This window comes from Streptomyces sp. NPDC045967 (assembly GCF_056430495.1).
The window spans coordinates 1-57,092 of sequence record NZ_JBWKLE010000006.1; the positions used below are offsets into that span (position 1 = coordinate 1).

Consider the following 57,092-nt stretch of genomic DNA (forward strand, 5'->3'; position numbering starts at 1 on the left):
GTCTTTGTTTTTGTGTTTTTGCTCGGGGTGTTCTTGCGGGGGGGTAGGGCCCCTCTGCTTTCGCCTGTTTCCTTCCTGGGTGTGTGGGGGAGGGTGGCGTGCCCCCCCCCCCCGCGCCGCTGCCGTCCCCCATCGCCCGGTCCACCGCTGGCAAACATGTGCCATGGCGAGGACTTGCCGTCGCGAGCCCTATCCGGCGGCTCCCACCGGTCGGTAGACCCATGGCATGTACTCCCCCTCTCATGCTTCCGCCTTCCGGCGCGGGCGCCGGCGGTTCGTCTCGGCGGCCACCGCGCTGCCCCTGCTGGCGTCGGCCCTCGCCGTTGTTCAAGCGCCCGCGCAAGCCGCTCCCGTCAAGCCCTCCGTCCCCGCCGAGTCGTCGGCGACCCACAAGGTCACCCTGGTCACCGGTGATGTCGTCACGGTCACCACGACGGCCGACGGCAAGCAGATCGCCGATGTCCACCGGCCGGACGACGCCCTCGGCGGCGTGAAACTCCAGGAGGTCGGGGGCGACCTCCTCGTCATCCCGGACGAGGCGGCGGCGCTGCTGGGGACGGACCGGCTGGACCGGCGGCTGTTCAACGTCACCGACCTGATCGAGATGGGCTACGACGACGCGAAGTCGGCCGCGGTACCGCTGATCGCGACGTACGGCGGTGCGAAGTCCCGTACGTCCGCCGAGCCTCAGGCCCCGTCGGGCAGCCGACTGACCGGCAGGCTCAAGGGCATCCGGGGCGCGGTGCTCAGCACCGACAAGCGGCAGGCCCGCGCCTTCTGGACGTCCCTCGCGCCGAAGGGCGGTACCGCGCTCGGGGCGGACGTCGAGAAGCTGTGGCTCGACGGCCGGGTGAAGGCCGAGCTCAAGGAGAGCGTGCCGCTGGTGGGCGCGACCGACGCCTGGGCGGCCGGCTACACCGGCAAGGGCGTGAAGGTCGCGGTGCTCGACACGGGCATCGACGTCAACCACCCCGACTTCGGCGGCCTGATCGACGGCGCCGCGAGCTTCGTGCCGGGCGAGGCCGTCACCGACGTCAACGGGCACGGTACGCACGTGGCCGGCACGATCGTCGGTTCGGGCGCCGCCTCGGGCGGCGCGAACAAGGGGGTCGCCCCCGGTGCCGACCTGTACGTGGGCAAGGTGCTCGGCGGCGCGGAGGGCTCCGGCCAGGACTCCTGGGTCATGGCCGGCATGCAGTGGGCGGCCGAGTCCGGAGCGGACGTGGTCAACATGAGCCTGGGCAACTCCTATCCGACGGACGGCAGCGACCCGATGTCGCAGCTGGTCGACGCGCTGTCCGCGCAGTACGGCACGCTGTTCGTCATAGCCGCCGGCAACGCGGGGCCGGAGACCATCTCCGCCCCGGGCGCCGCCGCGTCGGCGCTGACGGTGGCGGCCACGGACAAGCAGGACCGGCTCGCGCCGTTCTCCAGCACCGGCCCGCTGGCCGGCTCCGGCGGCATGAAGCCGGACATCGCGGCGCCGGGCGTCGACATCACCGCCGCCCGGTCGCAGGAGATCGCCGGCGGTGGCGGGGCCGCGTACCAGGCCCTGAGCGGCACCTCGATGGCCACCCCGCACGTGGCGGGCGCGGCGGCGATCCTGGCGCAGCGGCACCCGCAGTGGACCGGTGCGCAGCTGAAGGAGCACCTGACCAGCACCGCCAAGGACCTGGAGGACGGGTACTCGCCGTACGAGGTCGGCACCGGCCGTCTCGACGTGGCCGCCGCCGTGCGCACCGCGGTCCGGGCCACCGGATCGCTGTTCTTCGGCAACCACACCTGGCCGCACCAGCCCGATGACGTCGCCGTCACCAAGGACCTGGCCTTCACCAACACCGGCTCCGCCGCCACCACGCTGAACCTGGCGCTGTCCGGCGCCGGCGGGGCGGTCACCCTCGGAGCAGCCACAGTGACCGTGCCCGCGGGCGGCACGGCCACCGTCCCGGTGACCGGTGACCCCCGGGCCGCCTCGCCCGGACGGCACGTCGGCCACGTGACGGCCACCGACGCGGCGACCGGGCAGCCGGTGGCCCGCACGTCGGTGGCCCTGCTCAAGGAGGAGGAGCGCTACGACCTGAACATCAAGCTGGTCGGCAAGGACGGCAGGCCCGCCTCGGGCCGGGTCGGCATCAACCTGGCCGGCGACGCGTGGCCGTGGTCGGTGCACGTCGAGGGCTCGACCACTCTGCGCATGCCCCCCGGCCTCTACACCGTCGCGGGCTACCTCGACGTCGCGGGCGAGAAGGCGGACCGCTCCGGACTGGCCGTGCTGGTCGACCCCGAGACGGTGCTCGGGCCGGGCCCGGGCGACGTGGTGCTGGACGCGAGCAAGGCACGCCTCCTGGAGACCGAGGCGCCGCAGCTCACCGAGGACCGTCAGCGCAAGGTCGACTTCAACGTCGGCTACCGGGGCTTCGACTCCTTCTGGGACTACCGCAGTGCGTACGTGCTGCCCCCGGCGTACGACGACGTGTACGTCGCCCCGACGGAGCCCATGCGCCAGGGCGAGTTCACGCTCGTCACCCGCTGGCGCAAGGGTGAGCCGCAACTCGGCCTGAGCACGCCGAACGGCCGGCTCCGGTTCGAGACGCTGGTGCAGGCGGGCAGCGCCCTGGACACCTCCACGGACACCCTGGGCGTCGTCTACGCCGGGGACGGCACGGCGGCCTCGTACGAACGCGCCGGCGCCAAGGGGAAGGTCGCCGTGGTCGAACGCAGCGACGCGGTCTCGCCCCAGGAGCGCGCCGAGGCCGCGGTCAAGGCCGGCGCGAAGGTGCTCGTCGTCGTCAACGACGGGGTCGGCGCCCTGGTGGAGTACGTCGGCGAGTCGGCCGTCCCGGTCGCCACCGTGCACCGCGACGCGGGCCGGGCCCTGGTCGCGCTGGCCAAGGAGCGCACGCACAAGCTGACTGTGAAGCAGAGCGAGCACACGCCGTACGTGTACGACCTCACCCGGGACTACCCCGGCCGGGTGCCGGACCGGGCGCTCGTCTACAAGCCGACCCAGCAGGACCTCGCCCGGATCGACGCCCGCTACTACGCGGCGGCGGGCGGCCGCGCGGCCGAGGGCTACCGGTCGGACTTCACCCTCAACCCGTCGTTCAACTTCCCCGACCGCGAGTGGCACCCGGGCACCCGCACCGAGTGGGTGACTCCGGGGCAGGTCTGGAGGGAATTCCACACGCAGGACGTCGGCGGGCCCCTGCCGTGGTCGATGGTGTCGGGCGACAACACGTACGCCAAGGGGAGCACCACCCGGCTGGACTGGTTCGCTCCAGCGACCCGGCCCGCCCAGAGCGAGTCCTTCGGGGTGTACAACTCCCGCTGGCAGAACGTCATGACCTGGAACGTGCAGGCGTGGAGTTCCGCCAGTTCCGCCATGCGGCTCGGCGGTTACCTGCCGTGGGGTCAGACGCCCTCCCACCTCCGGGTCTTCCAGGGTGACACGCTGATCCACGACAACCCCGTCGGCGGCGACATGCAGTGGGTGGAGGTGCCGGCCGGCAAACTGCCCTACCGCACCGTCCTCGACGTCGAGCGACCCGGCGACGCCTTCCGGCTGTCGACCCGCACCCACACCGAGTGGACCTTCGTGTCCGACACCGTCGATGCGGACTCCTTCCGGCCGTTCTCGGTGCTGAACCTCGACTACGCGCTCGAGTCCGACCTGCACGGCGACCTCGCGGCCAACGCCCACCAGCGGATCACCCTCACGCCGGTGTCGTCGGATCTCGGAAAGGTGCCCGGCAACGTCACCGCGGTGGCCCTGGACGTCAGTTACGACGACGGCGCCCACTGGCAGCGGGTGGATCTCACCCGGGGCGCCGGCGGCTCCTGGACGGGCTCGTTCCGGACGGCCAAGAAGCCCGGCGGGTTCCTCTCGCTGCGCGCCGGCGCGAAGGCGGACAACGGCTACAGCGTGCAGAACGAAATCATCCGGGCGTACGGCCTGCGATGAACCGGACTGTCGGGCCCCGGCGCGGCGACGCACCGGGGCCCTTCCCCTCGCACCATCTCCCACCAGGGACTATTCAAGGTCTGCCGCCATGGCGCATACTCTCCCCGCTGCGCCAAGCGGAAGAGAGTCGATCGCGGATGCTGGATGTTCTGGGCCTCGAACCCGACGACGAGCGCGTCTACCGGGCGCTCCTCGGACGGCCGGACTCCACCGCGGCCCTGCTCGCCGAGCTGCTCACCCTGCCGCAGGCCCGCACCGACACGGCGCTGTCCCGGCTGGCCGAGTGGGGACTGGCCACCAGGTCCCCAAACGAGCGGTTCACCGCCGCGCCGCCGGCGATGGCGCTCGGCGCTCTCATCAGCCAGCGCCGGGACGGCTTGCGCCTGGCCGAACAGGCGCTGGTGACCTTCGCCGAGGAGCACCGGGCCGCGGTGACGGGGGCCAGCATCAGCGACCTGATCGAGGTGGTGACGGGCGTCGACGCCATCCGCCATCGCTTCCTGCAGGTGCAGCAGGCGGCCCGGACGCAGGTCCGCTCCTTCATCACCGCACCGTTCGTCGCGCTGCCTCCCGACGAGAACACGGCCGAGCCCCGGGCCCTCGACCGGGGCGTGGTCTTCCGTGCCGTACTGGACCGCACGGTACTGGCGGAGCCGGGGATCGTCCGCGACGCCGTCGACTCCCTGCGCAACGGGGTGCAATTGCGCGTCACCGACCACCTGCCGATGAAACTGGTACTGGCCGACGCCGACCTCGGGCTGGTCCCGCTCGCGGTCACACCGGCGGGAGATCCCGGCGCCGTACTGCTGCACCGCAGCGGTCTGCTGGACGCGCTGGACGCGCTGTTCGAGACGGTGTGGCGTGCCGCCCGCCCGCTCGAGCTGTCGGACACGGGTGGCGAGACGGCAGCCGCCGTGGAGGCGGGCCCGGACGGCCCGACGGAGACCGACCGCAGGATCCTCGCGCTGCTCCTGGCGGGCCTGACGGACCAGACGGCCGCCGCCCAACTCGGCCTGTCGGCGCGCACCCTGCACCGGCGTCTGCGCCGTCTCATGGACGTGGCCGGAGTCCGGACCCGGCTGCAGCTCGGTGCCCACGCGGTGCGCAGCGGCTGGGTGGAACACCCGTCCGTCCGCGAGGGAGCCGCGCTCCCGCTCGGGCAGGGCTGACGCCCGGCGCCGCGGGGCCCGCGCCGGGCGGTGTCTCAGGCGGCGGTCCAGCCGCCGTCCAAGGGGATCGAGGCTCCGGTCAGATAACCGGTGTGGGGGCCGCAGAGCCAGACGGCGACGGCGGCGACCTCCTCCGGCTCGATGAGCCGTTTCACGGCGGGACGGCTGAGCATGACCTCTTCGACCACCTGGTCGGCGTCGAGCCCGTGGGCGGCGGCCTGGGCCTCGATCTGCCGCTCCACCAGGGGCGTGCGCACGTAGCCCGGACTCACGCAGTTGCTGGTGATCCCGTGCGGCGCCCCTTCGAGGGCGGCGACCTTGCTCAGCCCCTCCAGGGCGTGCTTCGCCGTCACGTACCCGGCCTTGAACGCGCTGGCCCGCAGGCCGTGGACGCTGGAGATGTTGACGATCCGGCCCCAGCCGCGTTCCCGCATGTGCGGCAGTGTCCGGCGCAGCAGCAGGAAGGGCGCGTGCACCATCACCCTCTGGATCAACTCGAACCGGTCCGGGGGGAACTCGGTGAGCGGCGCGACGTGCTGCAGACCGGCGTTGTTGACCAGGATGTCGATGTCGGCCGGCAGCCCCTCCACCAGGGTGGCCCGGGCCAGGTCCACCACGTGCGGGGTGCCTCCGATCCGCCGGGCCACGGAGAGGGCCGCTTCGGCGTCGATGTCCACGACGTGGACCCGGGCCCCGGCCGCGGCGAGGGCCGTGGCACAGGCGCGTCCGATCCCGCTGCCGGACCCCGTCACCAGGGCGGTGCGGCCCGTCAGGTCGGCCCTTGCTGTCCCGTCGAACGCGGGAGTGATTCCGCTCGTCATGGCGGGAATCATGGGCGACGGCAGGGGGCCGCTCCCATGTGTGCAGCCACCACATTCGCCCCCGCGCCTGTGTCGGCGGGCATCGGGTGCGCCCCCGATCAGAACGGTTTGGACGTACCGGCGGGTATCGCGACGCGATGGCGCCGGAATTTGATACTTCTGGACCAGTCCGTGCGCACACGGCCCGCGGGAAGGACGTGACCATGCTCGATTTTCTGCGACCCCAGACCGTTGTCTGCCCTTACTGCCGGGCCACCGACAAGGAGGGGGTCGCGCGGACCCTGAGCGCCGTGGCGGACTCGCTGTCGGTGACCTGGCACACGGCCGCCTGCCCGCACTACGCCGCCGACCTCATCCTCGCCGACGCCGAGAAGCGCCCCTAGCCGGTCCGACCGTCCGGCCGTCCGGCCGTCCGAGCCGGTCAGGCGGCGGGGTCGGGAGCGAGGCCGTCGGCGACCAGACCGGCCAGGACCGCGCGGCCCAGCGCCTGCACGGCGGACAGGGGACGGACCATCACGGTGAACTCCTTGATCCGGCCCGTCCCGTCGAGCTGGAGCAGGTCGATCCCGTGGATCTGCTTGCCGTCCACCACCGCCCGGAAGGGCAGGATCACCGAGGGAGCCTCGGCGCCGTCGGCACTCGTCTCGGCCGCGCCGTCGAGTCGGCCGACGTAGCGGATGTCCTCGAATACGCGCAGCAGGACGCCGAAGAGTCCCAGCACCATCGGCTTGCCCTCGAACGGGGTGAACTTCACCGGGCTGTAGAGCCGGACGTCGTCGGTGAACAGCTCGTCCAGCACGGTCAGGTCGCGCTTCTCCACGGCTGCGCGGAAGCGTTCGGCAGTCTCCATGACCCCTCCTCATACTCAAGAATGTGACTAGTCAGTTTCTTGAGTATGATGCACCGCACGGACGAGGCGGGGGAAGGGGTTGCGGCGATGGCTTTGCGGCATGCCGTACTGGCGGCACTGCTCGACGGCGAGTACAGCGGCTACCAGTTGGCCAAGGTGTTCGACATCAGCGTCGCGAACTTCTGGCACGCACTGCCCCAGCAGGTGTACGCGGAGCTCGCCAAGCTGGAGCGCGAGGGTCTGGTGGCCGGCCGCCAGGTGGTCCAGGAGACCCGGCCCAACAAGCGCCTCTTCCACGTCACCGACACCGGTCGTGCCGCGCTGGAGGAGTTCGCCGAGGCCGAGGCGAAGCCCTCGGTCATCCGGGACGATCTGCTGGTCAAGGTGCAGAACGCCGACCGCGTCGGCACCCGGCCGGTGATCGAGCAGCTCGAAGCGCGGGCGGCCGCCGCCGAGGCGAAGATCGAGCTGCTCCAGAACCTGCTCCGGCAGATGCGCGGCGACGCGGACGAGGAGGAGTTCCTGCGACGCGGCGAATGGATCGGCGGATACCTGACGTGCCTGCGCGGGGTGGCCTTCGAGCAGGGCCACCGCGCGTGGTGCCTGCGGACCGCGGCCGTCCTGAAGGAAAGACTGACCCGGGGAGAGGACGGCCACGCATGACGAACGGCACCTATCGGCGGTACGTCGCCCTGGGCGACAGCCAGACCGAGGGGATCGGCGACGGCGACGACACCACCGGACTGCGGGGGTTCGCCGACCGGTTCGCCGAACACCTCGCGGCGGCCGGTCCCGGCCTGCGTTACGCCAACCTCGCCGTACGCGGGCGCCTGGCCGGCCAGATCCGCGCCGAGCAGCTGGCGCCCGCCCTGGCCCTGCGCCCGGACCTGGTCACCGTCGTCGCCGGGGTCAACGATCTGCTCCGGCCCCGGTTCGACGCCGAGGAGGTGGCCGGGCACGTCGAGGAGATGTTCGCGGCCTTCACGGCGGCCGGGGCCCGGGTGCTGACGGTCACCGTCCCCGACCTGACGGCGATCGCACCCCTGGCCCGGCCGCTGGCCCCCCGGCTGGCCGACCTCAACGACCGCGTCCGCGCCGCGGCCGCCCGGCACGGGGTCACCGTCGCGGAGATCGCGGCGCAGCCCGTCGCCACCGACCCGCGGCTGTGGACGGCGGACCGCCTCCACGTCAGCCCCCTCGGCCACGCGCGGATCGCCGCCGCCCTGGCCCAGGCCGTCGGCCTGCCGGGCAGCGACGACTCCTGGACGCTCCCGCTGCCACCGCGGGCCCTGCCCGGCCGGCTGCGGGCCGCCGAGGCCGAACTGCGCTGGGCGGCCGGCTTCCTCGGTCCGTGGCTCGGCCGCCGCCTGCGCGGCCGGTCCTCCGGCGACGGCCGCACCGCGAAACGCCCCGAACTCCTGCCCCTGCCCTAGTGCGTGGACCGGCCGGGGTCGGTGCAGCAGCCGTCGCGGAGCATCTGGTCCAGGACGGCGCGCCACTGCTCGGCGGGCGGGGCGGGATCGCGGCGCCCGCCGGCGACGGCCGGCGCGGTGAAGGCCCGCTCCAGCGCGCCGCGTTCGTGGACGGTGCCGCCGCGCACGGTCGCCCGTACGCGGACCAGGTCGGCGAAGTCGGAGAAGGGATCGCCGTCCACCAGGGTGAGGTCGGCGATCCGACCGGCCTCCACTGTGCCGAGGTGGTCGGCGACGCCGAAGACGCGGGCCGGGGTACGGGTGACGGTGGTCAGTGCCTGCGCCGCGGACATGCCGTACCGGTGCAGCGCGCGCAGCGCCAGATGCAGGTGCAGGCCGACCGGGGTGAGCGGGGCGTCGGTGCCCAGCGCCAGGCGGCCGCCGCCCGCCAGGACCCTCCGGTAAGTGGCCACTTCCCGCTCCAGGGCCGCGCTCTCCGCCGCGGTCGGCGGCCGGGCGGCGGCGGCCCGGACGGCCTCCACGTCCCAGGGCGGCATCAGGGCGGCCACCCGGGGGTCCGCGGCGAGCCCGGGGTCGGCGCCGAGCAGCGGCAGGGCCGTGAAGGGCGTGGCGATGAGGTCGAAGCCGCCGCGGGTGTAGACCTCCAGGGTGTCCTGGTAGGTGTGGCCCAGCGGGGTGGCGCCGTGGCCGTACTCGGCGCGCTCGGTCGCCACCAGATGCGTGGTCAGGTCCTGGCCGGCCTGCACCCCGGGGGCGCACAGATGGGAGCCGGCCGGCACACCGAGCCGGTCGTGGGCGAACCGGGCGGCTTGCTCCATGAACGCGTACGGGGCGCGGACATAGGTCTTGACGACGTCCCAGTCCAGCGCCTCGGCCCTGGCCAGGGAGCGGGCGAACCCCTCGCGGGTGCGGTGGGCGCGCCCCATGCTGTAGGCGACCCGGGAGCCGTCGAGGAGTTCGCCCCCGGCCAGCAGCCGGGGCCCGGTGAGCCGGCCGGCCCGGATGTCCTCGCGCAGCCGGGCCTGTTCGTAGGCGGAGCCGCCGAGGGAGACGGCGGTGGTGATCCCGTACGCGAGGTGCAGCACGCCCTGCCGGGCTCCGTAGGTGTACGGATAGGGATGGACGTGCGCGTCCCACAGGCCCGGCAGGACCGTGCCGGTGGAGGCGTCGACGAACCGCGCCGTACGGCGGCCGGGCCGGTGGGGCTCGACGGCGGTGATCCGGCCGCCGCTGATCAGGATGTCGGCGTCGGCGCGGGGCGGCGTGCCGGTCGCGTCCCACAGCAGTCCGGCGTGCACGACGGTGTCGACGGGGGCGGGCCGGCGGTGGGTGAGGGTGACCGGCACCGTCCGGGGGCCGGAGGCGGGTGCGCCCGCGCCGTCGAGGGCGAGCAGGCGCAGCCGGCCGCTGGACTGGTAGAGGAGGGTGCGGGAGTCGGCGGACCAGGAGGGGTGGTCGGCGGGCTCGTCCGCGGCGGTGAGCCGGCGGGCCGGGCCGGTGGGGGCGCCGTCGGGGGCGACGGGCAGCAGCCACAGGGCCGATTCGCCGACACAGGCCAGGAACCGGCCGTCCGGTGACCAGACGGGGCCGGAGGCGTAGCGGTCGGAGAGCGAGGCGTGCGGGGCGAGCGCGTGGAGACGGGCGGCCCCGGTGGTGGTGTCGACGATCCGGATGAGGTTGTAGCCCTCGCGGAACCGGCGGCTGAGGCGGTTGCGGTCGCACAGGGCGACGTGGCGCCCGTCGGGCGACCAGCTGGGCGGGCCGGGCAGGCCACCGCCCCCGAGGGCGGCCACCAGGGGGGTCTCTGTGCCGGTCGCGAGCTCGCGGACCAGGAGCCGTCCGGCGAGGTCCAGGCACGCCAGCCGTCGGCCGTCGGGTGAGACGGCGCCGTAGACCCGGCCGCCCGGTGCGAGGACGCGCTCACGGCCGCTGTCCAATTCCCGCCGGCGTACGGTGTTCAGCCCCTCGCGGTCGTCCGTGTAGACCAGGGCCCGGCCGTCCGGGGTCCACACCGGCCCCTGGACGTAGGCGGTGGCGGGGGCCTGGACGATCCTTCGCGGCGCGCCGCCGGTGACGGGCGCGACCCACAGCGCGTTGAGTGCGGCGAAGGCCACGCTGCGCCCGTCGGGCGACAGGCACGGGAGATGGATCCCGCGTACCGGGAGGGTGCGTTCGGCCTCCAGGACGTGTTCTTTGAACCGGCGCCGGGGGCGGGGCACGTCGAGGGTGGCGTCGAGGGGGATCACCCGGCCGGTGGTGTCGCGGTCGGGGTCGAGGACGCGGAACCGGCCGTCGAGGGTGACCAGCAGCCGGTCGTCGCCGATCCAGCGCGGGGGCGCGGGCGCGAGGTCCCCGTCGAGGCCGACCGGGCGGCCGTCCACGTACAGGCCGAACTCCTCGGCCTTGCGGGGGCCGGGGGTGGCGCAGAGCCACGAGGTCCGCCCGGCCGGGGAGAGCGCCGGGGTGCGCAGACCGCCCTCGCCGATGGTGTGTTCGGTCCGTACGGGGCCGCGCCCGTCGGCGGGGACGGAGGCCAGGGTCCGGGCGGTCAGGGTGTCCCCGGTGGGCGTGCCGCGGACGAACAGCACGCGGGAGCCGTCCGGCGACCAGGTGGGGTCGAAGTCCTCCCACGCGCCTTCCTGGCCGGGGCCGCGCTGCCCCGGCAGGCCCGTCAGACGGCGCAGGCGGCCGTCGCCGACGGAGACCGTCCAGATCCGGTACGGGCTGCCCGCCACCGGGTCGCCGCCGCGCTCCGAGCAGAAGGCCAGGGTGCGGCCGTCGGGGGACCAGGCCGGGGCGCGGTGGTCGAACGGGCCGTGGGTGAGGGGGCGCAGATCCGTCCCGTCGACGCGCATCACCCAGATGTGGAAGGTGCCGCCGCGGTAGGCGCTCATCGCCACCCGGCGGCCGTCCGGCGAGAGGACGGGACGGCAGGGTTCCAGGTCGGGCGGGGTGAGCCGGGTCGCGGGCGCGCCGTCCGCGGGGAGGGACCAGAGGATGCTCTGGACCTCGGCGACGACGCGGTCGCAGGCGGCGGTGGCGGTGGCCGCCCCGTTGGTGGCGCGGGTGAAGCGCAGCCGGACCGGATCGCCGGCGCCGGGCCCGGGACCGCGCCGGGGCCCGGCCCCCTCCCCCGGCCCGAGGCCGGCCTGTGCTGCCACCGGGGTGCTGTCCTCCGGCGCCGCCGGGATGCTGTCCGCCAGCGCCGTCAGCGCGCCGGCCGAAGCCGCCCGTAGCACCGTCCTGCGCGCCATCCGCATACCGGTCACCCGCCTCACGTATCGGTCGATGACCCTCCGGCCATGCGTCAGCCACTCAAACGATCACGCCCCCGCCGCGGCAACGGCCCGCCGGTGCGGCCGTCCGGGAACCGCGGAGGGCAGCGCGGGAGCGCGATGGAGGTCACCGCGGGAGCGGCGGGTCCTGCGGGGGCGGCGGCGCGCCCCGGTCGGGCAGGAAGACGGCCGCCTTCCGGGCCAGCTGCCCGGCGAAGTACGCGGCGGCGTCGGGGCGCATGCGGGCCAGGGCGACCATGCCCGTGATGACGACGTCGCAGACCTCGTCGTGGACGTCCTGCCAGCTGTGGGAGTGCCCCTTGCGCGGGTTGGCGCCCTTGGCGCCGATGACCGCCTGGGCCGCCTCGCCGAACTCCTCGCCGATCTTCAGTACCTGCAGCAGGTGGCTCTCCTCGGGCCGCAGCCCGCGCTCGGCGTCGCAGGCGTCGAAGCGGGCGGCCAGCGCGCCGATCGTGGCCCATGCGGCGAGTGGTTCGGTCTCGGGGTGCACGTCGTACCTCCGTGGGTCGGGCCGGGAGCCGGCCGTGCGGCCGGGGCACCGATTGTCCCGTTGTCGGCGGCTAGCGGGGGGATGCGGCCGGTTCCTCACGGGTCGTAACGGAGGCAATTCGAGAGGTAGTTATTAGGTGAATACCTGACTGAATTCCCGTCAACAAGCCTCCACTTCATATCTCGATATGATAACGACTGGCTCTGAATGGCCTGGACCAATCACCCTCCACGTACACAACTGCCCTCTGAGCGCGGCTAGTTGATGGTTCGTCAAATTCAATCGACAGGTAACGGAAAGATTTCTCGAGGCGGGCTCCTCTTTGTCCGAATTCTCCGGCGCATTCGTCTGGCAGGCTTCCGCGCACCCAGTGTTCCGCTCTTCATTTGAGGTGCCCATGACAGGACGACGCAGACGGTCCGAACACCGGCGCAAACCGCGGCGGTTGATACTCCTCACCGCCGCCGCGGCCACGGCGGCGGTGATCGCCGGAGGCATCGCGTACTCCGGCGTCGGCGACGGGGCCCAGGCCGCGGCCCCCGCCGAGGCCTCCGCGGCGGACGTCGCGGCGCCGGCGGCCGCACCCGCCCGCGACCAGGAACCGGAGCCCATCGCGACCGCGCCGGCCAACGAGACGGCGCGCGGCATGGTCTACGACGGCCTGGCGGCCGCCCCGAAGGGCGACCGCTGCGTCGGCGTCTACCGCACCGGCGCCGGCCACTGCACCCACGGCCCCGACGCCCCGCCCAAGGGCGTCGACATCACCAAGGACGTCGCGCCCGCCGTCAAGGCCTCGGCTCCCGCGGCCGACCCGGCCCGCCCCGCGAGCGACGACCCGGCGACCACGGAAGGCGGCGGGCGTCCTCAGGACGCGCCCGCCGCCGATGCGACCTCCACGTCCGCGAAGGCGCCGGCCCCGGCCGCCCCGGCCGCCGGCGGCCAGACCGTCGCCGCAGGCCCCGCGGGCCAGACCGTCCAGTGCGACGGCGACGGCAGCACCGGCAACCGGGTCCAGGTGGTCTACGTCCACGCTCCCGGCCGCGACCGCTACTCCGAGTACGTCGCCTCGTTCCGCAAGTGGGCGGCCGATGCCGACCTCATCTACGCGGCGAGCGCCAAGGAGACCGGCGGGGTCCGGCACATCCGCTACGTGACGAACGCCGACTGCACCCCCACGGTGCTCAACATCGAACTCCCCGCCTCGGCGCTGGCCGAGTTCAGCGCGACCAACGCCGCGCTCGCCGCCAAGGGCCTCGACCGCCGCGACCGCAAGTACATGATCTTCGCCGACAGCCAGGTCTACTGCGGCATCGGCACCTTCAACGGCGACGAGCGTCCCGGCCAGGCCAACCTGAGCAACTTCGGCCCCTCCTACGGCCGTACGGACTCCGGATGCTGGGGCGGGCACACCGCCGCGCACGAACTGGGCCACAACCTGGGCGCGGTCAACAACAGCGCACCCAACACCAGCCGCGGCGCGCACTGCACCGACGAGTTCGACGTCATGTGCTACTCGGACACGCCGTACTACCCGCAGATGCGCAACATCTGCACCAGCCAGGCGTCCGAGAACATCCTGGACTGCAACCACGACGACTACTTCCACACCAGCCCCAAGGCGGGCAGCTACCTCGCCACGCACTGGAACATCGCCGACAACCAGTTCCTGATGCGTGCCAAGGGCGGGGACGGCACCGATCCGGGCCCGAACCCGAACCCGACCCCCACCAAGAAGCCCACGCCGACGCCGACGAAGAAGCCCACCGGCGGCCCCGCGGTGACGGCAGCGCAGATCCAGTCCGACTCCGTGGTGGTCAGCTGGCCCAAGGTGGAGGGGGCCGCCTGGTACCAGGTCATGCTGGGCGGGAAGCACCTGGCCTGGGTGCAGTCCCAGGCGCTGCGCATCTACAACCTCCAGCCGAACACCGCGTACTCGGTCGCCGTCTCGGTCCGTGACGCCTCCGGCCGCGACAGCGGCCCGGGCAAGGCAGCCTCCTTCCGTACGACGGGCGCGGGCGGCGGCGCGACCACCCCCGGCTCCAGGTACCTGCTCGGCAACGGCAGTACGGGCATGAACGCCGAGGTGTGGGGCGGCCGCAGCGCGGACGGCACCGTGCTCGTGGGCGCCCGGGCCAACGGATACGCCCAGCAGCAGTGGTACTTCGACGACGCGGGCGGTGGGCTGGTCCGCATCCGGTCCGCGGTCTCCGGCAAGTGCCTGCAGCCGGGCGGCGCTCCCGCCGCGGGCATGTGGGTCGCCCAGCAGACCTGCGGCGCGAACGGGGCGCAGACCTGGAAGCTCGCGTCGCGCGGCGGCGCGGTCACCGTCACCGACCCGAGCGGCGGTTTCGCCCTGACCGTGAGCAGCCGCCCCTACTACGGGAACTGGCTGCTCGACCTGCAGCGGGCGGACGGCCGCGCCGCGCAGGCGTGGACCGTCCAGAAGACCGGCTGACCGACCGGCAGTCCGGGCGGCCGTCCGGCCGACGGGGTGGTCCGCGACCGCCCCGTCGGCCGACGGCCCCTCCCCCGGCGGGCGGCCCCGCCACACGGCCGCCCGCCGGTCCCCTCACCCCAGCCATCCGGAGCACCGCCACGATGCGCATACGAACCGCTTTTCCGGCCCTGCTGGCCGCTGTCGGCCTCATGTTCCTGACCCCCACCGCGGCCCGCGCGCACGGTGACACCCTCGCGGTGACCGTGACGGGACAGCGGGACGGCCATGTCACCGCCGACATCACCTGGGAGAACGACGGGGACGCCGTCGACGAGGCCGTCGCCGCCACCGTGAACGCCGTCAGTGCCGACGGCTCCCGTACGGCGGGGCCCTGGCGGCTGATCCGCGACCTCGCGGCGGCCCCCGCCGGCTGGACCACCGCCGAGACGCTGCCGCCGGGAGCCTGGAAGGTCAGCGTCGACGTGGGGTTCCCGGCCCTCGGGCACGGTGAACGCGCGGTGTCGGTCCCCGTGGTGGACCCCGCGCCCACCACCGGAGCCGCGGCCCCGTCGGCATCGGCGCCCCCGGCTCCGACCGCACCGGCGCCCGCGACCCCCACCGCGTCGGCGCCCGCTCCCGACCCCGCCGCGAGCCCCTCGGGCCCCTCGACCTCCCCTGCCGGGAAGCCGGAGCGCACCGTGTGGTGGACCACGGCGGGCGTGGCCGCGGCGGCGCTGGCCGGCGCGGCCGCGGGACTGCTGCTGCGCCGCCGCCGGATGCGGCGGATGCGCGGCGCGGGCCAGGGCGCCGACCGGACCGCCCGGTAGGACCCCGGGCGGCGACCCGCGTCGCGGCGACAGCGGGCAGCACGACGCCGGCGGGGGCGGCACGGCGGCGACGGCCGACGGCACCGCGGTGTCCACCGGCAGAACCCCGCGCCCACTTCCGGGCGTCCTCGGGTGCGTGAACGTGCACGCGGAAACCGCCGAGGCCGCCCGCCTCCGCATCCTCCCCCGGGCCGGCCGCGCCCCGCGCGGCCGGTGGTCCCGGCCGACCGGCGTCCTCGGCGTCCTCGCCGTCCTCCTGACGTTGCTGATGACGCTGCACGACCGGGTACCGGACGGCGGGCCCGCGGGGGAGGCGCCGCGGTCGTCCTCACCCTGCTGATCGCGCTCGTGGAGGCGGTGGAGGCGGCCGCCGACTGGCACCGCGCGCAGGCCTTCCGGGCGCAGGCGAAAGCCGCTTCCGAGGCGGCGGTCCTGCTGCGGGAGGCAGCCGGCCTGACCGGCGCCCCGACCCCGACCACGAGGCCGCGCACCGCTCGAGTGGTGCGCACTGCGGGCCGTGGCCTGCCGACCGTTGCGCCCGTTACCGGTGTACCGGTCCGCCCGCGCCCGGATCCCGGACGGCCGGGCCCGTCCCGTACGCGCTGACCCCACTCGAGGGAGCTTGCTGCCGATGACGTACCCGCCCCAGCCCGAGCCGTTCGCCGAAGCCCTCGGGGAGGCCGCGCAGACCGCGGCGATGGCCTACCGGCTGGTGATGACCATCAACGACGCGGTCCGCCGCGCCACCCAGAAACGTGGTCAGTGAAACTGCGCAGTCGTCAGGCTTCTGATCTGCGGGGTTACTGGGGTAGGGGCTGGTTGCTCCGCTTGGTTGTTACTGCGCAGGTTCACTGGTCGCCGACACGGCTGTTCTTCCTGGCCCGGGCGTCGGTGATGGCGTAGGGCAGTCCGGGCAGCAGTAGGAGCGCTGCCGCCCACAGCGGCAGTTCGAACAGCACTGCGTCGCCGGCCAGCCGGGTGAGGAGTACCGCGGGCAGGGCGGCGGCGAGGGCGACGGCCCAGCTCCGGCGTATGCCGAGGCTGCCGCGCCGCAGTTGCCAGGCGACAGTGGCCGTGCCGAGTACTGCCCAGAGGGCGAGGTAGCCGGGGGTTATGGCCAGGCTGGTGGTCCACCGGGGCACATACGAGAACAGCAGGAGGCAGCCGGTGACGAAGCACCCCAGGGACGCGGTGCGCAGCATGCGGCGCGGGAGCGGGGTGCGTGCCCGCGCCCATGCGGCGGCGAACGTACGGACGTCGCCCCCGATGACGTCCCGCCCCGTGCGGCCGACTGCCTGTGCGTCCTCCAGGTGCGCGGAAAGCTCCTCAAGCATCTCCCTCATGGACGCTTCGTCGATCCCCCGGTACTCCCAGTTGCTGCGGCAGGCGGCGAGGATCTGCGCGTTCGTCATGGTGTGGTTCCCCCGTGGGTTGCGTGGCGGTCAGGATGCGGCCCACCTGCCCGGCGAAGGCGAGCCAGCCGGCCCGGCCGCCACTGAGTTCGGCGTGCCCCGCCTCGGTCAGGCGGTAGTACTTGCGCGGGGCACCGCCGCTCGGGGACGGAGCGCGGTAGGAGGAGATGAGCCCTGCCCGCTCCATCCGTGCGAGCAGCGGGTAGATGCTGCCGTCGCTGACCAGCTCCAGCCCGCCGGCGGTGAGCGCCTCGGCGAACTCGAAGCCGTACCTGGGCCGTTGGGCAATCAGCGAGAGCAGGCACAGGTCGAGCACGCCACGCAGGAGCTGACTGCGCCGCTGGTCACCGGCCGCGAACAGTTCCTTTGTCATGCGGTACAAGATAGTCAGCAAGTATCTTGCACCGCAAGAGACCCGAGAATCGCTTTCACTGGCCGCCAGGAACTCCGAGCAGTCAAGCCTGCAGGCGGCGCGCCGCACGCCGTCGACCACCTGGGCCGCGACGTCCTCCTGATCGGGCGGCCAGCTCTGCTACTGGCTGACCAACGGTGCCCCGGCCACCTCCGACCCGATGGTCCGGTGGTGCCTGAGCGCAGGGGCGGGCGCGGGTTCTGGTTCCAGATCCTGGGCGGGCTCTCCATCGCCCGGGCCCTTCTGCGTCCGCTGCTGATGCTCGGTGGCTGTTCTTCAGCGTTCGGCGCATGGGCTGCAGTTCGGTGTGAAGCCGGTGACCTGCGGCTTCGCTGCCCCACCTGCGCAGCCTCGTCGAGACCTTCCTGCCCTGGACCGCCGCCGGGGTGGTGGCGCTGCTCGCCGCCGGACTGCCGCGCCGTTCCCGGGCGGCGCGGGCGGCCGTCGTGCTGCCCGCGGTGACCTGGGCGGCCCTCCACGGCGGGACGTTCCTGGACCGGGGCACCGCGGGCCCGGCGGACCTGACCGTCGTCACGCACAACGTGGACGACGCGAACCCCGACCCGGCGGGCACCGTCCGCGCGCTGGCCGCCTCCGGCGCACAGCTGATCGCGCTGCAGGAACTGACGTGGCCCGCGCTGCGGGAGTACGAGCAGGCGCTCGCCGGGACCCATCCGCACCACGCCGTCGTGGGCACCGTCGGGCTGTGGAGCACCCACCCCCTGCACGACACGGCCGGGGTGCCGCTCGTGCCGTGGCGCAGTGCCCTGCGGACCACCGTCGCGGCCCCCGGCGGCCCGCTCACCGTCTACGTGGCCCACCTCCCGTCCGTACGGATCAGCCCCTCGGGTTTCACCACCGCCCGGCGCAACGAGGCCGCGGACCGGCTGGCCACGGAGCTGGCCTCCGCCCCGGCCGGACCCGTGGCTCTGCTCGGCGACTTCAACGGCACCACCGACGACCGGGCCCTGGCGCCGGCGACGGGCCGCTTCCGTTCCGCCCAGGAGACCGCGGGTGCGGGGTTCGGCTTCAGCTGGCCGGCGCGGTTCCCCGTCGCCCGTATCGACCACGTCCTGGTCCGGGGGCTGACCGCGGTCTCCGCCCGGACCCTGCCGGCCACCGCCAGCGACCACCTGCCGGTGGCGGCGTCGCTGCGGTGGTGAGGGCGCGACCCGGTCCCGGTTCGGCCCGCGTCAGCCGGCCGGGGTCAGCCGCTCCCACAGGAAGGTGTGGACGAGCGCCTCGTTGAACGCCGTCTGCTCGTGGTCCGCGGCCCCGGCGTGCCCGCCGCCCAGGTGCTCGTGGAACAGGACGGGGTGGCCGCACTCGCGCAGCCGGGCCGCCATCTTGCGGGCGTGCCCGGGGTGGACCCGGTCGTCGCGGGTGGAGGTGAGCAGCAGCAGGGGCGGGTAGGCCGGGCCCCCGGTGCGGATCCGGTGGTAGGGGGAGATGTCCTCCAGGTGGGGCCGGTCGGCGGGGTTCTCCGGGTCCCCGTACTCGGCGGTCCAGCTGGCGCCCGCGAGCAGCCGGTGGAAGCGGAGCATGTCCAGCAGCGGCACGTGCGCCACGACGGCTCCGAACAGTTCCGGGTAGCGGGTGAGCATCGCGCCCATCAGGAGGCCGCCGTTGCTGCCGCCCTCGATGCCCAGCTGGGCGGGGGTGGTGATGCCGCGGGCGGTGAGGTCCGAGGCGACGGCGGCGAAGTCCTCGAACGCCCTGACCCGGTTCGCCCCCAGGGCCGCCCGGTGCCAGTCCGGCCCGTACTCGTGGCCGCCCCGGATCCCCGCGACGACGTACGTGCCGCCGCGCGCGAGCCACGCCCGGCCGGTGACCGCGCTGTACTGCGGGACCATGGAGACCTCGAAGCCGCCGTAGCCGTACATCAGGGTGGGCCCGGGGCCGGGCGGGTCCTCGGGGCCGACGACGAAGTACGGCACCCTCGTACCGTCCGCCGACACGGCGAAGTGCCGGCGGACGGCCAGGCCGTCGGTGTCGAACAGGGCCGGCCCGCGCTTCACGCTCTCGGCCGCGCCCTCGCCCGCCGTGCCCCGGTAGAGGGTGGAGGGCTGGAGGTAGCCGGAGACGTTCAGGAAGTACTCGTCGCCGACGTCGGGGTCGGTGCACGTGACGGAGGCCGTGGACAGCGGCGGTACCCCGGCCAGCGGCGCACGGCGCCAGCCGTCCGGGCCCGGACCGGGGGTCAGGAGCTCCATGCGGGAGGACACGTCGCGGCGGGTGGAGAGGATCAGGTGGTTGCGGGTCCAGCTCCAGCCGGCGAGCGCGGTGTGCTCGTCGGGGGCGAACAGGACGGCCGCCTCCCGCCCTCCCGCGCGGAAGGCGTCGACGTCGAAGGCCAGGAGCGTGCCGGCTTCGTAGCCGAGCCACGGCGACTTCGGGGCAACGATCAGCCACTCCCGGTGGACGGAGGCGCCGGCGTCGTCCGGCACCTCGATCTTCTCCGGCTCCGCGGCCGGTTCGTCCCGCGGGAGCAGGAACAGCTCCTGGTGCCAGAAGTCGATCTGCCGGTGGAGGAAGTCCCGTTCGAAGCCCGGGGTGTCGTCGTGCCAGCCCGAGGCCGAGATGTCGGTGGACCGGCCCTGGTAGACCAGTTCCGCGTCGGTCAGGGGCGTGCCGCGCCGCCAGCGGCGGACCTGGAGCGGGTAGCCCGACGCCGACAGTGAACCGGGGCCGAAGTCCGTTCCGATCCAGACCTCGTCGCGGTCGATCCACCCGATCGTCGTCCTGCCCTCGGGGACCTCGAACCCGCCCTCGGTGAACTCCAGGGTCCGCAGGTCGAACTCGCGCACCACGCAGGCGTCCGCACCGTCGCGTGACAGCAGCACCAGGGCGTGGCGGTGGTCGGGGCCCAGGACCCTGCTGCCCGCCCAGACCCACTTCTCGCCTTCCGCCCCGGCCAGCGCGTCGAGGTCGAGGACCGGCTCCCACCGGGGCCGGTCCTTGGCGTACTCCTCCAGGGTGGTGCGCCGCCAGAGTCCGCGGACGTGGTCGGCGTCCTGCCAGAAGTTGTAGAGGTGGGGGCCGCGGCGGACGACGTAGGGGATGCGGCCGTCGTCGTCGAGGACCTCGCGGACCGCGCTCTCCAGCACCTTGAAGGCGGGACGTCCGGCCAGGGCCGCCACGGTCTCGCCGTTGCGCTCGCGCACCCAGTCCAGGGCGGCCTCTCCGGTGACGTCCTCCAGCCAGAGGTACGGGTCTTCATCGCTCATCCGCCGATTGTGCCCGACGCGCGGCGCCGGTCAGGGCGCGGTGGTGCGGCGCGCATCGCGCAGGGCCGTGTACACCGACCAGGTCACCGAGACCAAGGGGACCGCGACGACCGCGCCCACCACTCCGGCGGCGATGGCGCCCGCGATCACCGAGATCGCCACCACCAGCGGATGGAGCCGGACCGCCCAGCTCATCACCAGCGGATGCAGCAGGTGCCCCTCGATCTGGCCGATGACCACGATCAGCGCCACCACCACCCCCGCGACCAGCGGCCCCTGCGCGGCCAGGGCGACCACCGCGGCGACGGCGAGGGCGACGGGGGAGCCGATGAGCGGGATGAAGGCCGCGAGGAACTCCAGCAGCGCCAGGGGGACGGCCAGCGGGACGCCGAGGAAGTACAGGGCCACTCCGACGAGGACGGCGTTAATCGCCGCGACCAGCACGATTCCGTGGGTGTAGCCGGTGAAGGTGCCCCAGGCCGCGCGCCCGGCGAGCCCCACCCGCTCGCGGGCCGCGACCGGCAGCTGCGCGCAGAACCAGGCCCACTGCCGGTCGCCGCCGTGCAGGAAGAAGACGGAGGAGAACACGGCCAGGGCGAGGACGGTGAGCGCCTCGACCAGTCGGCCGGCTCCGCTGAGCGCCGTACTGAGCAGGGTCGTGCGGTGGCTCGACAGGAACTGTCCGACGCGGTTCTGCACGTCCGACAGCGCCCCGGGGTCGAGCCGGAACGGCGGCTGCTCCAGCCACCGTTCGATGCTGCCCAGGCCGGCGCGGAACTCCCGGGCCAGGGTGGTGCTCTCCCCGGCCACCGCCTCGCCCACCAGCGCCAGCGCGCCCAGCAGCAGTGCCACGCTGCCGAGCAGGCAGACGGCGACCGCGAGGGACCTGGGCATGACGCGGGCGAGGGCGCGGGCGGGGACGGAGAGCAGCGCCGTGACGACCAGGCCGAGGAACAGCGCCACGCCGATCTCGTGGAAGCGGCCGAGGACGGCGAAGACCGCGTAGACGGCGGCGCCCACGACCAGCAGACGCCAGGCGTACGCTGCGGCCGTACGGAGGAACGCTGACACCGGCGGCATGGGCCATGGGTGCCACCGCCGAACTCCGGTGGCACGCGCGGGGGCGCGGATTCGTCCGTCTGGCGCGGATAAATCCGTTGCCGGGCGGAGGGCGAACGCCGACGATGGCCTCCCGTGAGTACTTCCCGCTGGGCCGCCGTGCTGCCCGACTTCACGCCCTGGCGTTCCGGCCGGGACTTCCGCCTGCTGTTCTACCAGGGCACGGTGACGTTCTTCGGGTCGTTCATGGCGATGATCGCCCTGCCGCTCCAGATCAAACACCTGACCGACTCGCCGCTGGCCGTCGGTGCGATGGGCGCGGTGGAACTCGTTCCGCTGGTGGTGTGCGGGCTGTACGGGGGCGCGCTCGCCGACGCCGTCGACCGGCGCCGGCTGATCCTGCTGACCGAGGCCGGGCTCGGGGTGCTCGCGCTGGTGCTGCTGGTGAACGCCCTGCTGCCGCAGCCGCTGCTGTGGCCGCTGTACGGGGTGGCGGCCGGTGTCTCGGCGCTGACCGGGCTCCAGCGGCCGGCCCTCGACTCGCTGATGGCGCGGATCGTGCCGCACGACCAGCTGACGGCCGCCGCCGCGCTCAACGGGCTGCGCTACCAGTTCGGCGCGATCGCCGGCCCGGCCCTGGCCGGCCTGGTCGTCGCGTACGCCGGGTACGCCGCCGCCTACGCGGTCACCGTCGCCGGGTTCGCGGTGTCCGTCCTGCTGTGCCTGCGCCTCGCGCCGGCTCCGCCGGTGGGGGACGCCGAGCGTCCCTCGCTGCGCGGGATCGCGGAGGGCGCGCGCTACGCGTGGAGCCGTCCGGTTCTGCTGGGCACGTACGCCGTCGACCTCGCGGCGATGTTCTTCGCGTTCCCGAACGCGATCTTCCCGTTCCTCGCCGACGAGCTCGACGCGGAGTGGGCCCTCGGCCTGATGTACGCGGCGGGCGCGGTGGGCTCCCTGGTGCTGGGACTCACCAGCGGCTGGACCTCACGGGTACGCCGGCACGGGCTGCTGGTGGTCGGCGGGGCCGCGGTGTGGGGGCTGGCCATCGCGGCGGCGGGTTGGTGCGCGGGCATCTGGCCGGTGCTGCTCTGCCTCGCCGTGGCGGGCGCCGGCGACATGCTCAGCGGGCTGGGGCGCGCGACGATCTGGAACCAGACCATCCCCGAGGAGCTGCGGGGGCGGCTCGCCGGCATCGAGGTGCTCTCCTACAGCGTCGGCCCGCAGCTCGGGCAGGTCCGTGCGGGCACCACCGCGGGATGGACCGGCACCCGGCCGGCCTTCTGGAGCGGCGGTCTGGCCTGCGTGGCGTCGGTGGCCGTGCTCGCGGCGCTGCTGCCGAAGCTGATCTCCTACGACGCCGACACCGACGAGGACGCACTGCGCCGCCGCGCCTCCCGGGAGGCAGCCGGTGACCGGGAGGCGGCCGGTGACCGGGAGGCGGCCGGTTCCGAGGACGGGGCCGCGCCGGTGGCGCCGTAGCCGGAGGTTACTCGCGAGGAAACACGGCCTTTGGCTAGGGTGAGCGCCCTCCGGTCGAATCCCCCTTCGGATCCAAGATCACAGACGGATCTGCTGCATCGATCGAAGGTCGTCCTGCCAATCCAGGACTCCATCGCGCAGTGCCCGTGCGACGTGCCGTCGGCAACACCGCCCGGCGTCGGACCGGTACGAGCCGGCCTGCCCTCGCCCTGCCATCCAGGAGCCGACGGCGGCGGCCCTCTCATTCACCTACCTCGCGAAGGCAAGGCAGAGATGGCAAGAATCTCCCCCCGATCCCCCCGGTCCCCCCGCCCGTCGTCGCGGAACCCGTCGGCGCCCACGGCCCGGCGCCAGGCCGTCCATCCCGTGGACGCGGTGCTCCCGCTCCCCCGGCTCGCCCTCTACGGCTTCCAGCACGTCCTCGCGTTCTACGCGGCGGCCGTGATCGTCCCGGTCCTGCTGGGCAACGCGCTCGGCCTCTCCCGCGAGGAGCTCGTCCACCTCGTCAACGCGGACCTGCTCACCTGCGGCGTGGCCTCGATCGTGCAGGCCCTCGGCGTCTGGAAGATCGGCGCGCGGCTGCCGCTGGTCCAAGGCGTCACGTTCACGGCGGTCTCGCCCATGATCGCCATCGGTACGGGGGCGGGCGGCGGCACCGCCGGCCTCCTCGTCGTGTACGGGGCGGTGATCACGGCCGGCATAGCCACCTTCGCCTTCGCCCCGCTCTTCGGCCGACTCGTGAAGTACTTCCCGCCCGTCGTCATCGGCACCATCCTCACCATCATCGGCATCACCCTGATCCCGGTCGCGCTCCAGGACGCGGCGGGGGGAGCGCACCTCATCGGCACCCCCGCCTACGGCGATCCGAAGAACCTCGGCTACGCGCTGGGGACCCTGCTCCTCATCCTGGCCCTGGTCCGGGTCGGCAAGCCGCTCCTCGGCAGCCTGGCCGTCCTGCTCGGGCTCGTCGCCGGCACGGCCACCGCGTGGCTGCTGGGAGACGCCGACTTCGCCGGGGTGGGGGACACGGCCTGGTTCGGGGTCACCACCCCCTTCCACTTCGGCATGCCGCGGTTCGAACTGCTGCCGATCGCCGCGCTGCTCGTCGTCATGCTGATCACCATGGTGGAGACGACCGGGGAGGTGTACGCGATCGGCGAGATCACCGGCAAGAGGGTCGACGCCGACACCGTGACCCGGGCGCTGCGTGCCGACGGCGTGGCGACCGTGCTGGGCGGCGTCCTCAACTCCTTCCCCTACGTGGCGTTCGCCGAGAACATCGGGCTCGTGCGGATGTCGAAGGTGATGAGCCGGTACGTGGTCGTCGCGGCGGGCGTGTTCATGATCGCGCTGGGGCTGGTGCCGAAAGCGGGCAGTCTGGTCGCCTCGGTTCCGCATCCGGTGCTGGGCGGCGCCGCGCTCTCCATGTTCGGCATCGTCGCCGCGGTCGGCATCCAGATCCTCGCGAAGGCGGATCTGCGCGAGGAGCGCAACACCCTGATTCTGGCGGTCAGTCTGGGTGCCGCCCTGCTGCCGACGACCGTCGCGCCGTTCTTCGACCGGATGCCAGACGACGTGCGGGCCGTGCTCGACAGCGGGATCACGCTGGGGGCCCTGACGGCGATCGCGCTGAACCTGCTCTTCAACGTGTTCACCAGCCGCTCCTCGATGGAGATCGACTGGGAGGACCACACCGACGACGCCCCGAACCACCGACCGGACGACGGGCCGACGGACGGGCTGACACACGGGCCGACGTACGGGCCGACACACGGTCAGATCTACGGGCAGACGCACCGGCCGCACTACGGGCAGGACGTCGGCCAGGGCTTCGGGGACGGCGGCGGCGCCGGTCCGCACCGGGGAACAGCCGCCCGCTGAACCGGCCGCTGCCGGGAGGGACCTGGGGTCCTCCCGGCCCCGCCCCGGGCCCGCGCCCGGGACGGCCGAGCCGGCGACCGGTCAGCGGCCGCCCGCCGGGAAGGGCGGCCCGCCGGCGGGGAAGGGCGGGGCGTCGCCCTCCTCGCCGATCAACTCCCAGAAGTGGTCGACCAGTCGGCGCAGGTAGGCGGCACGCTCCGCCGCGATCTCCTTCAGCCTGGCGTCCGCGTTGCGGGCCACCAGATGCCCCATGTACCGCTCGGAGAACGCGGCGAACTCCGCGTGCATGGTCCGCAGGGCGTCGCCCACGCTGGTCGCGTCGACCACCACGATCTCCGCGACCGGTTCCACGTGCGCCTTCCACCGCCCTTCCACGGCCGACCGCAGGTGCTCCGCCAGTTCGTCCACCCGTCCCATGATCCCGATGAGCTTGCGCAGCGACAGTCCCAACGCCTCCACCAGCGCCCGGGTCTGCCAGGCGTCCCCGTGCCACTGCCGGGCCGTCTCGGCGGCCCGGTACTCGGTGGGGTCCATGCCTATGCGGTACGCCAGCCGCTCCACCGTGAGGCGGCCGGCCAGCCGGTGTTCGGCGAGGGTGCGCGGCTCGACGCCCATCAGCGTCACCGCACCGCACCACAGCACGTCGGCCAGGGCGAAGAGCTGCCGGTCGGACGGAACGTGGGAGCCCTGCTCCCAGGCGGCGACCAGGTCGGGGTGGACGGGCATCCCGCAGGCCGCCATCGCGTGGGCCACCTGGGCCGTCGTCAGGCCCATGCGGGACCGCGCGGTCCGGGCCGCCACCGGGGAGAAGGGAGTGCTGTGCACGTACGGGACACCTCGCAACACCCCTCCAGGGCTCGGCGCGGGAGGGGGACGGATGGATGAGTGAACACCAAGCGCGGGCACAGTAGCAGATGTTCAATCGGTTCCAACCGCCTTGGACCCTTCAATTCCAAGGAGACAGAGCCCGTGTACCAGGCAATCAACAACCCGTCAGGCGGGGCGGATCAGGGCAGCGGAACGCCCCGGGCCGTGACCCACAGCTCGTACCACTCCTCGTGGGTGAGGTCCGGCTCGCGCACCGCCGCGTCCCGGCAGGCGCGGATCCGCTCGGGCCGGGCAGTGCCGATGACCGGGGCGATCGCGGCGGGGTGCCGGCGCACCCACCACAGCAGCACCGACTCGGGGGTCGTCCCCTTGCGGTGGGCGAGTTCGGCCAGGAGGTCGGCGGTGGCCCGCTCGGCCGCCGTCTGCTGCCGGCCGGTGAACCGCCCTTGTGCCAGGGCTCCCCAGGCCTGGAGCCGGATGCCGTGGTCACGGCAGTGCTCCAGCGTTCCGAACGGGAACCCGTTGCGCGTGGACTCCGGGGTGTTGAGCAGCACGCCCGCCTCGACCCAGTCCCGGCTGTGCAGGCTCATCTCCAGTTGGTTGGCCACCAGCGGCACGTCGAGCCGGGCCTGGAGCGAGGCGATCTGCGCGGCCCCCATGTTGGAGACCCCGAAGTGCCGTACGAGCCCCTGGGCGTGCAGCGACATCAGCGCGGCAGCGATCTCGTCGGGGTCCGCCAGGGGGTCGGGGCGGTGCAGGAGGAGGACGTCGAGCACGTCGGTCCGCAGCCGGGTCAGACTCTCCTCCACCCGCCGGACGATGCTCGGCCCGCGCAGGTCGTACAGGCCGGGGTGGTCCTTGCCGGCCAATCGGATCCCGCACTTGGTCTGCAGGGTGATGCGATCACGCAGGCCCGGGGTCCGTGCGAGCACCTCGCCGAAGACGGATTCGGCCTTGCCGCCGCGGTAGATGTCGGCGTGGTCGAAGGTGGTGATCCCGCTGTCGAGGGCCGCCCGGATCGCCGCCTCGGCGGCGTCGACGTCCTCGGGCCCGTACGGACCGGGCTCCCAGCTCCCACCCAGTCCCATGCACCCGTACAGCACCCTGTCGCCGCTCATGCCCGCCCCCTCGTCCGTCACCACGCCCCCACTCTAGGGGGGCGCCCGCGGCCCGGGCACGCTGCCCCTGACCAGCCCGCCGGCCCGCGGACCGTGCGGTTCCGCTCCCCCGGTGCGCGGTCCGGTCCGACCGTGCTCAATGATGGCGGGATGCACAGACACACCGGGACCGGGACGCCCCGCCGCCCGCGGGCCTTCGCCCGCGTGGCGGCGGTCCTCGGTCTGCTGACCACCGCGGCCTGCACGTCCGGGCCGAGCACCCCGGTACCGTCGGCGCTCACTCCAGAAGCCACACACGACACGGTGTCGGTGGCCACGTGGAACATGTGCGGTGTGGAGCAGTGGGGCTGCGCGGACAAGGGCGGCCCGGACGACAAGTTCCAGCAGCTGCGCACCCTGGCCGAGGCGCGGGGAGTGCGGGTCATGCTCCTCCAGGAGGTCTGCTCGGAGGACCTGCGGTCCGCCGCCCGGCGCCTGGGTGGGGAGTGGCACAGCGAGTTCGACCCCTACGTCAGCGTGGACGAGGCCGGCCGCAGCGAGCCGGTCGTCTGCACCGGAGGGGGCAGGGGGCAGGCCGGTTCCGGTCTCCTCGCGGCGTCCCCCCTCACCGAGGTGCGGGCCGTACCGACCCGGCAGCCGACCGCGGGCGTGCACCGGCGGTTCCTGTGCGCGCGGGTCCCGTCCCAGGAGGTCCGGGTGTGCAACGGGCACATCGCGCTGCGGGGCGTCGACACGGCGCACCCCGACTGGGACTTCCGGGACGACCATCTCCGCTCGCTCTTCGAGGCCGCGTCGGAGGACCCCGACCGCACGATCGTCGGCGGTGACTTCAACGCGCCGCCGCCGGTCGCCGGGAGCCCCACCACCTGGCTCTGGCCGGCCGAGGCCTACACCACCTACCAGGAGTGCGACCAGAAGGGGGGCTCCCGGGCGGGACGCCGCACCCACGAGGACGGGGCGAAGATCGACTACCTGTTCACGGCGCTGCCGCGCACCGGGTGCCAGGTCGTGGAGACCCGGACCTCCGACCACCGGGCCCTGGTCATGCGGGTGGGCCGGCCCGCCCCGAAGGTCAGTACCCCGTAGCGGTGTAGCCGCCACGGGTCGGCACGACGTAGGCGTTCATCAGGAGGAAGGGGACGGCGGTCCAGGCGGAGGCGTTGCCCGCGGCGTCCACCGCGACGGCCTCGACCAGGTGCTCGCCCTCGGCCCAGGCCCAGCCCGGATCCCAGGCCCACGCACCGTCGGCCGCCACCTCGCAGGTCCCCAGTGCCGCGCCCTGTTCCCGGAAGTCCACCCGTACCGCGCCGGGGGCGAAGCCCGTGAAGCGGACCGCCGGGCCCTGGACCCGCTGACCGGGGACCGGAGAGGTCACCGACAGGACGGGCGCGCGGCCCGGCGGCCGCGCACCCGGCGCCGGCTGCGGCGAGGGGGCGAGGGGCTCGTCGGTGGCGGTGAAGACGACTTCGGTGCGGGCGGAGTGGAAGTTGTTCGGGTCGACTCCGAAGAGCCGCACCACGTGCCGCCCCTTGGGCCAGGGCTTGTCGCGCTCCCAGCTCCAGCTGCCGTCGGGCGCGACCGGCGGGGAGCCCTGGAACGTGCCGTTCTCCCAGATGCTGACCCGCACCGCGCCCGGCGCGGACCCCGTCAACCGGACGGCCCGCGCCGGCAGCCGCTCCTCGCGTGCGGGCGTCAGGACCACCGGCGCCGGGAAGTCGTCCCCCCGCACCTGGGAGGTCGCCGAGAGGTACGCGTCGATCGCCGACGTGTCGCGCTTCGGCTCCTCGTGGCCGTTGCGGACGGCTCCGAAGCGGGGGACAATCCCGTGCGACACCAGGTTCAACAGCCCTACCAGGGAAGGGATGTTGCGCGTGGTCACCTTGTCGTGGCCGGAGATCAGGGGCGAGTCGTTGAAGATGAAGTTGAAGTTCTCATAGCCCTGGAACAGACCGAGGTAGGGCTCGATGTGGATCGGGAACTGCCGGTCCTGGGGCGAGGACACCAGGTAGATGTTGGCGGAGCGGTTGCCGCTGCCGCGCACCACCTCGGGCAGCACCGAGTCGAGGAAGCGCACCTTGTCGTCCGTGACCTCGCCCATCATCGCGCGGGCGGCGCCCGCCATGGCGCTGACGACGAACGTTCCGATCCGCAGCTGGGGCGCGCTGGCGATGATGTTCTTGTAGCCGAACTTCAGCCCGAAGTGGAGCGCCGCGCTGCCGCCCTTGGAACTGCCGAACAACGTGCACTGGTCCGGGGTCAGCGCCAGCGCGTTCATGACGCGCGCGATCAGCCCGGCGACCGACTGCTCGATGCCGAAGTCCATCCCCTTGCACAGGTAGTAGCTGTTCGCACCGTCGAAGGAGTCGCGGATCCACAGGATGTTCGACCGTACGGGGTCGAGGATGCCGCCCCCCATCCCGTAGTCGTCGGGCGCGTTGAGGTTGGCGAACACCACCACGAGGTGGCGGCTGCCGTTCGTGGCGTGGGAGAAGCGGTACTCGACGGGAACCGGCCCCGAGGCGTCCACGCCCGTGATGACGCGGCGCGCGTTCTTCGCTGTATCAGACATGCTCGTCAATCCGTTCTTGTCACCGACCTGACCCGCACCCGCCCCCGCGGGTCAGTGCCGCACGCCGGAGTAGCCGCCCGGACCGGGCACCGGGTAGGAGCCGCCCACCGTGAAGGGGACGGAGATCCAGGCCGAGGCGTTGCCCCCGGCGCCCACCGCGACGGCCTCCACGAAGTGCGGCCCCTCGTTCCAGGCCCAGTCCGACTCCCAGGTCCAGTTGCCGTCCGCCGCGACGGGGCATGCGCCCAGGCTCATCCCGGCCTCCTGGAACTCCACCCGCACGGCGCCGGGGGCGAAGCCGGCGAACCTGGGGACCGGGCCGGGCACCTGCTGCTGGGCACCGGGCGAGGCCACCGTCAGGGCCAGGGGCTGGGCCGGGGCGGACACCGGATCCGGCGCTTCCACCACGTCCACGACGGTGAAGACCACCTCGCTGCGCTGGGAATGGAAGTTGTTCGCGTCGACCCCGAAGAGCCGCACCACGTGCCGCCCCTTGCCCCACGGCTTGTCCCGCAGCCAGCTCCAACTGCCGTCGGGTGCGACGGACGGGGAGCCCTGGAACGTGCCGTTCTCCCAGATGCTGACGCGCACCGCCCGCGGGGCGGAGCCCACGAACCGGACGGCGTGGGCCGGCAGCCGCTGTTCCGCGGCGGGCATCAGCACCACCGGCGCCGGGAAGTCGTCCCCGCGCTTCTGGGAGGTCGCCGAGAGGTACGCCTCGATTGCGGAGGTGTCGCGCTGCGGCTCCTCGTAGCCGTAGCGCACGCCGCCGATCACGGGGCTCACGCCGTCCACGAGGAGGTTCAGCAGGCCCATGATGACGGGGACGTTGTGCGCCACCACCTTCGAGGAGTCGGTGACCAGGACGGAGTCGTTGAACACGAGGTTGAAGCGCTCGTATCCCCGGAACAGTCCGAGGAAGGGCTCGACCTGGCGCGGGTACTGCTCGTCCTGCGCCGAGCAGAGCAGGTAGATGTGGGCGCCGGGGTTCGGCCGGCCGCGCAGCAGGTCGGGGAGGACGGCGTCGAGGAAGCGCACCTTGTCCTCGGTGGGCTCCCCCGTCATCAGCCTCGCCGCTTCCGGCAGGGACTCCCTGGCGTGCGTACCGATCAGGAACTGGGGCACGGAGGCCACGATGTTCCGGTAGCCGTACTTGAGCCCGAAGTAGAGCGCCGCGCTGCCGCCCTTGGAGCTGCCGATCAGCGTGCACTGGTCCGGGGTCAGCGACAGGGCTCCCGCCACGCGCGCGATGAGCCCGGCGACCGACTGCTCGACGCCGAAGTCCATCCCCTTGCACAGGTAGTAGGCGTTCGCACCGTCGAACTGGTCCCGGATCCACAGGATGTTCGCCCGCACGTTGTCGAGGACTCCGCCCGACATCCCGTAGTCGTCCGGTGCGCCGGGGTTGGCGAAGACCACGACCAGGTGCCGGTTGCCGTTCCGGGCGTGGGAGAACCGGTACTCGACGGGAACGGGCCCGGAGGCGTCGACGCCGGTGACGATGCGCCGCTTGTGCCGACCTGCGTCAGACATGTTCGGAATCCATCCTTCTCACCGGCTGCCGCGGCATCTGGCCGAGGGTGCCCGCGTGGGCCGCGCCCACCTGGCCGAGGGCGCCCGCGTGGGCGGGGCCCATCTGGCCGGGGATGACCGCGCGGGCCGCGCCGACGGCCGGTGCCTGGGCCAGGGCGGGGTCGAGGTCTCCCCCGGCGATCAGGATGCGGTCGGTCAGCCGGGCCGCCGCGAAGCCGTCGTCGAGGTCGCAGAACTCCTGCTGGAACCAGCGGTAGCGGGCCGCGTAGCCCTGCTGGATCCGGTCGATGTTGCGGATCGCCCCGATCAGCTCGGGGGAGCTGTAGAGCAGCGGACCGGGGGCGGACTGCTCGAAGTCGAAGTAGAACCCGCGCAGCGTGTCCCGGTAGTGGTCCAGGTCGTAGGTGAAGAAGAGGATCGGCCGCCCGGTGTTGACGAAGTCGAACATCAGGGAGGAGTAGTCCGTGATCATCACGTCTGTGATCAGGGAGAGGTCGGCCATGTCCGGGTAGTCGGACACGTCGAAGACGAACCCGTCGCCCGCGCCGGGCACCGGGTCCACCACGTTGGGGTGGCGGCGCACCAGCAGGACGTGGTCGTGGCCCAGCTGGGCGCGGGCGTCCTCCAGATCGATGCGGAAGTCGAGCTTGTACTTGCCCGGCGCGTAGAACTGGTCGTCGCGCCAGGTCGGTGCGTACATGACGACCCGCTTGCCGGGCGGGAGCCCGATGCGGCGGCGCACTTCCTGTGCCCGGCGTCCCGAGTCCGCGCGGCGCAGGACGTCGTTGCGCGGGTAGCCGCTCTCGACCATCTCGCCCGGGAACTGGAAGGCGCGCTTGAGGATGGGGGTGCTGAAGCTGTTCGGGGACACCAGCATGTCCCAGTTCTGCACCTCCTTCTCCACCCGCTCCAGGTAGCGCTTGTCCGCGAAGTGCACGGCCTCGATGTCGTGCCCGATCTTCTTGAGCGGCGTGCCGTGCCAGGTCTGCACGACGACCTGCCCGTCGCGCTTCTCGAACCAGTCGGGCAGGTGGTTGTTGGCCACGACGTACCGGGACCGCGCCATGGCCTCGTACCAGTCGGGGGACCACATGCGGACGGGGCGGGCCGTCGGGGGTACGGCGACCTGGTCGTCGCGCACGACCCACAGGTGCTCGAGGGCGACGCCCCGGCGGACCATCTCCTCGTGCAGGGCGCGCGGGCTGTCGGAGTACTGGGTGCCCTTGAAGGCGTCGAACAGCACCGCCTGCCGCAGCGGCTTGCGCCGGGCGTCGGGGTAGGCCTTGGTGCGCAGCAGCTTCTGGCGGTAGGGGCCGCGCGCGTCGTCGGGCATCGCCGAGTGGACCAGGAGGGAGAGCCGGTCGTACGCCTCCGCCTGCATCTCGTAGCGCCGCTCGTTCGCGGTCATCTCGCTCGGGAAGGTGGGGATCAGCTCCTGCGTCATCTTGACCATGAGGTCGCCGCTGCGGTTCTCCGGGGTGACCGCGGAGGGGTCCTGGCGGCGCAGGAAGAAGTCCCAGCGGCCCGAGGCCAGCGGGATGTCGCCGGCCAGGGTGCGCATGGCGGCGGGGTTGAGGACGAAGCGGAACTCCTGGCCGTGCCAGGTGATCGGGACGACGCGCTCGGCGCCGTGGGCGCGGGAGCGTACGACGATGTGGGCCGCGGCGTACTCGGACGCACCCAGCATGTCCTCGGCCGCGTAGCCGACGACGACCTCCATGGAGCCGTCCGGGCGCCAGGTGACGGACTTGGCGAGCGGCAGGGTGTCCCGCTCGAACATGACGACGTAGCCGGAGCCGTTGCGGTGCACGACGACCTCGCGGTCCCCGTTCGGCGTCTGCAGTGCGGCGGGCAGGCGGTAGTGGCCGTCGGTGGTCTCCTCCGCCATCACCGGGTAGATGGCGGCCTTGCGGCCCTCTACGTGCAGGGTGGTCTTCCAGCCGTTGGCGCCGGTGTTCCAGGTCTGCGGGACGCCGTCGCCGGAGTTCGTGCGGTGGCCGGGCACGAGTGCCTTGACGGGGATGCGGGTGACGAAGGTGTACCAGCCCTCGCCGCCCGGCTTGAAGTTGACCCAGGAGTCGTGACGCCCGGCGCCGCCCATGCTGGTCACCCGGAACTTGCCCCAGTCGGGCAGCTTGGGTCCGAGGTAGACACCGCCGAGTTCGAGGTGGTCGCCGACGATCCGGTGCCGGGTGATCCGGCACCGGACGATCTCCACGCGCAGCTTGAGCTTGCCCTGGAGGAAGAGCGGTACGACGCGGGTGTTCTTCTCGACGTACTGGTAGGGCGGGTTGGCGGCGGTGCCCGCGCCGCCGCGCGCGATGCCCTTGTAGCGGAACAGTCCGCGGCTCAGCACGCCGGCGGCCACGTCCCACGTCCCCTCGACCCACTTGCCCTTGCGCTTGAGGCGGGTGGCGTCGAAGCTGACCTGGAAGCCGGACCAGTCGTAGCAGTAGCGGCTCTGGTTGGAGTGCTCGGTGGCCGACGGGTAGTACGTCGTCTTCGCCTTCGCGACGACGACCCTGCCCTGCTTCTTGTTGCGCAGCGCGATGGCCTTCATCGACATGTGCCGCTTGTGGACGTTGATGAAGCGGACGTAGGCGGATCCTTCGAGGGACAGGTGCCCGGAGTCGTCCCAGCGCGCCGCGGTCAGCGAGCCGTGCAGCGACAGCTCCTTGTCGAGCCGGTAGGCGCTCTTGTCGATGCCCAGGGAACGGTCGCCCAGATAGGGGTAGTTCAGGTAGCGGTGCAGGCGTCGCTGGACGGGCAGCGGCCCGCCCTTGCGCTCGAACTCGACGACGTCGAGGAGTTCCTTCAGCCGGCCTTCGCGCACCAGGAGCCATTTGACGCGGGCGTCGGCGGGGAGTTCGCCGATGATGTCATCATCGGCCTCGTCCAGGAACTCGTTCGCCCAGTGCATGAACGCGTCGCGGTATTCGTCGTCGGCGTCCGGCAGCACCTTCATGTGCAGCATCAGGTCCGACTTCAGGCAGGCGAGGTCGTACTTGCGCTTGTGCTCGCTGTAGGACCGGGCACGGTGTCCGGCGAGGAACCGGCTGACGGACTGCACGGCGGCGACGCGGTCCCGCAGATTGCTGAATTCGGTGTGCCGCTGGGTGATGGAGGGTGCGGCGCCGCCCTCACGCCGCCGCCAGAAATAGACGATATCCGTGAGGATGTCCACTTTGGTGGCGCGGAAATGGGCGAACATGTTGACCCAGGAGTCCTCGTACATGACGCCTTCGGGGAAGGCGATGTAGTGGTAGTCCCAGAAGGAGCGCCGGAACAGCTTGTTCCAGACGGTGCGGTCGTAGATGAGCTCGGGCACCTTGGTGATGTGCGTGCCGCGCTTGCTGCGCTGCATGGGCGCCTTGTGCAGCGGCGACTGCCACTTCTTGGTGGAGTTCATCATCTGGACGTTGCCCGACACGAAATCGGAGCCCGAGGCGTCGAGGGTGCGGACGAGCAGCTCGTAGGCGTACTCCGGTATGACGTCGTCGCCGTCGACGAACGCCAGGAATTCCGCCTCGGGATGAGCGGCGCGAATGCCGACGTTGCGGGCGTGGCCCGGCCCCATCGACTCCTGGCGGAGCAACCTGAACCTGGGGTCCCGACGGGCGAATTCGGCCGCGATGGCGGTCGAGGAGTCGGTCGAGCCGTCGTCGACCATGACGACCTCGAGGTCGGGAAACGTCTGCCTGGCTATCGACTCCAGGCACTCTTCGAGGTATATCTCGACGTCCTGGAACGGAACGACAACACTCAGGCGGGGCGTACCGGCCACTCAGAAAACTCCTCGATTGCCACTTTTCCCGGGGCGTGCGACCAACTGCCGTTGCGCGCGGCCAGATCCGCCCCCGATCCTGACCACCGCCGCCCCACCCCTCGCCTCGCCCGTCCGGCCCGCATACCGGACCGCACACTTATGCGATCCTCACAGGGCGTGTGCAGCCTAGGCCAATCGTTTGACGCCGAGCAAGTATTCGGAAACGCCTCGGCCGCGCAATGTTTCGCATGTGTTAATGAGCAACTGCATCGCAGGTCCCGCGGGGTCGCCAACTGCGCGGTTGGGTGGGAGAAAGACCGGAATGGGCAATTCACACCGGCGGTCGAGACGACCCGGTGATGAAGGTCACCCCACGCGGCGCCAGGGGCCGAACGCCAGCCCCTCGGCCGTGAGATCCTGCCGGGCGATCCTCAGCCCGCCATCCGTGTCGATCATCGCGATCGTGACCGAGCCGCGGGCGTCCAGGGCCATGGCCGGGAGCCCGGCGCACCGGTCCCCGACCGGGGCCCACCAGGCCCCGTACCGCTCACCCTCCGTGGGATAGGCCGCGATCTCCGGGTACCCCTCGGCCCCGCGTTGGAGCAGCACCGTGCAGTCGTAGCCGTTGACGGTCGTGCGCAGGACCCCGACCGGGCCGACTCCGCCCGCTCCGCCCAGGGACATGAACCCGCTGTTCGTCACCACGCCGATCCCCTGCGGGCGGCAGGCGACGACGGCGCCGTCCGCCGGGGCGCGCCAAAAGTGGGTGACCACGCCGGGGCTCGTCCCGAGCGTGCTGTAGGTGCCCTCGACGGCTTCCGCCTCCATCCGGCCGAGCCAGGCGAAGCACCCCTCCCCCGGCTTCTCCTGACCCAACCGCACGGCGCCGCCCCGGAAGGGCGCGAGGAACCCGACCCGGCCCTGGTCCAGGACGGTGGGGACGACCGCACCGCGCACCCACGTGAGCTCGTGGTCGGCCCATGCGCTCCACGACCCGTCCGGGCGCTGGGTCCGGGCGCGGACGCCGACTCCGAACCGGGTGACGAAGTAGTGGAGGGAGCCCGCTCCGTCGGCGAGGACGACGGGGTCGCCCGGCGGCGGCGCCGACGCGTCGCCCGGCGGGAACGGGTTGCCGACGACGCGCCAGCCGCTCAGCGGCCGGCCCGTCTGGTACTGGGCGGCTATCGCGAACTCACGCCCTTCCGGCGCCCCGTCGCGGTGGCGGAGGGCGGCGAACCAGACGAAGCCGCCCGCGTCCTGGGTCAGCGTGAACCGGCCGGTCCAGCCCTCCACGGGGAACAGGTCGGGCCCCTGCCAGACGTCGGAGCCCGGCGCCGACTCGGTCCAGCGCACCAGGCCCTCGGCGCAGCTCGCGTAGGCGGTCAGCCGGCCGTCGCGCCCCAGGCGCAGCCAGCCCGCGGTGGCGTGTCCGCCCTCGGCCGCCGCGGCGATCCGGGAGCCCGGGACCGGGGGTTCACCTGCGGCGGCCCCCCGGTCGGTTTCCGCCCGTCCGCGTCGCGCCATGTCCTGCCCACTCCTGCCCGCGATCGTCCCTTATGTCCGGCCCGGCCCAAGGGCCGTGGGACAATGTACGGCAGCGCGGCAAGCCGTCGATGCCGGGGTCGGGTCCGCCGGACGGCTCCGCATCCGTCCGGCTCCGGCCCGGTCGGCAGCCCCTCCGCCAGGGACACCGGACGCGGCCCGCACCGGGTCAGGGCAGGTCGGCGGTCGGTGGATCGGCGGCGTAGACATGGGGGTCGTCGGAGTCCCACTCCAGCAGTTCCGTGCCGCCGAGGACCACGTCGTCCGGGTCGGGCACGCCGGCCCGCCGGAGGAACTCGATGACGTCCTCGTCGGAGCGGGCCACCCCGAGGGACTCCTCGCGGCCGGCGGCCCGCAGCGTGACCTGGCGGCCTCCCGACGGGAAGATGCGGTGGACGACGACCGGTGCGTGGTGCATGCCTCCAGCCTCTCCCCCGCGGCCGGACGCGGCACCCCGGGGACCGCTCAGGAGGTGCGGGCCGCCGCGGCGCGCGGGACGCGCAGGGTGGACGGCTCGGGATAGCTGGCCGCCTCGGCGCCCAGCACCCGCGTGATCTCCTCCTTGAACGCGGGCTCGAAGAGCTCGACCTCCAGCAGCAGCCGCAGGCCCTCCACCGTCGGGGCGAGCAGCGGCCGGGCCATCCGGGAGCCCCCGCCACCGAGACCCGTGAACCCCGCCCGCACGACCTGCGCCCGTCCGGCCGCCCGGTCGGCGAGGCCCGCCGCCGTCAATCCCGCGAGCACGGCGAGTTCGGTGAGGAACCTGCGGGCCCCGCGAGCCATCTCCTCCGCCCCCTGGAGGGTCTGGACGGAGCCGCCGGCCACCGTGAAGTCGTCACCGGTGCGTCTGGGTCCCCGCGCCTCGTACACGGCGAGCGCCTCCTCGAAGAGGCGTCCCGCCCCGTCGACCGCCTTCATCGCCGCCACCAGCTGCTCCATGCCGATCTCGCGCTCCACGCTGCCTCCTGATCCGGAACTGTGCTGCACCGACCGTAGGAGTCGCAGCCCGCGCGGCGGAACACCCGTGCCGGGGGCAAAAGGGGAAGTCACCGGACCGAGACCACCCGTCGCCGCGGTGCGCGGGCCCGGCGGCGGGCGGCGTGCTCCGCGAACAGCCCCCCGCCCGGGCCCCGGAAGGGGATACTCGGACGCGTGGAACTGCACATCGATCACCGCTGGCTGCTGGAGCGGCAGGAGTCACTGTTCAAGGACGTGGCGGTGGCCGACCACTCCGCGCTGGTCGCCGCCGTCGCCCGGCACCGGGTCAACACGCCGAGCCTGGACGTGGACGACCCCGACGCGTACTGGCGCGCGGCCGCCCTGCTGGAGGCGATCGTCCTGCTGCGCCCGCTCCCCGACTCGCACGAGTTCTTCGGCTACGGGGTGGCCGTGGCCTACATCGAGGCCTCCGGCGAAGCGGTGGACGCCCCGTACGAGATGTGGCGCGACCTCATCGCCGACATCCGCACGTTCCGCGCGACCGTCTTCGACGTGGCCGCACGGCTGCGTTCCTGGCAGCCCGTGTAGGGCACGCCGTCAGCGCCTGCGCTGGGCGGGCGTTCCCATCAGGAGGGCGTCGGAGACGAGGCGGGCGCCGCGTGCGAGGCGCCCCAGCTGCTCGAGCTCGACGGCGTACATCCGGATCGTGTTCTCGATGGCGGCCTCGCCCAGGCCCAGCATCGGCAACTCGGCCCGGCTGGTCTGCAGGGCCACCCGTACCGCGCGCATCTCGTGCTGGAGCTGGAGCTGGACGTGCCGGGCCAGCAGGGCGTGGTGGCGGGTCAGGGTCAGGTAGCTGCCGTAGCGGGCCGGGAGGAGGTCCCGCAGCCAGCGTGTGGCGGAGCGTTCCCAGTCGTGGGAACCGGGCGCCTTGACCTGCAGGGGCCAGTCCGGGCTGCGGGTGATGGTGGCCGTCAGGGGCATTCTCGTCACTTCCGAGGGGTGTCGAACTCTGATCGAGACGTGGCTGGGGGCGGCCTCGGTCCAGGGGTTGACCGAGGCCGCCGGGGCGCTCTGCGGGATCCGAAGGCCTGGACTCGACGCGCACCGCGACGTGAGGAGGTCGTCGCGGCGCGCGTGCGTTCAGGAGGGGGTCCTCCTCCTTGGCATCTGGTGGATCCGGAGCGCCGCCGTCAGTAAACATATATACCGTCGAGTAGGCAAGAGTATGAAAAATTTCATGCACGGTGAAAACTGAATACCGCCCCGGCCGGACAACGTGCGAAACCGCTCTGACCAGGGCTTACAGGAAGAATCCGTGCTGGTCGGCCACGTGCTCGTAATCCTCGAGGCGTGCCTGGGTGCGCTCCGGATCGGCGTCCGCCATCGCCTGGAGCAGCGCGGCGGAGAGCATGCCGGGGGCCGCGTAGGAGTCGAACACCAGCCGCGAGCCGGTTCCCGCCTTCAGCGTCACGTCCGCCTCGTCCACCAGCGGCCCGAGCGTCGGATCCGTGATCAGGACGACACGCAGCCCCGTACTGCGGGCGGCCCGGACGGCGGCCAGGGTCTCCTTCGCGTGCCGGGGCATGGCGAAGGCCAGGACCCACGTCCCGCCCGCCGCCTTGGACTGCAGCAGCGCGTCGTAGGCCACGCTGCCGCCGCGGGTCACCAGGCGCACGTCGGGGTGGATGCGCCGGGCGGCGTAGGCGAAATACTCGGCCAGCGAGACCGAGATGCGCAGCCCGAGCACGGTCAGCGGCACCGAACCGGCCAGCTCGCGGCCGATGTCCAGCACCTGGTTGGTGTCCGCGAGCAGGCGGCGCACGTTCTCCAGGTTCTCGATCTCGGCGTCCACGGCGGCCTGCAGCTCGTTGCGGCGGATCTCCTCGCGGGTGTCCGGGGCGCCGGCGACCGCGCTGAGGGCGATGGGCTGGAGCACGTCGCGCAGGGCGGGGTAGCCGCTGAATCCGAGCGAGGAGGCGAACCGGGTCACGGAGGGCTGGCTGACGCCGACCCGCTCCGCGAGTTCGGTGATCGACAGGAAGGCGGCCTCGGTGAGGTGGTCGATCAGGTACTGGGCGATCCGGCGCTGGCCCGGGGAGAGCCGGCGGCCGTCGAAGAGCGCGAGGAGCCGGTCGGCAGGGGGGCGGAACTCCTCCGACGACGACTGCCCGCTCGGCTTGATCGCCGCCGCCTGAGCGCGCGCCTGCTGCCCCGATGACACCGGAAGGGCCTCCTTGACTCTGTCACTCACGCTCAAACATAGCTCACGCCCCGTGGCCGACGAAGATCCGTCCACGGGGCGGGCACCGCACGCGGCGGGACCCGCACACACCGGTGTGCGGGTCCCGTCCGGGCCGCGCGGTTCACCGCGCGGCGGGGTTCTCCCAGCGGTAGAACTCGTGGGCCATCGCGTCCTTCGGACTGCGCCAGGTGTCCGGGTTGTGCGGGCTGATGTAGGCGGTCAGGCTCGCGCTGAGCTGCCGGAACTCCGGGTGGTCGGTGACCTGGGCGATGGCGGGGCCAGGTGGCCGGTCCGCCTCGATCAGGTGCATGTACACATCGCCGAACTGGAACAGGCTGCGGCGCGTGACCCCGACCAGGTGAGGCAGTTCGCCCGCGTCCGAGCCGGCGAACAACTCGGCGATGTCCGGGGCCGATCCCGGCGCCATGCGGGCGACGATGAGAGCGCGGTGCGTCTGGTTCATTGCGGGTCCTCCACCCTTCGCTTCAGACCCGGCTGACGGCGGGCGTGCGGTTGTCGCGCTCGCGCTGCTCGATCTTGTCCCGGATGAGCGCCATCTGGATCGGGGAGTTGCGGTTGATGTTGTCGGTCATCCACGCGTCGTCGACCGGCGCGTCCGGCTTCATCGCGAAGTCCTGGGTCCACTTCATCCGCGTGCCGCCCGGCACCGGGAAGTACTGCCAGTGGATGTCCATGTGCTGGAACGGGCCGGTCTCCACGCGCCGGGCGCGGACGGTGAGGTTGTCGCGGTCCACGGTCCGCTCCGAGACCCAGCTCCACACCGTGCCGTTCTCGTCGGGGTGCATGGTCAGGCGGAAGCGGGTGGTGGCGCCCTTCTGCTCCAGGATCTCCAGCGAGGCGTACTCGCTGAAGAGCTGGGGCCAGTTGGGGAGGTCGTTGGTCATCTCCCACACCACGTCCACGGGTGCGTTGACGGTGATCTCGTTCTCGGTGTGTCCGGGCATGTCAGGCTCCTGTCATCAGGTGGTTGTTCACGAGGTCGACGAACTCGCCGGGGGTCTTGCAGCGGTCGGCGTCGGGGGGCAGCGCCCGCCCGCGCCGGTTCTCCAGCTCACCGACGATGCCGAGCAGGCCCAGCGAGTCCAGGCCGTACTCGTCGAACGCGGAGTCCGGGCGGCTCGCCAGCTCGGCGGGGTCGACGGTGACGCCGGCGGTCTTCATCAGGGCCGCCAGCTCCTCCAGGGTCAGTCGGTCGGACATGGTGGTTCTCTCTTCCTACGGGGGCCCGCGCGGCTCGCGCCGGAAGCCGGCCCGGTGTGGACCGCGCCGCCGTCAGGGGGACTTCGCGCCCTTGCGCAGGACGAGCGCGGAGTTCGAGCCCATCCGGCCGCGACTCAGCACCAGGGCGGTGCGCAGGTCCGCGGACCGGGCGCTGCCGGTCACCACGTCCAGGTCGTGGCACACGTCGAAGACGTTCGGTGTCGGTGGGACGATGCCGTGCTCCAGGGCCAGCACCGCGGCGGCGGTGTCGAGGGCGGGCGCCGCGCAGTACGCCCGGCCCGTACCGGTCTTCGGTGCCGTGACCGGCACCCGGCGCCCGTGGCCGCCGAGGGCGGCCGCGATCGCCGCCGCCTCGGCCGCGTCGGCCTGCGGCGTGCCGAGTGCGTCGGCGAAGACCACGTCGATCTCCTCCGGTGCGCAGCCGGCCTCCCGCAGGGCGCCCCGGATCGCGTGGGCGAGGCCCTCGCCGGCCTCGTCCGGCCGCCGGGTGCCGCTGAACGTGGCGGCGTGGCCCGCGAGTTCGGCGCGCACCGTGGCTCCCCGGCCGAGGGCGGCGGTCTCGTCCTCCACGAGGAACATCGCGCCGCCCTCCGCGGGCACGTATCCGCACGCCTTGGCGGTGAAGGGCCGGTAGGCGCGTTCGGGGTCCTCGGCGGTGCTCAGCCCCTCGTACTGCAGCTGGCAGACGATGGAGTACGGCGCGAGGGGCGCCTCCGTCGCCCCGACGAGCATCGCCCGGCTGCCCTGGCGGACGGCCCGTGCGGCGTGCGCGAAGGCGTCGAGACCGCCCGCCTCGTCGCTGGCGACGACCCCGCACGGCCCCTTGAGGCCGCGGCGGATGGAGATCTGGCCGGTGCTCGCGGCGTAGAACCAGGCGATCGACTGGTAGGGGCCGACGTAGCGGGGGCCCTGGTCCCACAGCCGCTGCAGTTCACGCTGGCCGAACTCGCCGCCGCCGGACCCGGCGGCCGTGACCACCCCGACCGAGAAGGGGTCGGCCTCGTAGTCGGCCCGGCCGAGCCGGGCGTCCGCCAGGGCGAGGTCGGCCGCGGCGAGCGCGTGGTGGGTGAACCGGTCGGTCTGGACGAGGAAGCGCTCCTCGACCATCGCGGCGGGGTCGAAGCCCCGCACCTCTCCGGCGACGCGCAGCGGGAGGTGCTCGCAGCCCGCCCGGGTGACGCGGTCCAGCACACTGAATCCGGCATGGGTGGCCTTCCAGAAGTCGTCGGCGCCGATCCCGTTCGGCGCGACGACCCCGATGCCCGTGATGACCGTACGGCGGGTCACGAGACCTCCTCCTTGGGCCGGGTCATGACCACGGCGGACTGGAACCCGCCGAAACCGCTGCCGACCGAGAGCACGCTGCGCAGCGTGCGGCTGCGGGCGGTGCGGGGTACGTAGTCCAGGTCGCACTCGGGGTCCGGCGTCTCGTAGTTCGCCGTGGGCGGTACGACCTGATGGGTCATGGCGAGCACGCAGGCCGCCAGTTCGATCGCCCCGATGGCGCCGAGGGAGTGGCCGACCATCGACTTGATGGAGGTCATCGGCGTCTTGTAGGCGTGCCGGCCCAGGACCTGCTTGACGGCCGCCGTCTCGTGGCGGTCGTTCTGCTTGGTGCCGGATCCGTGCGCGTTGACGTAGTCGACGTCCTCGGCGGCGATCCCGGCCTGGTCCAGGGCGGTGCGGATGGCCCGCGCCATCTCCAGGCCCTCGGCGGTCAGTCCGGTCATGTGGTGGGCGTTGCCGAAGGTGGCGTAGCCGCCGATCTCGCAGTAGACGCGCGCCCCGCGGGCGCGGGCGTGTTCCAGTTCCTCGAGCACGAGGACGGCGCCGCCCTCGCCGAGGACGAACCCGTCCCGGTCGGCGTCGAAGGGCCGCGAGGCGTGGGCCGGGTCGTCGTTGTTGGGCGAGGTCGCCTTGATCGCGTCGAAGCAGGCCACGGTGATCGGCGATATGGGTGAGTCCGAGGCCCCGGCGATGCACACGTCCATCCGCCCCTCGGCGATGGAGTGGACGGCGTAGCCGACGGCGTCGAGTCCGGACGTGCAGCCGGTGGACACGGTCTGCACCGGCCCGCGCGCACCCGTCTGCTCCGCGACGGCGGAGGCGAGGGTGGCGGGGGTGAACGCCCGGTGCAGATGGGGTCCGGCGAGCTTGTGGTCCACGTCCCACCAGGCGCCCGACTGGCTCACGGCGACGTAGTCGTGCTCCAGACGGGTGGTCCCGCCGACGGCGGTCCCCAGGGAGACGCCGGTGCGCCAGGCCTCGTCGGTGGTGAGGTCCAGCCCCGAGTCGAGCAGCGCCTCGCGGGCGGCGACCAGGGCGAACTGGATGTACCGGTCCGCCCGGGCCGTCTCCTCCGCGTCGAGGCCGTGCTCGGCGGGGTCGAAGTCGACCTCGGCGGCTATCCGGGAGCGGAAGCCGGCCGGGTCGAAGAGGGTGATGCCGCGGGTCGCCGTGCGGCCGTTGGCGAGCAGGTCCCAGAAGGCCGAGACACCGATCCCGCCTGGCGCGACGACGCCGACCCCGGTGACCGCCACCCGGCGGCGCGTCACGAGACCGCTCCCGTGCGGTCCGGGGGCTGCTCCCACGCGGTGCCCTCCGGGTTCGGGGCCGCCTCGGTGTCCACGTGGCCCAGCTCGGGGCGCGGGGCGAGGGGCCCCAGGTGGAAGACCATGCGGGCCTCGGTGTCCCCGACGTTGCGGAACCGGTGGCGCACGTTGAGCGGGACGAGCAGGCCCTGGTCGGTGCGCAGCGGGTGGGCCTCGCCGTCGAGGTCGACCTCCAGCCGGCCGGCGACGACGTAGACGAACTCCTCGGAGTACGGGTGGTAGTGCTCGGCGATGGACTCACCCGGGGCCATGACGGCCAGGCCCATGAAGCCGCTGGTGGAGCCCACCGAGGTCGGGGTGAGCACGGCCCTCAGGTCGCCGCCGCGCCGGCGGTTCGGCGGCGTCTCGCTGAGGTCGACGATGCGTGGACGCTGTCTGGTCATAGCGGGTTCTCCCTGGCGTGTGGGAAGCCTGGACGGGCTGGGGGTCGGGGTCCGGGGGTCAGGACTGCGCGGGCGCCCGGCGGTCGGTGATCAGGTTCATCGTGTGGCGGGCGGCGCCGGTCCGCCCGGCGGGAGCGGCCGTCAGCCGGTCCAGTACGGCGGCCTTGCGCGGGCCGCGCACCCCGAGGACGCTGTCGGGCTCGGCGTCGAGCGGGCCGCGCACGTCGACGAGGCGGACGACCATGTCGTCGCGCTGGAAGATGCTGCTGCTCCGAACGGGGCTCTCCGGACGGTGCGCGGCCTCCTCGTCCTGGCGGGAGAGGAAGCGGGCCAGTGCTTCGCCGCAGCCGGGCTTGGCCGGGTAGAAGAGCGCGTGGCGGGTGACGTCCTCGTGCTCCGGGTCCCCCGCGGCGACGTGGTGCACGGCGGGGAGCGCGGCCCGCATGAAGAACATGCGGGCCGATTCGTGGTCGTTGAGGTCCCGGTCCTGCTCCAGGTACGGGTTGATGGCCTCTTCCACGGCCCGCACCTCCGGCTGCTCCGACACGTGCCGCAGGGCCGCCATCAGGTCGCCCCGGACCTCCACCGTCCGGACCACCCGGTTGCCGTGCATGAAGAGCGAGGTGCGGCAGAGCCGCGTGTGGTCGTCCACCCGGGCGGCCGGGGAGGCGTAGCTGGAGAGGATGGCCGCGACCTCCTTCTCGCTGCCCGGCTTGACGGTGAAGGTCAGGGCGTGGCGGACGATGCCGGCGCCGAGCCGGGGCACGGGCTGCAGCTTGACCCTGGACGGCCGGGTCGCCTGGTCGTAGCTGCGGCCGGTCTCGCGCAGGACGGTGAACTTCAGCGGGCGCATGACACGGGCGCACGCGCCCAGCGGCTTGACCTGTTCGGCGTGGTGCTCGCTGTTGACCCAGGCGAGGTACTGCGGCGCGCTCTCCCACTCGCTGGTGATGAGCCACTGGGAGGGGTTCTCGAAGGACTGGCACAGCTGGTCGCTGATGTGGCCCGGAACCGACGCGATGTCGTGGCGGAGCTGCTCGTACGCCTCGAAGAACCGCTGCTGGGTCCCCTCGTGGAGGTCCATCAGCAGGACGACCCGGAGCATGGAGCCGTCGAAGGCTGACTGCGACACCCGTTCGGACAGGGTGGTTGTCATCTACTCACTCCTTCATGAGGGGGTGGAGATCCATCGCGTACGGACCCCTCGTCCGTCACCGGTGGCGTCCGCCCGGGCCGGTGGCCGTCCGTCCCGGTGGGGGACGGCGGGCCGGCGCATCTCAGGGGGAGCCGCTGTCGCTCATCGTCATCCGGGTGGGGACGTACCGCTACATGTCCGGATCAAGCGGGTGACAACCGGCGAATCAACCGGACCCAATCGACGATCGGGGGCATAAAGACTCCACTCCCCCACACAGAAAACAGGAGCCCGCAGCTGATGGAAGACAACGCCGATGTTCGCGTACCGGTTCTCGTCGTGGGCGGCTCCCTCGTGGGCCTGTCCACCTCGCTTTTCCTGAGCCGTCACGGAGTGAGGCACCTGCTGGTCGAGAAGCACTCCGGTACCTCCCCGCACCCGCGTGGCCGCGGGATCAACGCCCGGACCATGGAGCTCTTCCGCACGGCGGGGGCTGAGCACGCGATCCGCCGGGCGGCGTCCGCGCTGGAGGGCGTCCAGGGCATTCTGCAAGCCCGGTCGCTGACCGGCGGCGACCACAACTGGCTGATCAAGTCGGTCGACCCGTCGGGGGCGCTGCGCAAGTTCAGCCCGACCGGGTGGTGCCTGTGCAGCCAGAACAACATCGAGCCGGTGCTGGCCGCGCAGAGCCGGGCGCAGGGGGCCGACATCCGGTTCTCCACCGAGCTGATGAACTTCGACCAGGACGGGACGGGAGTGACCGCCCTGGTCAAGAACCGCGAAACCGGTGAGCACACCACCGTGCGGGCCGATTTCCTGATCGCGGCCGACGGGCCGCGCAGCCCCGTACGGGAGCAGCTGGCGATCCCCCAGACGGGTAACGGCGAGCTGTTCCACAACGTCAGCGTCACCTTCCGCTCGGAGCGGCTGATCGAGGTGCTGGGCGACCTGCGCTTCATCGTCTGCTACCTGATGCGCCCGGGCGCGGACGGGGCGCTGCTCCCGGTGGACAACGACACGCAGTGGGTCTTCCACGCGCCCTGGCACCCGGACCGGGGGGAGACCCTGGAGGACTTCACCGATGAGCGGTGCGTGGAGCAGATCCGCAACGCCATCGGCGTGCCCGACCTGGACGTGGAGATCGGCGGCAAGGCGCCCTGGCACGCCGCCGAACGGGTGGCGGAGCGGTACTCGGTCGGCCGGGTGTTCCTGGCCGGCGACGCGGCCCACGAGATGTCACCGACCGGGGCCTTCGGCTCCAACACCGGTATCCAGGACGCGCACAACCTGGCCTGGAAGATCGCCGCGGTGCTGGACGGCTCGGCGGACATCGACCTCCTGGACAGCTACGAGGCCGAGCGGCTGCCGGTGGCCAGGGCCACCAGCGAGCGCGCGTCCGCCCGTTCGGCCGAGCACAGCCACCCGGGTTACGCACCGCCCCCCACGATGGGCGGCGGACCGGGCAGCGGGATCCTGCCCACGGCGATGGGCTACTGCTACCCGCGCGGCGCGGTCGTCGGCGGCGATCCGGGGCGGCCGGTCATCCCCGAGGCGTTGCGCCTGATGGGTGACACCGGCACCCGGGCCCCGCACATGTGGCTGCTGCGGGCCGGTGAGCGGATCTCCTCCCTCGACCTCTACGAGCGCTCGTTCGTCCTGCTCAGCGGGGCGGGGACACCGTGGCGCCGGGCGGCCGAACACATGGCCCGGGAGCTTCCCGGGATCCGGCTCGACGCCTACGCGATCGGCTCGGGGCCGGACGCCGACCTGCTCCAGGAGACCGGCGCCGACTGGGCCGAGGTGCACGGGATGGGCGCCGACGGCGCCGTCCTCGTCCGCCCGGACGGGTTCGTGGCCTGGCGTTCGGAGGGCGCCGTCGCGGATCCCGCGGCGACGCTGCTCGAGGTCCTCACGAAGGTGCTGCGGCGGAGGTGACCGACTCGCTCCCCTGTCCGCCGGTCCCGCGCCCGGCCGGCGGACGGGGTTCAGCCGCAGGCCCAGCAGCCCGCCCAGCACCCGGCGTCCGAGCGGACGGTGCGCCGCCGGCCGGATCCGTGCCCGGCGTCCCGTCCCGCGCACCGCGCCGCCTCGGCGAGGGCCCCGGTCCGGCCCGCGTAGCAGGCGACCACGACGGCGACGGCCGCCAGTTCCTCGGGGCCGGCCCGGCCCCTCTCGACACGCAGCAGGCTCGTTATGGAGACGTCGTTCGGCATCGGCACGGCCTCTCGTACGGGTGCTGTGCGCACGCTCCGCGACGGCCTGTCGGACGGGCCGTCCCGGCTCCGGCGCGGGCGGTGTCCGCGGGGTCCGGCGCGCCGCGCGCACGGGGCGCGCGTCGTCCGCGCACCGGGCGTCCCGCGCGGGTGCGCACCGGTCGGCGGACTCCTGTCGGATCACCGGGACTCCTGACGCGACCGACGCTACAAGTGCACGGCGGACCCGGCACGTCGGGCACCGGCGCGAGCCGCAGGGGCGCGGGCGCGGCGGCGCGGACGGTCCGCCTGTGACCGGCCACGACGCCCTGCTCTGCCGGGGCTGCGCCGGGCGGTTGTACGCCGTCTGCACGACCGACGCCGGCCCGGGCCGCAAGAGCCGCGGCGCGGCCGTCGGCGACTGGGAGGTCGACCACGAGATGCCGGTGCTGTGCCCGCTGTCCGGGCTGCTGCCGCTCACCGGGACGGCCTCGGCCGTCCATGACCTGCCGGGTGCGCGCGAGGTCCTCGGCCCGCCCGGCTGAGCCGCGCGCGCTGGGCCGTTCGGGTCGGTTCCCGTCGGCGCCGCCTCCGCGGCCTCCTCGGTCCTGTCATCGAAGTCCCGCCCGGCCCGCGACGCCCGGCACCGCACCTCGCCGCATTGTCGGGGCGCCCGAGTACACGGGCGCCCCTCCGCCGTGCGACGCACGGCACCGGACGCCGCGGGCCTGACCGGCGCCACTTCGACACCAGGACCTCCGCCGCGCCGACGCGTTCGAGGAATGAACTCAGCGGCCCCCGGGGCCCTTTCGCGGTGCGATGTCTTGACGCCCTCGGCGGCGCGGAGCACAGTGTCGGTCGGCGCCGTCTTGAGAGCGCTCTCAAACGGACGCCGTCCGCACCGCGACCTCCGCCCGGCTCCCCCCGGGCGTCCCCCGCGACGCGCCTCACGGCGCTCCAGAGAGGGCACTCATGCGTCAGCACACATCCGGCAGGAAACCGGCCGCCGTCCGGCGGGCCCTCCTGGCCGCGCTCGGTACGGTCGCGCTGGTCGCGGCCGCGTCGGTGGCGGTCGTCGTACCCGCCGGCGCCACGGCACCGCCCACCCCGGCGGGCTGGTCCCGCGTCTTCCTGGACGAGTTCGACGGACCCGCCGGCTCCGGTGTGAACACCGCCGACTGGCAGTACACCACCGGCACCGGCTATCCCGGCGGGCCCGACCGGTTCGGCACCGGCGAGATCGAGACGATGACCGCCGACCCCGCCAACGTGTCCCTCGACGGCGCCGGCAACCTGCGCATCACCCCGCGGCGGGACGCGGCCGGCAACTGGACCTCCGGGCGGGTGGAAACCCGGCGCTCGGACTTCCAGCCGCCCGCGGGCGGGGTCATGCGCGCGGAGGCCCGCATCCAAATGCCGAACGTGACGGGCCCCGCCGCCAAGGGGTACTGGCCGGCGTTCTGGATGCTCGGCGCTCCGTACCGGGGCAACTGGTGGAACTGGCCCGGCGTCGGCGAGCTCGACATCCTGGAGAACGTGCAGGGCATCAACCAGGTCTGGGCGACCATGCACTGCGGCACCAGCCCGGGCGGCCCCTGCAACGAGAAGTCCGGCATCGGCGGGCAGCGCGTCTGCCCCGGCACCAGCTGCCAGGGTGGCTTCCACACCTACGCCGTGGAATGGGACCGGTCGACCGCGGTCGAGCAGATGCGCTTCTCCGTCGACGGCATCGGCTTCCACACCGTGCGCGCCGACCAGGTGGACGCCGCGACCTGGGCCAACGCCACGAACCACGGCTACTTCATCATCCTGAACGTCGCGATGGGCGGCGAGTTCCCGGCGGCCTTCGGCGGCGGCCCCGACGCGGCGACCGAGCCGGGCCACCCCATGGTCGTGGACTACGTGTCCGTCCTGCGCTCGACCGGCGGCACGACCCCGCCCACCACGCCGCCGACCACACCTCCCACGACTCCCCCGACCACCCCGCCGGCCGGGGGTCGCGACGCCTACGCGCCGCTCCAGGCCGAGTCGTACGACGCCCAGGCCGGCACGGTGAAGGAGACCACCGCGGACATCGGCGGCGGCCAGGACCTCACGGCTCTCGGCAACGGTGACTGGGCCGTGTACAAGGGCGTCGACTTCGGCACGGCGGCGGCGCGGCAGTTCCGCGGGCGCGTCGCCTCCGGTGCGGCCGGAGGTGTCAGCGGCCTCGTCGAAGTACGGCTCGACAGCCGGACCGCCGCGCCGGTCGGCAGCTTCTCCGTGGCGAACACCGGCGGCTGGCAGAGCTGGCGGACGGTGCCGGCGAACATCAGCGCGGTCACGGGCACCCACGACGTGTACCTGACCTTCACCAGCGGCCAGAGCGCCGACTTCGTGAACCTCAACTGGTTCGAATTCGCCCACTGACCGGCCCGGGCCGAGGAGAGCGCCCACGGCCGGCGCGTTCCCTCGGCGGATCATCGGGGGCGTCGGGCAGCAGAACGTCAGGAGGCCGAACGACGCCGGCGCCTGAAGCAAACCGTCACCGGTCTCGGCACCGGCTGACGACCACCCGTGCGGCCGGCGTGCCGAAGGGCCCGCCGGCCGCACGGGTTACCCTGCTGCACGGGCGACGCCATCGCCCGACGTCAAGCAGGAGGAGTGCCCGTGCCGGAGGAGCGACCCGGGGGCCGCCCCACCCTGGAGGCGGTCGCGGCGCGCGCGGGGGTGTCCCGGGCCACCGCGTCCCGCGTCGTCAACGGCGGCGACGGCGTCCGCGCCCACCTGGTGGAGAAGGTGCGCGTGGCCATCCGGGACCTGGGCTACGTGCCCAACCCCGCGGCCCGGGCCCTGGTCACCCGGCGGACCGGAGCGGTGGCGGTGATCATCCCGGAGCCGGAGATCCGGATATTCTCCGACCCCTTCTTCTCCCGCCAGGTGCGCGGCATCAGCCGGGAACTCACCGCGCACGACACCCAGTTGGTGCTGCTGCTGGTGGAGGACCGCGCCGACTACGACCGCATCGAGCGCTATCTGGCGGGCGGCCACGTCGACGGAGCGCTCGCGTTCTCGCTGCACACCGACGATCCGCTGCCCGCGATCGTCCGGCGCATCGGCATGCCCACGGTCTACGGCGGCCGGCCGGGCTGGACCGCCGGGCCCGGGGAACCCGCCGGAGCCGACGGCGCGGTGGCGTACGTCGATGCCGACAACCGGGAAGGGGCACGCCAGGCCGTACGGTACCTGCTGTCCCTGGGCCGGGAACGGATCGCGCACATCGCCGGCCCGCTCGACCAGACCTCGGCGGTGGACCGTCTGAGCGGCTACCGAGACGTGCTACCGGGTGCCGGCGCGGAGCTCGTCGCGGAGGGGGACTTCACGGTGGCGGGCGGCGCTCGGGCGATGGCCGAGCTGCTGGACCGCCGGGCCGGCGTCGACGCCGTGTTCGCGGCCAACGACCTGATGGCGACGGGCGCGCTGCGGACGCTGCGCGAGCGCGGCCGCACGGTGCCGGGCGACGTGTCGGTGGTCGGTTTCGACGACGCCGAGCTCGTGGCGGCGAGCGCCGAGCCGCCGCTGACGACCGTACGTCAGGACATCGAGGGGATGGGGCGCCTGATGGCGGGGCTGCTCCTGGAGACGCTGGGTGCCGGGGGCCGCGGCGAGCGGAGCACGCCCCGCCCGGTGATCACGTCCACCGAGCTGGTCCGCCGCGCGTCGGCCTGAGCCTCGCGCGGGCCCTGCTCGGCGGGTGCCGGGTCCGCCGTGCGGCGGCCCGGCACCCGTTCGACGGCCCGTCAGCGTCCCGGGCACTGCTTCCAGGTGAAGTGGTACACGCTGTTGATGCTGCCGTCCGTGGAGTCGAGGGCCATGAAGCTGGTCCGCGCCGGGTCGGAGGTGCCGACTTCGGCGCGCAGTTCAGTGTTGATGTTGAAGTTGCGCTTCTCGCCGCAGGGGGCGAAGACCAGCGCCTCGATGCCCGTGGTGTCGGTGGCCTGCCAGTTGTCGTCCCACGCGCCGTTGAACCGGTGGGTGCGCTGGACGGTCTGGCTCATGCCCTGGAAGTAGTAGCTCGCCTTCTGGGTGCCGACGGCGCCCGGTTGGAGGCTGCCGAAGCCGCGGTAGTCGACCTGGGCCACGGCGTAGGTGTAGCCCTGCGGAACGTGGACGACGAGGGAGAGCAGACAGTTCTTGCGGCCCTCGACGGCGGGGACGCCGCCGCCGGCCTGGGCCACGTACTCGCTGTAGGTGACGGTGAACGCCGAGTTGTCCGGCGCCACGGCGACGGTTGCGCTGCCTGGGCGGCAGCCCGTCCCGTTGACGGTGGCGACATCGACGGACACCTGGTCGATGGGCGCGGAGGCGGGGCCCCCGGCCGCGGCCGAGGGGCTGAGCGTGACGAGAGCTGCGGTCACGGCTGCTGCGGTGAATCCGGTACGGAGCGACTTGATCACATCGACATGGATAGCCCTCGGCGGCGGTCGCGGACGGCCGACGGGTGCACGGTCTCACCTTGCCGGCCGCAGCGGTTCACCGCAGAAACGGTTCTTCGGGCGGCATCGCTGAGCCGAACGGCTCCGGGTCGCGTCACACCGCCCCGATAAGGCCCGCTCCTCCTAATATCCGGTGAATCGACCGATATTCCGAGGAGCCCCATGTCCCGCGCGCACCGCTCCACCGCCGTGTCCGCCTGGGTGATCGCCTCCGCCTTGGCCCTCACGGCGATGTCCCCGGCTCCCCGGCCCGGGCCGGCCGGATCCGCCGCATCCGCCGCATCCGCCGGGCCCGTCGGGCGGGGTGAGTCGGCCGCGCAGGCCGAGGCGGAGGCGGCCGAGGCGTCGGTGATCGGTGCGGACCACGCCCGGGCGCACGCCCGCCTGCGCGAGGCGGCCGAGGGCACCGCGGGCTATCCGCAGACCAAGCGCACGGCGAGCCTGTCCGGGCTCCGCGCCTCCCAGACGCAGCTCAACGCGGATTTCCCGGCAGCCCGGTTCGGCCGGTTCACCGAGTTCTTCCCCTCCCCCGACTTCGGCGTCCACGTGGCCCAGCTGCCCACGGGCAAGGTGCTGCTCTTCTCCTTCGAGCGCACGGAGGAGGACCCCACCAAGGAGACCGGGCCGACCAACACCGTCGGCCGGACCAACGCGGGCCGCGCCTACCTGTGGGATCCGGCCAGGGGGACCGGCCCGCGCGCCTTCAAGAAGGTCGCGCCCCCCGTGGTGCTGATGCCCGACGGCACCTACGCCCCGCGCCCGGCCCCCTTCTTCTGCGCCGGGCACGCCTTCCTCCCCAACGGCATGGTCGGCGTCTTCGGCGGCAACGTGGGCGGCAAGGGCGGCAGCGGCGCGAAGCTGTCCTTCGTGTTCGACCCGTGGACCGAGACCTGGTTCCGCAACCGGGACATGTCCGTGGGCCGCTGGTACCCCTCGGTCGTCACGGGCGCGGACGGCCGGCAGATCATCATGTCCGGCCAGTCCGAGCGGGGGACGGGCACCCCCACCCCGGTGGTGGAGCGCTTCCCCGCGCTGCGCCACCCCGTGCCCCGGCGGGCCTTCGACATCCCGGTGGGCCTCGCCTCGCAGCGACTGCGCTCCGACGCGCCCTTCCGCAACGACTACCCGCACCTGTTCTCGCTGCGGGACGGGATGGTCTACGGGCTGGGCCGGGACGCCGACCAGCAGTGGCTGTTCGACCCGGTGAAGGACGTGCGCAGCGACCTGCCCCGGCGACCCGCCGACTTCCGCGGCTACGGCTCCGCAGTCCCGCTGCCGGCGGGGTTCCGGGGGCCGGACTCCGTCCTGGTGCTCGGCGGCGACCCGCGCGACCCGCACACCTACCGGCTGTCGGGCGGCCGGTGGACCACCGAGGAGCCGCGCGCCTTCGGGCGTACGCAGGACAACACCCTGATCCTGCCCGACGGCTCCCTGCTGACGGTCAACGGGGCGCTGGACACCCGGGACTACGGAAACGGGCCCTTCAATCCGAGGGCCGACCTGAAGTACCGGCAGATCGAGCTGCGCGACGCCCGCGGCCACTGGCGGCTCGGCCCGGCCCAGCGGCTGCCGCGCGGTTACCACTCCAACGCCCTGATCCTGCCCGACGGGCGGATGCTGGTCACCGGGGACGAGCTCCAGCAGATCGCCAACGATCCGGACATGCGGGACGGAATGGACGGCAGCATCGAGCTCTACGAGCCCGCATACCTGCACCGGGGCCCCCGGCCCGCCCTGGACCGGGCCCCGGTGGGCGAGCTCGGCCACGACACGGTCTTCGAGGTCTCCAGTTCGACGCCGAAGGACGTGGCGCGGGCCGTGCTGCTGGCGCCGACGACCGTCACCCACTCGGTGAACACCAGCCAGCGCCATCTGGAGCTGCGGCTCACCGGCGTACGGGGCACGACGATCGGGCTGCGGACCCCGCCGACGGCCGCCGACGCGCCCCCCGGCTACTACATGCTGTTCCTGCTCGACGCGAAGGGCGTCCCCAGCACGGCGAAGTGGGTGAAGCTGGGGTTGCGTTGACCGTCCCGGCGGGGAGCCGGTGCGCGCGACGGACGGCACGTCGCGGGCGGTGGCCGGTTCGCCGCGGGCGGTGGCCGGTTCCCCGCCGGGCTGCCGGTGACGAGCGCCGCCCGGCCGCGCGGCGCGGGGGCCGGTCCGAGCGGGACGTCGGCCCGCCGGGGCGTCCGCTATCGTGCCTGCGGTGAAGCTCATACCCCCACCCGTCGTCCGGCGTACGTCCACGGCGCCGGCCACCGCATCCGGTGCCCGGCTCGGCTGGCTCGACGCGCTCCGCGGCATCGCCGCCCTGGTCGTGGCGATGCACCACTTCGACGTGCTGAGGATGCTGCCCTTCGGGGGCGCGGTCTGGCGGAACTTCGACATGGGGCTGTTCGGCGTCATGCTGTTCTTCATCGTCAGCGGCTACATCATCCCGGCTTCCCTGGAGCGCAGGGGCGACGTGCGCGGCTTCTGGATCGGCCGGATCTTCCGGATCTACCCGGCCCTGATCGCCGCCTTCGTCCTGTCGATCCTGATGCTGCCGGCCGGGGACGGCTCCGTGGCGCTGCTGCGCACCGGGGACGACCTGGCCTCGCTGGTGGCGAACGGCATGATGCTCCAGGACCTGCTCGGTGTCATCAACGGCATGAACGTCACCTGGACGCTCTGCTACGAGATGGTCTTCTACTTCCTGGTCACCGCCCTGTTCACCCGTGGCCTGCACCGGCACAGCGCGCCGATCGCGGTGGCGCTGGCCGGTACGGCCCTGGCGGTCGGCACGGCCGTCGGCACCCAGCTCGTCAGCGCGGAGCTCGGCTCGACCCGCCGGCTCCTGCTGATCGTGACGCCGCTCGTGCTCGCGGGCCTCGCCGGTGTGCTCAGCGGCCGCCGCGTGCCGACCGGAGCGGGCGCCCTGCTGCTGGCCGGAGTGGGCCTGTTCCTGATCACGCTCAACAGCCGGGCCCCTGCCTTCGAGACCTGGATGATCTTCGCGACCATGTTCGCGGGCACGGTCGTCTACCGGGCTCAGCACGGGCAGCTCGCCCGGGTGCCGGCGCTGCTCACCTGCGGTTTCGTCGTCGCCGCCGGCGTGCTCGTCGGTTGGCTGTACAACCACGGCGAGGCGCTGGAGCGGACGTGGTCCGCGGGCTGGAGGGCCTGGTCGATCGCCTACCTCGCCGCGTGGGCGTTCTTCGGCGTCGGCTTCCTCCTGCGCGGACGCCGCTTCCCGAAGGCGCTGACCTGGCTCGGCGCGATCAGCTTCTCGGTGTACCTGCTGCACATCCCGCTGCTGCGCACCGTCGAGCCGCTGCTGGGCATTCCGCCGCAGCCGTCCTCGGTGCTCGGCCGGATCGCCTGGACGGCCGTCTTCCTCGGGGTGGTGCTGGCCGTCAGCCACCTGATGTACCGGCTGGTCGAGATGCCGATGCAGCGGCTGGGCCGGCGGGTGCAGAAGGCGGCGGACCGCCGGTGGCCCTCCGCCGCCCGCCCGGCGCCCGCCGCGGCGGCTCCCACCGAGGCCGGCCGCGCCGAGGGTGCTCCCTCCGAGGCCGTCGGCGCCCTGTCCGGCCCGCCCCGGTCACGGCCGTAGGTCCTGTCGTCGAAGTGCGCCGGTCGGGCCCGCGGCGTCCGGTGCCGTGCATCGCACGGCGCAGGGGCGCCCGCGTACTGGACGTACTCGGGCGCCCCGACAACGCGGCGAGGTGCGGCGCCGGGCGCCGCGGGCCAGCCGGGGCTTTGAGGACAGGGCCTAGCCGAACCGCACCACCGCGGCGCGGCCGGAAGTCCGGAGCAGGCCGGCGCACGGGCCCTCGGCGAGGACCGCGTCGTGGGGGGCCAGGTCGACGGACGGGCTCCCGGGAGCGTCGAGCGTCGCCCGGCCCGTCAGGGCGACGACCAGCAGGGTCTCCCCCGCGGGGGCGCCGAGGCGGAGGCGGCCCCGTACGACGGCGGTGTCCGCCGGTGCGGCACCCCGGCGGTACATCACGTTGAAGTTCACCACCGGGCCGTCGAGGAGCCGGCAGTGCGTCGGTTCGTCCCCGGCGAAGTCCTGGGGCGCGAACCGTTCGTCCACCAGGCGGGGCGTGCCCGCCACGGTGAGGTCCATGCCCGCCCCTTCGGCCAGGGTGAGGGTGCGGTCGACGCCGGGGAAGGCGGAGAACGGTCCGTCGGCGGCGACCTCGGCGAGGCTCACCCGCCAGACGAAGTCCCCGCCTCCGGCGCCCTCGGGGCGTGCGGCGATCTCGCGGGTGACTCCGCCGCCGTTCTTCCAGGGGGTGGCTGTGCGGTCGGCCGCCCGCAGCACGCGCATGGCCCCGGTTCCGCCCGGGCCCCCGCTCACGCCGCAGGCCCGGCGAGCCGCTCGCGCAGCTCCGCCTCATCCGCGAGGAACCAGGTCTGCGTCCCGCGGTTGCACTCGCGGACGAAGTCGCGCAGTGCCGCACTGCTCTGCGTGTGGCGGGAGATGTCGCCGAGGACGACGATCCCGACGCGGTACTGGACGAACTTCTGGATGATCTCGCCGGCCACGCGGGTGCTCAGCCGGAAGAACGCCTCGTCGAGGCGCTCGGCGGGTATGACGACCCACCGGGCGCCCTGGTAGCCGGCGTCGCCGATGCAGTCGAGGGCCTCGCGTTCACCGGCGATGACCTCCCCTTCGGCCTCGCACACCAGCACGGACACGTCGTTGATCGTCTGCAGGCTGCTCATGGGGGTCGAGGCTACGTCAGGCGTCCTTCTCCAGGGTGGGGCGCAGGCGCTCCAACAGCGCGTAGAGCGTGGCGCTCTCGGCCTCGTCGAGGGTGTCGAGGGCCCCGTGGGTCGCCTGCATCTCCTCGCGGACGCGGCGGATCACCTCGCGCCCGGCATCCGTGGCGATGACGTTCTTGACCCGGCGGTCGGCGGGGGCCGGTTCGCGGCGCACCAGCCCGCGGGCCTCCAGTCGGTCGACGATGCCCGTCACGTTCGAGGCGTCGCAGACCAGCAGCTTGGCGAGGCCGCGCATCGGCACCGGGCCGTCGAGTTGGGCGAGCACCCTGGCCTGCGTGGACGTCAGGCCGTGGTGGGCGGCGGCCGCCGCGAAGTCGCGCCACTGGGCCGTGCCGATGGCGGCGAGCAGCTCCAGCAGCTGGAGCTTGGCGGGGGCTGCGTGCGGAGCGGTTGCGCTCTTACCGGACATGACTCGAGCCTACCCGGAATGGTTGACATTATCAATTGTTTACTTGACCACCTTAACTATCCCCGTCTACGGTCGACCGAGTTACTTGATGAAGTCAAACATCCGCGTCCTGAAGCTCTGAAGCCCGAAGAAGGTCCTTGCCAGCCATGAGCACCCCCTCCCCCGCCGCCGCACCGGCCGCCGAGCGCCGGAACGAGACGGTCATCGTCTTCGCCCTGAGCCTCGCCGCCATGGTCGTGTCGATGATGCAGACCCTGCCGGTCCCGATCCTCGGCCTGATCCGCACCGACCTCGGCACCTCCACCGCCGGCGTGAGCTGGGTGACCACCGCCACCCTGCTGTCGGCGGCCGTCTTCACCCCGCTGCTGGGCCGCTTCGGCGACCAGCACGGCAAGAAGCCGACCCTGGTGGCCGTGCTCGGCGTCATGGTCGCCGGTTCTGTCATCGCCGCGCTCGCGACCTCGCTGCCGCTGCTGATCCTGGGCCGGGTGCTCCAGGGGGCAGCCACCGCGATCTTCCCGCTGGCCCTCTCCGTCCTGCGCGAGGAGGTCCGGCCGCAGAAACTGCCCGGCGC

At 73.0% G+C, this 57,092-nt stretch carries 51 protein-coding genes (1 of these 51 running past the window's edge); 21 read left to right on the plus strand and 30 right to left on the minus strand.

Translation table 11 applies throughout. From position 1 onward, the window contains the following. The first annotated feature begins 226 nt into the window (after window positions 1-226). Together AC07FY_RS14710 and AC07FY_RS14715 are read left to right on the plus strand one after the other, a co-directional pair. Window positions 227-3,961 (plus strand): S8 family peptidase, encoded by a 3,735-nt coding sequence (locus AC07FY_RS14710; RefSeq protein WP_479005504.1) that lies wholly within the window; start codon window positions 227-229, stop codon window positions 3,959-3,961. Window positions 3,962-4,098: 137 nt separating this feature from the next. After that, complete coding sequence (locus tag AC07FY_RS14715; protein WP_479005505.1) at window positions 4,099-5,130, plus strand: helix-turn-helix domain-containing protein; 1,032 nt, start codon at window positions 4,099-4,101, stop codon at window positions 5,128-5,130. A gap of 35 nt (window positions 5,131-5,165) precedes the next feature. On the opposite strand, the gene AC07FY_RS14720 is transcribed toward AC07FY_RS14715, so the two are convergent. Beyond that, complete coding sequence (locus tag AC07FY_RS14720) at window positions 5,166-5,951, minus strand: 3-hydroxybutyrate dehydrogenase (RefSeq protein WP_479005508.1); 786 nt, start codon at window positions 5,949-5,951, stop codon at window positions 5,166-5,168. 203 nt (window positions 5,952-6,154) lie between these two features. Between AC07FY_RS14720 and AC07FY_RS14725 the strand changes: the two genes are divergently transcribed. Continuing rightward, a complete protein-coding gene (locus AC07FY_RS14725) occupies window positions 6,155-6,334 on the plus strand; it encodes a hypothetical protein (RefSeq protein WP_479005510.1) in 180 nt (59 codons plus the stop codon). Between the two features lie 38 nt (window positions 6,335-6,372). On the opposite strand, the gene AC07FY_RS14730 is transcribed toward AC07FY_RS14725, so the two are convergent. Further along, entirely contained in the window at window positions 6,373-6,801 is a 429-nt protein-coding gene (locus AC07FY_RS14730) for a nuclear transport factor 2 family protein (RefSeq protein WP_479005512.1), read from the minus strand. Between the two features lie 87 nt (window positions 6,802-6,888). Here AC07FY_RS14730 and AC07FY_RS14735 point away from each other — a divergent pair, with 87 nt between their 5' ends. Both AC07FY_RS14735 and AC07FY_RS14740 read left to right on the plus strand, forming a co-directional pair. Continuing rightward, entirely contained in the window at window positions 6,889-7,464 is a 576-nt protein-coding gene (locus AC07FY_RS14735; RefSeq protein WP_479005514.1) for a PadR family transcriptional regulator, read from the plus strand. Next, window positions 7,461-8,234, plus strand: coding sequence for an SGNH/GDSL hydrolase family protein (locus AC07FY_RS14740; protein ID WP_479005517.1), 774 nt, complete (start codon window positions 7,461-7,463; stop codon window positions 8,232-8,234). The genes AC07FY_RS14735 and AC07FY_RS14740 overlap by 4 nt, the downstream gene beginning before the upstream one ends. On the opposite strand, the gene AC07FY_RS14745 is transcribed toward AC07FY_RS14740, so the two are convergent. Next, window positions 8,231-11,494 carry an amidohydrolase family protein gene (locus AC07FY_RS14745; RefSeq protein ID WP_479006318.1) on the minus strand — a complete coding sequence of 1,088 codons (3,264 nt, stop codon included), beginning with the start codon at window positions 11,492-11,494 and terminating at the stop codon, window positions 8,231-8,233. The two genes, AC07FY_RS14740 and AC07FY_RS14745, sit on opposite strands and share 4 nt — an antisense overlap. Window positions 11,495-11,636: 142 nt before the next feature. Then, window positions 11,637-12,020, minus strand: a complete 384-nt coding sequence (locus AC07FY_RS14750) for a MazG-like family protein (protein WP_479005520.1) — start codon at window positions 12,018-12,020, stop codon at window positions 11,637-11,639. A 445-nt stretch (window positions 12,021-12,465) separates the two neighbouring features. Here AC07FY_RS14750 and AC07FY_RS14755 point away from each other — a divergent pair, with 445 nt between their 5' ends. The 4 genes from AC07FY_RS14755 to AC07FY_RS14770 all read left to right on the plus strand — a co-directional run bounded on the left by AC07FY_RS14755 (window position 12,466) and on the right by AC07FY_RS14770 (window position 16,050). Then, window positions 12,466-14,475, plus strand: a complete 2,010-nt coding sequence (locus tag AC07FY_RS14755) for an RICIN domain-containing protein (RefSeq protein ID WP_479005521.1) — start codon at window positions 12,466-12,468, stop codon at window positions 14,473-14,475. 143 nt (window positions 14,476-14,618) lie between these two features. Further along, entirely contained in the window at window positions 14,619-15,284 is a 666-nt protein-coding gene (locus tag AC07FY_RS14760) for a hypothetical protein (RefSeq protein ID WP_479005523.1), read from the plus strand. Window positions 15,285-15,420: 136 nt separating this feature from the next. After that, window positions 15,421-15,624: a hypothetical protein gene (locus AC07FY_RS14765; protein ID WP_479005525.1), complete on the plus strand. Its 204-nt coding sequence runs from the start codon at window positions 15,421-15,423 to the stop codon at window positions 15,622-15,624. Between the two features lie 291 nt (window positions 15,625-15,915). Continuing rightward, window positions 15,916-16,050, plus strand: a complete 135-nt coding sequence (locus AC07FY_RS14770) for a hypothetical protein (RefSeq protein WP_479005528.1) — start codon at window positions 15,916-15,918, stop codon at window positions 16,048-16,050. Between the two features lie 82 nt (window positions 16,051-16,132). Here the strand turns inward: AC07FY_RS14770 and AC07FY_RS14775 are convergent, their stop codons facing one another. Beyond that, window positions 16,133-16,627 carry a hypothetical protein gene (locus tag AC07FY_RS14775; RefSeq protein ID WP_479005530.1) on the minus strand — a complete coding sequence of 165 codons (495 nt, stop codon included), beginning with the start codon at window positions 16,625-16,627 and terminating at the stop codon, window positions 16,133-16,135. After that, a complete protein-coding gene (locus AC07FY_RS14780; RefSeq protein WP_479005532.1) occupies window positions 16,611-17,069 on the minus strand; it encodes a PadR family transcriptional regulator in 459 nt (152 codons plus the stop codon). The genes AC07FY_RS14775 and AC07FY_RS14780 overlap by 17 nt, the downstream gene beginning before the upstream one ends. A 425-nt stretch (window positions 17,070-17,494) precedes the next feature. Here AC07FY_RS14780 and AC07FY_RS14785 point away from each other — a divergent pair, with 425 nt between their 5' ends. Next, a complete protein-coding gene (locus AC07FY_RS14785) occupies window positions 17,495-18,271 on the plus strand; it encodes an endonuclease/exonuclease/phosphatase family protein (RefSeq protein WP_479005535.1) in 777 nt (258 codons plus the stop codon). Window positions 18,272-18,301: 30 nt separating this feature from the next. On the opposite strand, the gene AC07FY_RS14790 is transcribed toward AC07FY_RS14785, so the two are convergent. Together AC07FY_RS14790 and AC07FY_RS14795 are read right to left on the minus strand one after the other, a co-directional pair. Further along, window positions 18,302-20,335 carry a prolyl oligopeptidase family serine peptidase gene (locus AC07FY_RS14790; RefSeq protein ID WP_479005538.1) on the minus strand — a complete coding sequence of 678 codons (2,034 nt, stop codon included), beginning with the start codon at window positions 20,333-20,335 and terminating at the stop codon, window positions 18,302-18,304. Between the two features lie 30 nt (window positions 20,336-20,365). Next, on the minus strand, window positions 20,366-21,415 hold the full coding sequence (locus tag AC07FY_RS14795; protein WP_479005540.1) for an AI-2E family transporter: 1,050 nt from the start codon (window positions 21,413-21,415) through the stop codon (window positions 20,366-20,368). Window positions 21,416-21,529: 114 nt separating this feature from the next. Between AC07FY_RS14795 and AC07FY_RS14800 the strand changes: the two genes are divergently transcribed. Continuing rightward, window positions 21,530-22,873: an MFS transporter gene (locus AC07FY_RS14800; RefSeq protein WP_479005543.1), complete on the plus strand. Its 1,344-nt coding sequence runs from the start codon at window positions 21,530-21,532 to the stop codon at window positions 22,871-22,873. Window positions 22,874-23,239: 366 nt separating this feature from the next. Then, complete coding sequence (locus AC07FY_RS14805) at window positions 23,240-24,754, plus strand: nucleobase:cation symporter-2 family protein (RefSeq protein WP_479005544.1); 1,515 nt, start codon at window positions 23,240-23,242, stop codon at window positions 24,752-24,754. Between the two features lie 81 nt (window positions 24,755-24,835). On the opposite strand, the gene AC07FY_RS14810 is transcribed toward AC07FY_RS14805, so the two are convergent. Then, on the minus strand, window positions 24,836-25,579 hold the full coding sequence (locus AC07FY_RS14810) for a transcriptional regulator (RefSeq protein ID WP_479005546.1): 744 nt from the start codon (window positions 25,577-25,579) through the stop codon (window positions 24,836-24,838). 182 nt (window positions 25,580-25,761) lie between these two features. Continuing rightward, window positions 25,762-26,724 (minus strand): aldo/keto reductase, encoded by a 963-nt coding sequence (locus tag AC07FY_RS14815; protein WP_479005549.1) that lies wholly within the window; start codon window positions 26,722-26,724, stop codon window positions 25,762-25,764. A 126-nt stretch (window positions 26,725-26,850) separates the two neighbouring features. Here AC07FY_RS14815 and AC07FY_RS14820 point away from each other — a divergent pair, with 126 nt between their 5' ends. After that, window positions 26,851-27,786 (plus strand): endonuclease/exonuclease/phosphatase family protein, encoded by a 936-nt coding sequence (locus AC07FY_RS14820; protein ID WP_479005550.1) that lies wholly within the window; start codon window positions 26,851-26,853, stop codon window positions 27,784-27,786. On the opposite strand, the gene AC07FY_RS14825 is transcribed toward AC07FY_RS14820, so the two are convergent. From AC07FY_RS14825 to AC07FY_RS14850, 6 genes are all read right to left on the minus strand, one after another. Next, a complete protein-coding gene (locus AC07FY_RS14825) occupies window positions 27,773-29,269 on the minus strand; it encodes a hypothetical protein (protein ID WP_479005553.1) in 1,497 nt (498 codons plus the stop codon). The two genes, AC07FY_RS14820 and AC07FY_RS14825, sit on opposite strands and share 14 nt — an antisense overlap. Before the next feature lie 51 nt (window positions 29,270-29,320). Further along, window positions 29,321-30,802, minus strand: a complete 1,482-nt coding sequence (locus tag AC07FY_RS14830) for a hypothetical protein (protein ID WP_479005556.1) — start codon at window positions 30,800-30,802, stop codon at window positions 29,321-29,323. Continuing rightward, the gene (locus AC07FY_RS14835) at window positions 30,795-34,586 is read right to left on the minus strand and encodes a bifunctional glycosyltransferase/CDP-glycerol:glycerophosphate glycerophosphotransferase (protein ID WP_479005558.1); all 3,792 of its coding nucleotides are present in this window, start codon (window positions 34,584-34,586) and stop codon (window positions 30,795-30,797) included. The genes AC07FY_RS14830 and AC07FY_RS14835 overlap by 8 nt, the downstream gene beginning before the upstream one ends. Before the next feature lie 348 nt (window positions 34,587-34,934). Then, entirely contained in the window at window positions 34,935-36,092 is a 1,158-nt protein-coding gene (locus AC07FY_RS14840) for a hypothetical protein (RefSeq protein ID WP_479005561.1), read from the minus strand. Window positions 36,093-36,279: 187 nt separating this feature from the next. Beyond that, entirely contained in the window at window positions 36,280-36,528 is a 249-nt protein-coding gene (locus AC07FY_RS14845; RefSeq protein WP_479005563.1) for a hypothetical protein, read from the minus strand. A gap of 47 nt (window positions 36,529-36,575) precedes the next feature. After that, window positions 36,576-37,067: a hypothetical protein gene (locus AC07FY_RS14850; protein WP_479005566.1), complete on the minus strand. Its 492-nt coding sequence runs from the start codon at window positions 37,065-37,067 to the stop codon at window positions 36,576-36,578. Window positions 37,068-37,262: 195 nt separating this feature from the next. On the opposite strand from AC07FY_RS14850, the gene AC07FY_RS14855 reads away from it, so the two are divergent. Next, window positions 37,263-37,637: a toxin Doc gene (locus tag AC07FY_RS14855; RefSeq protein ID WP_479005569.1), complete on the plus strand. Its 375-nt coding sequence runs from the start codon at window positions 37,263-37,265 to the stop codon at window positions 37,635-37,637. A 9-nt stretch (window positions 37,638-37,646) separates the two neighbouring features. Here AC07FY_RS14855 and AC07FY_RS14860 read toward each other — a convergent pair whose 3' ends face one another. The 9 genes from AC07FY_RS14860 to AC07FY_RS14900 form a co-directional block, all read right to left on the minus strand. Continuing rightward, on the minus strand, window positions 37,647-38,033 hold the full coding sequence (locus AC07FY_RS14860; RefSeq protein WP_479006321.1) for a hypothetical protein: 387 nt from the start codon (window positions 38,031-38,033) through the stop codon (window positions 37,647-37,649). 319 nt (window positions 38,034-38,352) lie between these two features. Then, complete coding sequence (locus tag AC07FY_RS14865; RefSeq protein ID WP_479006323.1) at window positions 38,353-39,273, minus strand: MurR/RpiR family transcriptional regulator; 921 nt, start codon at window positions 39,271-39,273, stop codon at window positions 38,353-38,355. A 142-nt stretch (window positions 39,274-39,415) separates the two neighbouring features. Continuing rightward, window positions 39,416-39,757, minus strand: a complete 342-nt coding sequence (locus tag AC07FY_RS14870; RefSeq protein WP_479005571.1) for a TcmI family type II polyketide cyclase — start codon at window positions 39,755-39,757, stop codon at window positions 39,416-39,418. A 22-nt stretch (window positions 39,758-39,779) separates the two neighbouring features. Beyond that, window positions 39,780-40,259, minus strand: coding sequence for an SRPBCC family protein (locus tag AC07FY_RS14875; protein ID WP_479005574.1), 480 nt, complete (start codon window positions 40,257-40,259; stop codon window positions 39,780-39,782). A 1-nt stretch (window position 40,260) separates the two neighbouring features. Further along, window positions 40,261-40,515, minus strand: a complete 255-nt coding sequence (locus AC07FY_RS14880; RefSeq protein WP_479005576.1) for an acyl carrier protein — start codon at window positions 40,513-40,515, stop codon at window positions 40,261-40,263. 72 nt (window positions 40,516-40,587) lie between these two features. Then, entirely contained in the window at window positions 40,588-41,823 is a 1,236-nt protein-coding gene (locus tag AC07FY_RS14885) for a beta-ketoacyl synthase N-terminal-like domain-containing protein (RefSeq protein ID WP_479005579.1), read from the minus strand. After that, window positions 41,820-43,091 (minus strand): beta-ketoacyl-[acyl-carrier-protein] synthase family protein, encoded by a 1,272-nt coding sequence (locus tag AC07FY_RS14890; protein ID WP_479005581.1) that lies wholly within the window; start codon window positions 43,089-43,091, stop codon window positions 41,820-41,822. Before AC07FY_RS14890 ends, AC07FY_RS14885 begins: the two co-directional genes overlap by 4 nt. Further along, the gene (locus AC07FY_RS14895; protein WP_069918768.1) at window positions 43,088-43,531 is read right to left on the minus strand and encodes a cupin domain-containing protein; all 444 of its coding nucleotides are present in this window, start codon (window positions 43,529-43,531) and stop codon (window positions 43,088-43,090) included. The genes AC07FY_RS14890 and AC07FY_RS14895 overlap by 4 nt, the downstream gene beginning before the upstream one ends. Before the next feature lie 58 nt (window positions 43,532-43,589). Further along, on the minus strand, window positions 43,590-44,687 hold the full coding sequence (locus AC07FY_RS14900; protein ID WP_479005585.1) for a SchA/CurD-like domain-containing protein: 1,098 nt from the start codon (window positions 44,685-44,687) through the stop codon (window positions 43,590-43,592). A gap of 279 nt (window positions 44,688-44,966) precedes the next feature. On the opposite strand from AC07FY_RS14900, the gene AC07FY_RS14905 reads away from it, so the two are divergent. Continuing rightward, window positions 44,967-46,601 carry an FAD-dependent oxidoreductase gene (locus AC07FY_RS14905; protein WP_479005587.1) on the plus strand — a complete coding sequence of 545 codons (1,635 nt, stop codon included), beginning with the start codon at window positions 44,967-44,969 and terminating at the stop codon, window positions 46,599-46,601. A gap of 50 nt (window positions 46,602-46,651) precedes the next feature. Here the strand turns inward: AC07FY_RS14905 and AC07FY_RS14910 are convergent, their stop codons facing one another. After that, window positions 46,652-46,912 (minus strand): acyl-CoA carboxylase epsilon subunit, encoded by a 261-nt coding sequence (locus tag AC07FY_RS14910; RefSeq protein WP_479005590.1) that lies wholly within the window; start codon window positions 46,910-46,912, stop codon window positions 46,652-46,654. A 257-nt stretch (window positions 46,913-47,169) separates the two neighbouring features. On the opposite strand from AC07FY_RS14910, the gene AC07FY_RS14915 reads away from it, so the two are divergent. From AC07FY_RS14915 to AC07FY_RS14925, 3 genes are all read left to right on the plus strand, one after another. Next, window positions 47,170-47,403, plus strand: a complete 234-nt coding sequence (locus tag AC07FY_RS14915; RefSeq protein WP_479005593.1) for a hypothetical protein — start codon at window positions 47,170-47,172, stop codon at window positions 47,401-47,403. Between the two features lie 427 nt (window positions 47,404-47,830). Further along, complete coding sequence (locus AC07FY_RS14920) at window positions 47,831-49,267, plus strand: glycoside hydrolase family 16 protein (protein ID WP_479005596.1); 1,437 nt, start codon at window positions 47,831-47,833, stop codon at window positions 49,265-49,267. A gap of 240 nt (window positions 49,268-49,507) precedes the next feature. Then, a complete protein-coding gene (locus AC07FY_RS14925) occupies window positions 49,508-50,566 on the plus strand; it encodes a LacI family DNA-binding transcriptional regulator (RefSeq protein WP_479005599.1) in 1,059 nt (352 codons plus the stop codon). 71 nt (window positions 50,567-50,637) lie between these two features. Here AC07FY_RS14925 and AC07FY_RS14930 read toward each other — a convergent pair whose 3' ends face one another. After that, a complete protein-coding gene (locus AC07FY_RS14930; RefSeq protein WP_479005602.1) occupies window positions 50,638-51,294 on the minus strand; it encodes a DUF4360 domain-containing protein in 657 nt (218 codons plus the stop codon). A gap of 201 nt (window positions 51,295-51,495) precedes the next feature. Here AC07FY_RS14930 and AC07FY_RS14935 point away from each other — a divergent pair, with 201 nt between their 5' ends. Beyond that, window positions 51,496-53,361, plus strand: a complete 1,866-nt coding sequence (locus AC07FY_RS14935; protein WP_479005605.1) for a galactose oxidase-like domain-containing protein — start codon at window positions 51,496-51,498, stop codon at window positions 53,359-53,361. Window positions 53,362-53,542: 181 nt separating this feature from the next. Then, window positions 53,543-54,931, plus strand: coding sequence for an acyltransferase family protein (locus tag AC07FY_RS14940; RefSeq protein ID WP_479005607.1), 1,389 nt, complete (start codon window positions 53,543-53,545; stop codon window positions 54,929-54,931). A gap of 159 nt (window positions 54,932-55,090) precedes the next feature. Here AC07FY_RS14940 and AC07FY_RS14945 read toward each other — a convergent pair whose 3' ends face one another. The 3 genes from AC07FY_RS14945 to AC07FY_RS14955 are packed head-to-tail and all read right to left on the minus strand — an operon-like array spanning window position 55,091 to window position 56,518. After that, window positions 55,091-55,651 (minus strand): HutD/Ves family protein, encoded by a 561-nt coding sequence (locus AC07FY_RS14945; RefSeq protein WP_479005610.1) that lies wholly within the window; start codon window positions 55,649-55,651, stop codon window positions 55,091-55,093. Between the two features lie 26 nt (window positions 55,652-55,677). After that, window positions 55,678-56,049 (minus strand): DUF4180 domain-containing protein, encoded by a 372-nt coding sequence (locus AC07FY_RS14950; RefSeq protein WP_479005613.1) that lies wholly within the window; start codon window positions 56,047-56,049, stop codon window positions 55,678-55,680. Between the two features lie 16 nt (window positions 56,050-56,065). Beyond that, on the minus strand, window positions 56,066-56,518 hold the full coding sequence (locus tag AC07FY_RS14955; RefSeq protein WP_479005614.1) for a MarR family winged helix-turn-helix transcriptional regulator: 453 nt from the start codon (window positions 56,516-56,518) through the stop codon (window positions 56,066-56,068). 146 nt (window positions 56,519-56,664) lie between these two features. Between AC07FY_RS14955 and AC07FY_RS14960 the strand changes: the two genes are divergently transcribed. After that, window positions 56,665-57,092, plus strand: the start of a protein-coding gene (locus AC07FY_RS14960; protein ID WP_479005617.1) for an MFS transporter. It continues 1,153 nt past the right edge of the window; the window shows 428 of its 1,581 coding nt (coding positions 1-428); the start codon lies at window positions 56,665-56,667; the stop codon falls past the right edge of the window.

Bases quoted from the DNA above. Each gene is read 5' to 3' on its own strand.
- AC07FY_RS14955 (WP_479005614.1), bottom strand. From the start codon at position 56,518: ATGTCCGGTAAGAGCGCAACCGCTCCGCACGCAGCCCCCGCCAAGCTC.
- AC07FY_RS14860 (WP_479006321.1), bottom strand. From the start codon at position 38,033: ATGCCCCTGACGGCCACCATCACCCGCAGCCCGGACTGGCCCCTGCAG.
- AC07FY_RS14760 (WP_479005523.1), top strand. From the start codon at position 14,619: ATGCGCATACGAACCGCTTTTCCGGCCCTGCTGGCCGCTGTCGGCCTC.
- AC07FY_RS14740 (WP_479005517.1), top strand. From the start codon at position 7,461: ATGACGAACGGCACCTATCGGCGGTACGTCGCCCTGGGCGACAGCCAG.
- AC07FY_RS14920 (WP_479005596.1), top strand. From the start codon at position 47,831: ATGCGTCAGCACACATCCGGCAGGAAACCGGCCGCCGTCCGGCGGGCC.
- AC07FY_RS14950 (WP_479005613.1), bottom strand. From the start codon at position 56,049: ATGAGCAGCCTGCAGACGATCAACGACGTGTCCGTGCTGGTGTGCGAG.
- AC07FY_RS14845 (WP_479005563.1), bottom strand. From the start codon at position 36,528: ATGCACCACGCACCGGTCGTCGTCCACCGCATCTTCCCGTCGGGAGGC.
- AC07FY_RS14720 (WP_479005508.1), bottom strand. From the start codon at position 5,951: ATGACGAGCGGAATCACTCCCGCGTTCGACGGGACAGCAAGGGCCGAC.
- AC07FY_RS14790 (WP_479005538.1), bottom strand. From the start codon at position 20,335: ATGAGCGATGAAGACCCGTACCTCTGGCTGGAGGACGTCACCGGAGAG.
- AC07FY_RS14870 (WP_479005571.1), bottom strand. From the start codon at position 39,757: ATGAACCAGACGCACCGCGCTCTCATCGTCGCCCGCATGGCGCCGGGA.
- AC07FY_RS14770 (WP_479005528.1), top strand. From the start codon at position 15,916: ATGACGTACCCGCCCCAGCCCGAGCCGTTCGCCGAAGCCCTCGGGGAG.
- AC07FY_RS14715 (WP_479005505.1), top strand. From the start codon at position 4,099: ATGCTGGATGTTCTGGGCCTCGAACCCGACGACGAGCGCGTCTACCGG.
- AC07FY_RS14875 (WP_479005574.1), bottom strand. From the start codon at position 40,259: ATGCCCGGACACACCGAGAACGAGATCACCGTCAACGCACCCGTGGAC.
- AC07FY_RS14945 (WP_479005610.1), bottom strand. From the start codon at position 55,651: ATGCGCGTGCTGCGGGCGGCCGACCGCACAGCCACCCCCTGGAAGAAC.
- AC07FY_RS14830 (WP_479005556.1), bottom strand. From the start codon at position 30,802: ATGTCTGACGCAGGTCGGCACAAGCGGCGCATCGTCACCGGCGTCGAC.
- AC07FY_RS14775 (WP_479005530.1), bottom strand. From the start codon at position 16,627: ATGAGGGAGATGCTTGAGGAGCTTTCCGCGCACCTGGAGGACGCACAG.
- AC07FY_RS14735 (WP_479005514.1), top strand. From the start codon at position 6,889: ATGGCTTTGCGGCATGCCGTACTGGCGGCACTGCTCGACGGCGAGTAC.
- AC07FY_RS14780 (WP_479005532.1), bottom strand. From the start codon at position 17,069: ATGACAAAGGAACTGTTCGCGGCCGGTGACCAGCGGCGCAGTCAGCTC.
- AC07FY_RS14825 (WP_479005553.1), bottom strand. From the start codon at position 29,269: ATGTCTGATACAGCGAAGAACGCGCGCCGCGTCATCACGGGCGTGGAC.
- AC07FY_RS14820 (WP_479005550.1), top strand. From the start codon at position 26,851: ATGCACAGACACACCGGGACCGGGACGCCCCGCCGCCCGCGGGCCTTC.
- AC07FY_RS14745 (WP_479006318.1), bottom strand. From the start codon at position 11,494: ATGCGGATGGCGCGCAGGACGGTGCTACGGGCGGCTTCGGCCGGCGCG.
- AC07FY_RS14840 (WP_479005561.1), bottom strand. From the start codon at position 36,092: ATGGCGCGACGCGGACGGGCGGAAACCGACCGGGGGGCCGCCGCAGGT.
- AC07FY_RS14895 (WP_069918768.1), bottom strand. From the start codon at position 43,531: ATGACCAGACAGCGTCCACGCATCGTCGACCTCAGCGAGACGCCGCCG.
- AC07FY_RS14905 (WP_479005587.1), top strand. From the start codon at position 44,967: ATGGAAGACAACGCCGATGTTCGCGTACCGGTTCTCGTCGTGGGCGGC.
- AC07FY_RS14935 (WP_479005605.1), top strand. From the start codon at position 51,496: ATGTCCCGCGCGCACCGCTCCACCGCCGTGTCCGCCTGGGTGATCGCC.
- AC07FY_RS14710 (WP_479005504.1), top strand. From the start codon at position 227: ATGTACTCCCCCTCTCATGCTTCCGCCTTCCGGCGCGGGCGCCGGCGG.
- AC07FY_RS14730 (WP_479005512.1), bottom strand. From the start codon at position 6,801: ATGGAGACTGCCGAACGCTTCCGCGCAGCCGTGGAGAAGCGCGACCTG.
- AC07FY_RS14795 (WP_479005540.1), bottom strand. From the start codon at position 21,415: ATGCCGCCGGTGTCAGCGTTCCTCCGTACGGCCGCAGCGTACGCCTGG.
- AC07FY_RS14725 (WP_479005510.1), top strand. From the start codon at position 6,155: ATGCTCGATTTTCTGCGACCCCAGACCGTTGTCTGCCCTTACTGCCGG.
- AC07FY_RS14880 (WP_479005576.1), bottom strand. From the start codon at position 40,515: ATGTCCGACCGACTGACCCTGGAGGAGCTGGCGGCCCTGATGAAGACC.
- AC07FY_RS14900 (WP_479005585.1), bottom strand. From the start codon at position 44,687: ATGACAACCACCCTGTCCGAACGGGTGTCGCAGTCAGCCTTCGACGGC.